At 70.3% G+C, this 57,671-nt stretch carries 45 protein-coding genes (1 of these 45 running past the window's edge); 28 read left to right on the plus strand and 17 right to left on the minus strand.

The features are described 5' to 3' along the window. Positions 1 to 181: 181 nt before the first annotated feature. Positions 182 to 580 carry a DUF5313 domain-containing protein gene (locus DMC64_RS42105; protein ID WP_125738170.1) on the minus strand — a complete coding sequence of 133 codons (399 nt, stop codon included), beginning with the start codon at positions 578 to 580 and terminating at the stop codon, positions 182 to 184. A 104-nt stretch (positions 581 to 684) separates the two neighbouring features. Here DMC64_RS42105 and DMC64_RS42110 point away from each other — a divergent pair, with 104 nt between their 5' ends. Together DMC64_RS42110 and DMC64_RS42115 are read left to right on the plus strand one after the other, a co-directional pair. Beyond that, positions 685 to 1,128: a MarR family winged helix-turn-helix transcriptional regulator gene (locus DMC64_RS42110; protein WP_125738215.1), complete on the plus strand. Its 444-nt coding sequence runs from the start codon at positions 685 to 687 to the stop codon at positions 1,126 to 1,128. Positions 1,129 to 1,228: 100 nt separating this feature from the next. Further along, positions 1,229 to 1,660 carry a DUF6292 family protein gene (locus DMC64_RS42115; protein WP_125738171.1) on the plus strand — a complete coding sequence of 144 codons (432 nt, stop codon included), beginning with the start codon at positions 1,229 to 1,231 and terminating at the stop codon, positions 1,658 to 1,660. On the opposite strand, the gene DMC64_RS42120 is transcribed toward DMC64_RS42115, so the two are convergent. Together DMC64_RS42120 and DMC64_RS43130 are read right to left on the minus strand one after the other, a co-directional pair. Then, positions 1,661 to 2,170 (minus strand): YceI family protein, encoded by a 510-nt coding sequence (locus DMC64_RS42120; protein WP_125738172.1) that lies wholly within the window; start codon positions 2,168 to 2,170, stop codon positions 1,661 to 1,663. Further along, the gene (locus DMC64_RS43130) at positions 2,167 to 2,763 is read right to left on the minus strand and encodes a hypothetical protein (RefSeq protein ID WP_199755269.1); all 597 of its coding nucleotides are present in this window, start codon (positions 2,761 to 2,763) and stop codon (positions 2,167 to 2,169) included. The genes DMC64_RS42120 and DMC64_RS43130 overlap by 4 nt, the downstream gene beginning before the upstream one ends. Positions 2,764 to 2,875: 112 nt before the next feature. On the opposite strand from DMC64_RS43130, the gene DMC64_RS42130 reads away from it, so the two are divergent. Continuing rightward, positions 2,876 to 5,587, plus strand: coding sequence for an AAA family ATPase (locus DMC64_RS42130; RefSeq protein ID WP_125738173.1), 2,712 nt, complete (start codon positions 2,876 to 2,878; stop codon positions 5,585 to 5,587). Here the strand turns inward: DMC64_RS42130 and DMC64_RS42135 are convergent. Further along, positions 5,577 to 6,323 carry a thioesterase II family protein gene (locus DMC64_RS42135; protein WP_199755270.1) on the minus strand — a complete coding sequence of 249 codons (747 nt, stop codon included), beginning with the start codon at positions 6,321 to 6,323 and terminating at the stop codon, positions 5,577 to 5,579. The genes DMC64_RS42130 and DMC64_RS42135 overlap by 11 nt on opposite strands. Positions 6,324 to 6,461: 138 nt before the next feature. Between DMC64_RS42135 and DMC64_RS42140 the strand changes: the two genes are divergently transcribed. Continuing rightward, positions 6,462 to 7,352 carry a TIGR03854 family LLM class F420-dependent oxidoreductase gene (locus DMC64_RS42140; RefSeq protein WP_125738174.1) on the plus strand — a complete coding sequence of 297 codons (891 nt, stop codon included), beginning with the start codon at positions 6,462 to 6,464 and terminating at the stop codon, positions 7,350 to 7,352. 333 nt (positions 7,353 to 7,685) lie between these two features. On the opposite strand, the gene DMC64_RS42145 is transcribed toward DMC64_RS42140, so the two are convergent. Continuing rightward, a complete protein-coding gene (locus tag DMC64_RS42145; RefSeq protein ID WP_125738175.1) occupies positions 7,686 to 9,206 on the minus strand; it encodes an MDR family MFS transporter in 1,521 nt (506 codons plus the stop codon). Between the two features lie 111 nt (positions 9,207 to 9,317). On the opposite strand from DMC64_RS42145, the gene DMC64_RS42150 reads away from it, so the two are divergent. From DMC64_RS42150 to ligD, 3 genes are read left to right on the plus strand one after another with little or no spacing between them, the layout of a single operon-like run. Next, positions 9,318 to 10,469, plus strand: coding sequence for a DUF1015 family protein (locus DMC64_RS42150; protein ID WP_125738176.1), 1,152 nt, complete (start codon positions 9,318 to 9,320; stop codon positions 10,467 to 10,469). Positions 10,470 to 10,508: 39 nt separating this feature from the next. Further along, complete coding sequence (locus DMC64_RS42155) at positions 10,509 to 11,588, plus strand: ATP-dependent DNA ligase (RefSeq protein ID WP_199755271.1); 1,080 nt, start codon at positions 10,509 to 10,511, stop codon at positions 11,586 to 11,588. Further along, a complete protein-coding gene (ligD, locus tag DMC64_RS42160; RefSeq protein ID WP_125738177.1) occupies positions 11,585 to 12,592 on the plus strand; it encodes a non-homologous end-joining DNA ligase in 1,008 nt (335 codons plus the stop codon). The genes DMC64_RS42155 and ligD overlap by 4 nt, the downstream gene beginning before the upstream one ends. A 57-nt stretch (positions 12,593 to 12,649) precedes the next feature. On the opposite strand, the gene DMC64_RS42165 is transcribed toward ligD, so the two are convergent. Together DMC64_RS42165 and DMC64_RS42170 are read right to left on the minus strand one after the other, a co-directional pair. Next, on the minus strand, positions 12,650 to 12,916 hold the full coding sequence (locus tag DMC64_RS42165; protein WP_125738178.1) for a hypothetical protein: 267 nt from the start codon (positions 12,914 to 12,916) through the stop codon (positions 12,650 to 12,652). A 112-nt stretch (positions 12,917 to 13,028) separates the two neighbouring features. Then, complete coding sequence (locus DMC64_RS42170) at positions 13,029 to 14,045, minus strand: GTP-binding protein (RefSeq protein ID WP_037344184.1); 1,017 nt, start codon at positions 14,043 to 14,045, stop codon at positions 13,029 to 13,031. 379 nt (positions 14,046 to 14,424) lie between these two features. Here DMC64_RS42170 and DMC64_RS42175 point away from each other — a divergent pair, with 379 nt between their 5' ends. The 5 genes from DMC64_RS42175 to DMC64_RS42195 all read left to right on the plus strand — a co-directional run bounded on the left by DMC64_RS42175 (position 14,425) and on the right by DMC64_RS42195 (position 18,508). After that, positions 14,425 to 15,633 carry a nitric oxide synthase oxygenase gene (locus DMC64_RS42175; protein WP_199755272.1) on the plus strand — a complete coding sequence of 403 codons (1,209 nt, stop codon included), beginning with the start codon at positions 14,425 to 14,427 and terminating at the stop codon, positions 15,631 to 15,633. Between the two features lie 88 nt (positions 15,634 to 15,721). Continuing rightward, positions 15,722 to 16,228, plus strand: coding sequence for a flavodoxin domain-containing protein (locus DMC64_RS42180; RefSeq protein ID WP_199755273.1), 507 nt, complete (start codon positions 15,722 to 15,724; stop codon positions 16,226 to 16,228). A gap of 39 nt (positions 16,229 to 16,267) precedes the next feature. Beyond that, entirely contained in the window at positions 16,268 to 16,540 is a 273-nt protein-coding gene (locus DMC64_RS42185) for a DUF1905 domain-containing protein (protein ID WP_016335596.1), read from the plus strand. 1 nt (position 16,541) lies between these two features. Next, positions 16,542 to 17,009, plus strand: coding sequence for a hypothetical protein (locus DMC64_RS42190; RefSeq protein WP_037344187.1), 468 nt, complete (start codon positions 16,542 to 16,544; stop codon positions 17,007 to 17,009). An 89-nt stretch (positions 17,010 to 17,098) separates the two neighbouring features. Further along, a complete protein-coding gene (locus DMC64_RS42195; RefSeq protein WP_125738180.1) occupies positions 17,099 to 18,508 on the plus strand; it encodes a DHA2 family efflux MFS transporter permease subunit in 1,410 nt (469 codons plus the stop codon). Positions 18,509 to 18,564: 56 nt separating this feature from the next. Here the strand turns inward: DMC64_RS42195 and DMC64_RS42200 are convergent, their stop codons facing one another. Next, positions 18,565 to 20,061: an exo-alpha-sialidase gene (locus tag DMC64_RS42200; RefSeq protein ID WP_125738181.1), complete on the minus strand. Its 1,497-nt coding sequence runs from the start codon at positions 20,059 to 20,061 to the stop codon at positions 18,565 to 18,567. Between the two features lie 173 nt (positions 20,062 to 20,234). Between DMC64_RS42200 and DMC64_RS42205 the strand changes: the two genes are divergently transcribed. Beyond that, the gene (locus tag DMC64_RS42205; RefSeq protein ID WP_125738182.1) at positions 20,235 to 20,831 is read left to right on the plus strand and encodes a hypothetical protein; all 597 of its coding nucleotides are present in this window, start codon (positions 20,235 to 20,237) and stop codon (positions 20,829 to 20,831) included. Positions 20,832 to 20,849: 18 nt separating this feature from the next. On the opposite strand, the gene DMC64_RS42210 is transcribed toward DMC64_RS42205, so the two are convergent. Beyond that, positions 20,850 to 21,548, minus strand: coding sequence for a Crp/Fnr family transcriptional regulator (locus DMC64_RS42210; protein WP_125738183.1), 699 nt, complete (start codon positions 21,546 to 21,548; stop codon positions 20,850 to 20,852). A 37-nt stretch (positions 21,549 to 21,585) separates the two neighbouring features. After that, the gene (locus DMC64_RS42215) at positions 21,586 to 23,010 is read right to left on the minus strand and encodes a PLP-dependent aminotransferase family protein (RefSeq protein ID WP_125738184.1); all 1,425 of its coding nucleotides are present in this window, start codon (positions 23,008 to 23,010) and stop codon (positions 21,586 to 21,588) included. Between DMC64_RS42215 and DMC64_RS42220 the strand changes: the two genes are divergently transcribed. Together DMC64_RS42220 and DMC64_RS42225 are read left to right on the plus strand one after the other, a co-directional pair. Next, positions 23,009 to 23,905: a DMT family transporter gene (locus DMC64_RS42220; protein WP_063276858.1), complete on the plus strand. Its 897-nt coding sequence runs from the start codon at positions 23,009 to 23,011 to the stop codon at positions 23,903 to 23,905. The genes DMC64_RS42215 and DMC64_RS42220 overlap by 2 nt on opposite strands. Positions 23,906 to 24,125: 220 nt before the next feature. Further along, a complete protein-coding gene (locus tag DMC64_RS42225; RefSeq protein ID WP_125738185.1) occupies positions 24,126 to 25,301 on the plus strand; it encodes an MFS transporter in 1,176 nt (391 codons plus the stop codon). Here the strand turns inward: DMC64_RS42225 and DMC64_RS42230 are convergent. After that, on the minus strand, positions 25,279 to 26,268 hold the full coding sequence (locus DMC64_RS42230) for a YeiH family protein (RefSeq protein ID WP_125738186.1): 990 nt from the start codon (positions 26,266 to 26,268) through the stop codon (positions 25,279 to 25,281). The two genes, DMC64_RS42225 and DMC64_RS42230, sit on opposite strands and share 23 nt — an antisense overlap. A gap of 71 nt (positions 26,269 to 26,339) precedes the next feature. On the opposite strand from DMC64_RS42230, the gene DMC64_RS42235 reads away from it, so the two are divergent. From DMC64_RS42235 to DMC64_RS42260, 6 genes are all read left to right on the plus strand, one after another. Continuing rightward, positions 26,340 to 27,245 carry a LysR family transcriptional regulator gene (locus tag DMC64_RS42235; RefSeq protein ID WP_037344197.1) on the plus strand — a complete coding sequence of 302 codons (906 nt, stop codon included), beginning with the start codon at positions 26,340 to 26,342 and terminating at the stop codon, positions 27,243 to 27,245. 476 nt (positions 27,246 to 27,721) lie between these two features. Beyond that, positions 27,722 to 34,114 (plus strand): type I polyketide synthase, encoded by a 6,393-nt coding sequence (locus DMC64_RS42240; RefSeq protein WP_199755275.1) that lies wholly within the window; start codon positions 27,722 to 27,724, stop codon positions 34,112 to 34,114. A gap of 36 nt (positions 34,115 to 34,150) precedes the next feature. Continuing rightward, positions 34,151 to 38,386 carry a beta-ketoacyl synthase N-terminal-like domain-containing protein gene (locus DMC64_RS42245; RefSeq protein WP_233630006.1) on the plus strand — a complete coding sequence of 1,412 codons (4,236 nt, stop codon included), beginning with the start codon at positions 34,151 to 34,153 and terminating at the stop codon, positions 38,384 to 38,386. Then, on the plus strand, positions 38,383 to 38,682 hold the full coding sequence (locus DMC64_RS42250; RefSeq protein ID WP_037344201.1) for an acyl carrier protein: 300 nt from the start codon (positions 38,383 to 38,385) through the stop codon (positions 38,680 to 38,682). Before DMC64_RS42245 ends, DMC64_RS42250 begins: the two co-directional genes overlap by 4 nt. Positions 38,683 to 38,684: 2 nt before the next feature. Next, a complete protein-coding gene (locus DMC64_RS42255) occupies positions 38,685 to 39,476 on the plus strand; it encodes an alpha/beta fold hydrolase (protein WP_125738189.1) in 792 nt (263 codons plus the stop codon). Beyond that, positions 39,477 to 40,619 carry a glycosyltransferase gene (locus DMC64_RS42260; RefSeq protein WP_125738190.1) on the plus strand — a complete coding sequence of 381 codons (1,143 nt, stop codon included), beginning with the start codon at positions 39,477 to 39,479 and terminating at the stop codon, positions 40,617 to 40,619. Here the strand turns inward: DMC64_RS42260 and DMC64_RS42265 are convergent. After that, a complete protein-coding gene (locus tag DMC64_RS42265) occupies positions 40,616 to 41,623 on the minus strand; it encodes a serine hydrolase (protein WP_233630002.1) in 1,008 nt (335 codons plus the stop codon). The genes DMC64_RS42260 and DMC64_RS42265 overlap by 4 nt on opposite strands. 126 nt (positions 41,624 to 41,749) lie before the next feature. On the opposite strand from DMC64_RS42265, the gene ctaD reads away from it, so the two are divergent. Next, complete coding sequence (gene ctaD, locus DMC64_RS42270; RefSeq protein WP_199755274.1) at positions 41,750 to 43,507, plus strand: cytochrome c oxidase subunit I; 1,758 nt, start codon at positions 41,750 to 41,752, stop codon at positions 43,505 to 43,507. Positions 43,508 to 43,530: 23 nt separating this feature from the next. Beyond that, positions 43,531 to 44,064, plus strand: coding sequence for a bifunctional nuclease family protein (locus DMC64_RS42275; RefSeq protein WP_125738192.1), 534 nt, complete (start codon positions 43,531 to 43,533; stop codon positions 44,062 to 44,064). Between the two features lie 84 nt (positions 44,065 to 44,148). Here DMC64_RS42275 and DMC64_RS42280 read toward each other — a convergent pair whose 3' ends face one another. The 4 genes from DMC64_RS42280 to DMC64_RS42295 form a co-directional block, all read right to left on the minus strand. After that, positions 44,149 to 49,638: a carboxyl transferase domain-containing protein gene (locus tag DMC64_RS42280; RefSeq protein WP_125738193.1), complete on the minus strand. Its 5,490-nt coding sequence runs from the start codon at positions 49,636 to 49,638 to the stop codon at positions 44,149 to 44,151. 522 nt (positions 49,639 to 50,160) lie between these two features. Beyond that, on the minus strand, positions 50,161 to 51,375 hold the full coding sequence (locus DMC64_RS42285; RefSeq protein ID WP_199755276.1) for an HNH endonuclease signature motif containing protein: 1,215 nt from the start codon (positions 51,373 to 51,375) through the stop codon (positions 50,161 to 50,163). Positions 51,376 to 51,513: 138 nt separating this feature from the next. Further along, a complete protein-coding gene (locus tag DMC64_RS42290; protein ID WP_370325896.1) occupies positions 51,514 to 52,812 on the minus strand; it encodes a diguanylate cyclase in 1,299 nt (432 codons plus the stop codon). A 339-nt stretch (positions 52,813 to 53,151) separates the two neighbouring features. Beyond that, on the minus strand, positions 53,152 to 54,411 hold the full coding sequence (locus tag DMC64_RS42295; protein ID WP_125738194.1) for an MFS transporter: 1,260 nt from the start codon (positions 54,409 to 54,411) through the stop codon (positions 53,152 to 53,154). A gap of 117 nt (positions 54,412 to 54,528) precedes the next feature. Here DMC64_RS42295 and DMC64_RS42300 point away from each other — a divergent pair, with 117 nt between their 5' ends. Then, a complete protein-coding gene (locus tag DMC64_RS42300; RefSeq protein ID WP_038515299.1) occupies positions 54,529 to 54,819 on the plus strand; it encodes a hypothetical protein in 291 nt (96 codons plus the stop codon). Here the strand turns inward: DMC64_RS42300 and DMC64_RS42305 are convergent. Then, positions 54,816 to 55,754, minus strand: coding sequence for a GlxA family transcriptional regulator (locus DMC64_RS42305; protein WP_125738195.1), 939 nt, complete (start codon positions 55,752 to 55,754; stop codon positions 54,816 to 54,818). The genes DMC64_RS42300 and DMC64_RS42305 overlap by 4 nt on opposite strands. 93 nt (positions 55,755 to 55,847) lie before the next feature. Here DMC64_RS42305 and DMC64_RS42310 point away from each other — a divergent pair, with 93 nt between their 5' ends. The 4 genes from DMC64_RS42310 to DMC64_RS42325 all read left to right on the plus strand — a co-directional run. Then, positions 55,848 to 56,267: a DUF6010 family protein gene (locus DMC64_RS42310; protein ID WP_037344213.1), complete on the plus strand. Its 420-nt coding sequence runs from the start codon at positions 55,848 to 55,850 to the stop codon at positions 56,265 to 56,267. Between the two features lie 24 nt (positions 56,268 to 56,291). Further along, the gene (locus DMC64_RS42315; protein WP_125738196.1) at positions 56,292 to 56,585 is read left to right on the plus strand and encodes a putative quinol monooxygenase; all 294 of its coding nucleotides are present in this window, start codon (positions 56,292 to 56,294) and stop codon (positions 56,583 to 56,585) included. Between the two features lie 62 nt (positions 56,586 to 56,647). Further along, on the plus strand, positions 56,648 to 57,307 hold the full coding sequence (locus DMC64_RS42320; protein WP_125738197.1) for a HEAT repeat domain-containing protein: 660 nt from the start codon (positions 56,648 to 56,650) through the stop codon (positions 57,305 to 57,307). Further along, positions 57,307 to 57,671 carry the start of a HEAT repeat domain-containing protein gene (locus DMC64_RS42325; RefSeq protein WP_125738198.1) on the plus strand. The gene runs 628 nt beyond the window's last position, so 365 of the gene's 993 nt are visible here — the first part of the coding sequence; its start codon is at positions 57,307 to 57,309; its stop codon lies beyond the right edge, outside the window. The genes DMC64_RS42320 and DMC64_RS42325 overlap by 1 nt, the downstream gene beginning before the upstream one ends.

A 57,671-nucleotide genomic window follows, 5' to 3' on the forward strand; every position in this document is an offset into this window, starting at 1 on the left:
CCAAGGCCTCCCCAAACGACACATCATCCGCTGCCTCAAACGCTACACAGCACGCGAAATCCACCGAGCACTCATCACAGACCTCACCCACACCCCTTGACATCAATAGGAGCATCTTTCGCGACGTCTGATGTCCCGAAAGTGGCTTTCGCGACATCTTCGGCAGCGGGCCCGAGAGGCGTCAGGAGTTCGGCTGGTCCCGGTACCGCGCGAGGTACCGCTCGGTCACCTCGGCTTCCGCGACCGCGGCGGCCTCCGCGCGCGTCTGGCGCCCGATGCCCGCCGGGAAGCCGTTCTTGGCGAGCCGGTGCTCGATGCTCTCCTCCATGTAGGCCATCGAGTAGAAGTACGCCACGAGCGCGGCCATCAGCACGATCGCCAGCCGCAGGGTGAGCGGGCCGGGCAGGAGCAGCCACACCGCGCAGAGCGGGGCGATCATCACCGTGCTGCGGGCGACGTGCCGCCAGCGCCAGCTTCCGGTGGTCGCGTCGTGGAGGATCCAGTCGTGGTAACGCTCGGGCAGCCTGCCGCCGAGTGAGTACCACAGCCACCGGAACACGTCCGGGCGCTTGCGGGGCATCGGGCGACTCCTTCCTTCGATACCATCACAGTACACTAATCATTAGTACGCTAAATGTTAGCGTCACCGCTAGGATCGGCGGCATGAACTCGGAGGGGCCGGAGATGAAGGCGATCGATCTGGGCGAGGATCCGCTCGCGCTGGAGCGTCAGGTGTGTTTCGCGCTGTCGGTCGCGTCGCGCAGCGTCATCGCCATCTACCGGCCGCTGCTGGAACCCCATGGGCTCACCCATCCGCAGTACCTCGTCATGCTGGCGCTCTGGGAACGGGGCCCGCAGGCGGTCAAGGACCTGAGCATCGCCCTGCGCGCCGAACCCGCGACGCTGTCACCGCTGCTCAAGCGGCTGGAGACGATCGGTTACGTCACTCGCCGGCGCAGCGCCGAGGACGAGCGGCTGCTGACGGTCGAGCTGACGGAATCCGGTCGCGCGTTGCGCGCGGAGGCGGAGAAGATCCCGTATCGCGTCGTGGAGAAACTCGGAATGGAGGTCTCCGAGCTGGAGGCGCTGCACAAGGCGCTCACCCGCGTCATCGAAGCCACGGCTTGAGCGAACCGAAACCGGGGTGTGACGAAATGAGGGTGTGAAGCCGCTCCGGGGTGGGTAATTCCCGTCACGCCAGCACAAAGTGACAGGAAGATGAGGGACCGTGACCACCTCGACCCCCGCGCCCACGGAAGCAGGTCTGGAGCTCATGACCAGGCTGAACGCCTACTTGGAGGACGTGGCCGCGGCACTGGGGATACAGCGGGATTCGGGCACGGTCGACCTCACCGGTCCGGTCACCGCCCAGCTGAGGCTCAACTGGCGCCTTCCCGGCTTCCCCGAGCGCGACGTCGACCTGATGTGGCACGAGGAGCACGGCTGGTCGGCCGCCGTGGCGACGCATGCGGACGACGATCACCACGTCGTCGTCGCCTACCTCGGCGGCCGCACGGTGGCGTCGCATCCGCGACTGGTCGCCAGGTTCGCCGAGACCCTGCGGACCGGCGACCACCAGGACTGCTGGCCCGGCCCGCCGGCGTTGCGCACCGCCGCCGGACCTTCGTCGCTCGCCAAGGAGCTCGCCGCCTGGGCCTGATCACCCAGGTGGGGCGAGGACCACGTCGAGCGCGATCGTGATCTCCCGGCCGATCAGGAATCTCGGCGCGCGGAGACCGATCGCCCGCCGGTCGAAGACGGCACCGGCGAGCACTCGCCAGGTGCCGTCGCCGTTGTCCACCGGCCCGGTCGCGGTCACCGTGAGGGGACAGGACTCGCCGCGCGCGCCCAGGGTGCCCTCGACCGTCCATCCGCCCGGGCTCTCGTCGACTCGGTCCGCCGCGAAGGTCAGCACAGGCTGCGCGTCGATCGCCAGCAGTCCGGGTTTACGCAGGTCGGCGTCGCGTTTGGCGTTGCCGGTCTCGATCTTGTCGAGGTCCAGAGCCGCTTCGACGACGACGCCGTCGGCGGAAACCCGCACCGAGCCCAGGCTGACCGGGATCGAGCCGTGGACCACGCGGAACCCGAAGTTCCGGACGGTGAACGTGGCCGAGGTCCGGTCGGCGAGCACGGTCCATGTGCCGACCCGCGCGGACGTCCCGGCGGTCATCGCGGCTCACCCACCAGGCCGAGCGAGGGCAGGGACGTGTGGAGCACGCGGTGGACGTCCACCCGGTCCGGGCCCGGCAGCAGCGCGGGATCCTCGCCAGGCAGCAACTCCGTCGCCATGATCGTCTTCTGGACCGCCTCCATCGCCTCGATCGACGCGGTGAAGCCGAGAACAAGACTGGAGCGGTCTTCGGCGGTCAGGACGTAGAAGCCGCCGACCCCGTCGAGTCCCCGCACGGCGGGCCGGATCCGCTCGCGCCCGCCGAACTCGGCGGCGTCGGCCTGTGCCTGCGTGAGCGGCCGGTCGAACCAGGTCGCCTGCGCGATCCTGGGCTCGGCCGCGCCGCCTTCGACGTCGGCGACCGCGTAGACACGGGCGTCGAAGACGTGGGCGATACGCCGGTCGGCCGCGGCGAGCGCGGACCCGCGGTCGCGCCACAACGCGACGACGAGCCCGGTCAGGCCGCCGACCTGGGCGAGGGTGCAGGTGCCCGGCGACCCGGTGCCGGGATGGAGTTCGGCGGCGAGGGCGTGGCCCCAGCCCGCGGACTCGTCGGCGTGCGAACGCCGGAACTGGTGGACGGTGGCGTACATGGGCTTTCCTTTCCCGTCGGACGTGCCGACTCTGCCCTCCCGGCGGTCGCCGGACATCAGTGCCAGTACGCAGGGCGGTACGGAATCGGGCCCGGAGAGCGATACTCCTTGCGTGAACCGGGAACCGTTCGTGGGCCGGGAGGGCGAACTGGCGAGCCTGCGCGGCAGACTCGCCGACGCCGCCGCGGGCTCCGGCGGGCTCGTGCTCGTCTCCGGTCCACCCGGGATCGGCAAGACCCGGCTGGTCGAAGAGGCGACGTCCAGCGCGTCCACCGTCGTCTGGGGCCGGTGCGCCGACGATCCGGGTGCGCCGCCGCTGTGGCCGTGGCGCCGCGTCGTCGAGGCGCTGCCGTCGGTCGATTCGGCCGTGAAGACCGCTTTCGCCGAGACGGAGGGCGCCGGCGACGTCCAGGCGGCGCGGTTCCGGCTGGTGGCCGCCGCGGCGGACGCGCTGGTGGCCGCGGCGGAACCGGCGGGCCTGGTGGTCGTCCTCGAAGACCTGCACTGGGCCGATGAGGCGTCGTTACGGCTGTTGCGCCACCTGGCGGGGGAGTTGCGGCGCTCGAAGCTGGCCGTGGTCGCGACGCACCGGGACACCGGGCACACTCCCGCGCTGGACGCGGCCCTGCCCGATCTCCTCCGCCGTCCTGGCGCGCGGAGCATCTCGCTGCCGCCCTTGGCCGAGTCCGAAGCGCGGGCGCTGCTCACCGGGCTGACGGAAGAGGACGTACGCGAGGCCTATCGCCGCTCCGGTGGGAATCCGCTCTACCTCGGCGCGATCGCGCGTTCGGCCGGCGGAGCGGAACTCGGCCACCTCGTGCGGACCGCGGTGGCCGCCCTCGCGCCGGAAGTACGGCGGCTGCTCGCCATCGCGGCGGTGCTCGGTGAGGACGTCGACGCCGCCTTGCTCTCGGAGGTGTCCGGCCTGTCGGCAGGCGAGGTCGCCGACGGGCTCGATCAGGCCGAAAAGGCCGGGGTGCTGCGTTCCGGCCGGTTCGCCCACGCCGTCGTGCGTGATGGGATCTACGCGGATCTCCGCCAGGCCGAACGGGAAACGTCGCACGGTCGCGCCGCGGCCGCGCTCGAAGGACACGCTCGGCGTGAACCCTCGCTCGCCGGGACGGTCGCCGGGCATTGGCTGCGTTCGGCGACCGCGCCGGAGAAGACGGCGGAGTGGGCGGCGCTGGCGGCCGCGGAAGCGAACCGGGCGCTGGCCTTCGACGAAGCGGTGCGTTTCCTCGCGATGGCGCTCGACGCCCGCGCGAAGGCCGGACTGTCCGAAGTGGACCGCGCCGGGCTGCTGCTCGACCTCGCCGTCGCCGAATACCGGACGGGCCGGTTCGCGCGAAGTCTCGACCATGCCCGGCTCGCCGCCGACGCCGGGCTGATCGCCCGCGCGGCGCTGGTGGTGCGCGACGTCGCGGCGCCGGATCTCTTGCCGGGTATTCGCGACCTCGCCGTCCGCGCGCTCGCGGTCGAACGGCTCGACCGGACGACGCGGGCACGCCTGCTGGCGCACAGCGCCTCGGTGGAAGCCGACTACGGCCGGTTCGCCGATGCGGAAAAGCTCGCCGACGAAGCCTTCGCACTCGCCGACGAATCCGGCGATCCCGAGGCGCTGGTCGACGCCGTCCGCGCCCGGATGAAGGTCGCTCCGGACAAGCTGCCACTGTCCGAACGGCTGCGGCTCGGCGCGCTGGCCGCCGAACTGGGCTCGCGTACCCGGCAGCCGCTGGTTTCCTTGTGGGGCCACAAATGGCGGATCGACGCGGCCTTGGCGGACGGGCGGATGGCGCTCGTCGACGACGAACTCGTCGCGGTGACCACGCTGGCACGGCTGACGAGGCTGCCCCTGGTCCGCTGGCACGACCTGCGGCTGCGCAGTTCGGTGCTGGCGTTGCGCGGAGATCTGGCCGAGGCACGCGAACTCGATCTCGCGGCGGAGGAACTGGCCGACACCGAACTCGCGGACGACTTCTCCGCGAAAGGGATGTCCTACGCGTTCCGCACCCAGCTCGTGCTGCTCACCGGTGACCCCGGGGATCTGCGGAAGGACTACGCGGATTTGCTGGACCGCGCGCCGCATCTGCCGGTCACCTTGGTCTCGCGGCCGTTGCTGAGCCTGCTCGCGGGCGACCTCGACGAGGCGAGGGTCCGGTACGAACAGCTGGTCCCGCTGGTGCGGAGCCCGGAGTTCGCGCTGCACGCCACCGGCGCGCTGCCCAATCTCGTGCCGCTGGTCGAGGCCTTTCGAGACGCCGAGATGGCGGAATACCTGTTGCGGCGCCTCGAAGAGGTGCGGCCGACCGTGTCCGGTGGCGCGGGTGTGTTCTGCACCGGATCGAGCCTGGAGCACCCCGCCCGGCTCAACGCCTTGCTGGGCCGCCACGACGAGGCGGCGCGGCTGTTCGAGCAGGCCATCGCGATCAACGAAGGCATCGGCGCTCGGCCAGGCGTCGCGCACGCGCGGTTGCTGCTCGCCGAAGTCCTCGTCGCGAGGGGCGATTTCGTTCGTGCGCAAGGGATCGCGCGCGAGGCCCTCGACGAGTTCCGGCGGCTGGCGATGCCTGGACCGCTCGCGCGGGCCGCGGCGCTGCTCGACCGCGTCCGCGCCGAACGCCGTGCCGCGGACCCGCTCACCGGGCGGGAACGCGAGATCGTCGCCCTGCTCGCCGACGCGCTGAGCAACCGTCGGATCGCCGAGAAACTGGTGCTTTCCGAACGTACGGTGGAAAGCCACGTCCGGAGCATCCTGGCGAAACTGGGCCTGGCGAACCGGACCGAGGTCGTCGCGTGGGCGAGCAGGGAAGGCCTCAGCGACTGACGGTCAGCTTGCCGAGGATGCGCGCGGCGACGGCGTCCAGGTTGTCGTCGAGGAAGAAATGCCCACCTGGGAACACTTCCAGCTCGAAGGAGCCGCTGGTGTGCCCGGCCCAGTTCTCGGTGTCCGGCACCTCCAGGACCGGGTCCGCGTCGCCCGCGAGCGCCACGATCGGGCAGCTCACGTCGGGACCGGGCCGGTACCGATAGGTCTCGACGGCCTTGTAATCGCCGCGCAGCGCGGGCAACGCGAGCGCGCGGATGTCCGGGTCGTCGAAGATCGTGGGGTCCGTGCCGCCGAGACGGCTGACCTCCTGAAGGAAGGTGTCGTCGTCGGCGAGGTGGAGTGCCTTCTCCTTGTGTACATCCGGGCCGCGGCGGGCCGAGACGAACAACGCCGCCGGCACGATGCCGCGTGCTTCGAGCCGCCGCGCGACCTCGAACGCGGCGATGGCGCCCATGCTGTGGCCGAAGAGGGCGAAGGGTTTCGGGAACGCGGCGACGACGTCCACCAGCTGCTCGGCGAGGACGTGCAGATCGTCGATGACCGGCTCGCCCATCCGGTCCTGCCGCCCCGGGTACTGCGCGGTGTGCACCTCGACGGTGGGTGAGAGGGCGGCCGAAAACGAGCGGTACGCGCTGGCGGACCCACCGGCGTGCGGGAAGGCGATGAGCCGCATCCCGGCCGACGGCGCCGGATGGAAGCAGCGCGTCCAACTGCTCAGAACCTGTCCTGCCATCGAAAATCCCCCAATCCGCGCGGGAACGACCCGCACGACACTGGAATGTACGGGGGAGTCGCGGAATGAGTCCATGCTTGTGCGGGGTTGTTCACGCTGGGAAGACTGGACACCGGGGCTCGGCGGATGGGAGCGGATGTGGCGGAGGACCTGAAGATCAGGGTCGGTGCGGGGCTGGGGACCGGGACGGCGCCCGAGGAGTTCGGCGCCGCGGTCGATCTGCTGGAGCGGGAGGGTGTCGACTCGCTCTGGCTGCCCGAGGCGGTGTACTCGCCCAGGATCGATCCGGTCGTCGGGCTGACGCACGCGCTCGCCCGCACCACGAAACTGAAGGTCGGCACCGGGGTGATGGTGCTGCCCGGTCGCGATCCGGTGCTGGTCGCCAAACAGCTCGCCTCCCTCGCCGCGCTCGCGCCGAAAAGGGTCCTTCCGGTCTTCGGCCTGAAACCCGCGCGCGACGCGGAACTGCCTTTGTTCCCGGTGCCGGAAGGCCGCCGTGCCGCCGTGTTCGACGAGTCGTTGCGGCTGATCAGGGCCTTGCTGGAACAGGAGGAAGTGACCTTCGAGGGCGAGTTCTTCCGCGTCGAAGGCAAGGGGCTCGGTCTCACCCCGCTCAAACGGCTCGACCTCTGGCTCGGCGGGAAGGCGCCCGGCGCGCTGCGGCGGGTCGGCAGGCTCGCGGACGGCTGGCTGGCCAGTTTCCTCACGCCGGAGGAGGCGCGGGCCGGCCGCGAGGCGATCCAGGAGGCCGCCGCCGAGGCGGACCGGGAAGTCGAGGCCGACCACTTCGGGATCAGTCTCCTCGTCGCGGAGGACGGGATCCCGGACGCGCTCGCCGCTTCGGTCGCGGCGCGGTCCGGCGCGGACCCGGCCCGGCTGATCGCGGACGGCTGGAGCGCCGCCCGCGACCTGATCGCCGAGCACATCGACGCGGGGCTGAGCAAGTTCGTGCTGTACCCGGCCGGGCCGGAGCCGATCGAGCGGTTCGTGGAGAACTTCGTCGAGCACGCCGTCCCGCTGCAGAACTGACTGGGTCACCGTGGTCGCACCCCGGTCCGTGAAGGCCTCCTTTTGCTTGCCACTGGTGTGGGTCGAGTCTGAGGGGTTCGGGGCGTTGTTCGTCCTGGCTTCTCCGCGCTTGGAGTCGTTGATGAAGGATTTGGGACAGTGAACGTCCCAAATCCTTCATAGACAACGCTCGACCCGGTCTGGAACGGAGCGAACCCCGCTCACGCACAGGTCAGACGTAGATCAACGAATACCGGTCCGTGAAGGCCTCCTTGAGGGACCCAGAGTCCCTCAAGGAGGCCTTCACGCCATGCTGCAAGGGTGGTGTGGCGTGGCACCCACCGGACCGACGCCCTAGTCGAACTTCAGTTCTTCGGTCCGCCGCGGCATCAGCAGCAGCGCGCCGACGCTGAGCACGGCGACCACCAGCATCGCCAGGAAGACGTGGTGCGTGGCGTCCGCGAGGGCGCCCCGCACGAAGGTCGTCGTCGCGGTTTCCGGACCGTTGCCCTCCAGGACGACACTGGTCGCGTCGACGCCGGACGGCAGGCCGGTGACCCCGGCAGGCGGGTTGGCGAAGCGGTTCGCCAGGGTCGCGTTCGCGATCGCGCCGAAGATCGCCACGCCGACCGCGCTGCCGAGCGAGCGGCTGAACATGTTGGTCGCGGTGACGACGCCGCGGCGTTCCCAGCCGATGGTGGACTGCACGGCGATCAGCGTCGGGCTCGACGCCAGCCCCAGTCCCAGCCCGAGGACGAACGCGGCCGCGACCGCCAGCCAGATCGACGAACCCGCCGCGAGGAACACCGTCAGCGCCGCGCCCGCGATGACCGCTCCGCTGCCGATCAGCGCGGTGTCCCGGAATCCGATCCGCATGTAGATCCGGCCCGCCAGCGACGCCGAGATCGGCCAGCCGACGGTCAGCGCGGCCAGCGCGAATCCGGCGACGAGCGCGCCGGTGCCGAGGACGCCCTGCGAGAAGGTCGGCAGGTACGACGTCAGCCCCATTAGCAGCATGCCGACGACGACGGCGACCAGGTTGCCGCCGATCAGGGTCCGTTTGGTGAAGATCCACAGCGGCAGCACGGGCTCCTCGGCCTTGCGCTCCACGAACACGAACGCCACCAGCAGCACCGCCGCGGCCGCGAAGATCCCCAGGCTCGGCGCGGACGCCCAGCCCCAGGCGACCCCGCCCTCCAGCAGGCCGAGGATCAGCAGCGAACAGCCGAGGGTGAGCAGCGTGGCGCCGAGGTAGTCGATGCGGTGCGAGCGGCGTTCGACGCGCTCGCGGAAGTTCCGGAACAGCATCCACGCCGCCAGCGCGCCGAGCGGCAGGTTGATGAAGAAGATCCAGCGCCAGTCGAGGTACTCGGCGAACACGCCGCCCAGCGTCGGCCCGACCACCGACGAGATGGCCCACACGCTGGCGAGATAGCCCTGCACCCTGGCGCGTTCCTCGACGGTGTACATGTCGCCGACCATGGTCAGCGCGATCGGCTGGATGGCGCCCGCGCCGATGCCCTGCACCGCGCGGGCGGCGATCAGCACCGGCATGCTCCAGGCCGCGCCGCACAGCACCGAACCCAGCAGGAACGCCGCGATCCCGAAGAACATCACCGGACGCCTGCCGAGCACGTCGGCGAACTTGCCGTACAGCGGGACGGTGACCGCCTGGGTCAGCAGATAGATCGAGAACAGCCACGGGAACTGCGAGAACCCGCCCAGATCGGCGACCACCGAGGGCACCGCCGTGGCGATGATGGTCGAGTCCAGCGCGATCAGGCCGGAACACAGCATCACGGCGATGAGGACGGGGCCGCGTTCGGACCGGAAACCGACCCCTTCCTTCGCGGTGACCGGGGCCGGGGTGGTCATCTGTGACGGTCTCCTCAGGCTCATGAACGACGTCAACTACTTCGCATGGGTAAGCATTCCACGGAGACACCCGGTCATGGGACCGATTTTTTCCGTGAGCTATCCCGCAAAATGGATCGGATGAGCACCTGGATCCGCCCGATCGACCGTGGCTGGGTAGTCCGCGACACCGTCCCGGGGCCCGACGTCGACGAGTTCGCCGACCCGGACCGGGTGGCCGCCGCGCTCGCCGGGGCCCGCGGCGACAGCCTGCTGGCGGTCCAGCATCCGGCGAGGACCCCGGCCGCGCTGGCGGGCGGGCTTGCGATCGAGGCCGCGTTGCCGCAGGCCAGGGCGACGTTCGAACGGATCCGGGAGCGGCACTATCGCCCGGTCTCCGCCGTGGTCGCGCCGTATCGCATCGACGGGCCGGACGGCGTCGCGCTGGGCGTGCTCTGCCTGGTCGACCCCGCCGCGGTCCGCGACGACGGCGTGACCCGGGTCCGGCACACCGAGGACGTCTATCCGGACGTCGTCGCGGAACGGGCCGCGATGCTCGCCGGACTCGGTGTCGCCACGAGCGCCGCGATGCTGGTCCCCGCGACCGGCGGCCGCGAGCTGACCGCGCTGATCGAACGGATCTGCCGCGGCCGGGTGCCCAGCCTGTCCACAGTGGACGGCGGGGGTCGTAAGCACGAACTGTGGCTCGCCGGCCCCGGCGAAGACCAGGACGAACTGCTGGCGACCCTGGACGGCCTGGATCTCCTGGTCGCGGACGGAAACCACCGCGTCGCGGCAGCTGCGGCTTCTGGGCGCGGGGCGTTGCTGGCGTTGGTCACGGGCGGGCCGGGGCTGCGGATCGGGCCCATCCACCGGGTGCTCGCCGGCACGGGTCTCGACGCGGACACCCTGGTCCGGCGCTGGACGGAGGCGGGGTACGACGTCCGCCCCGGTCCGGCGGATCCGCCGTCGGAGGCGGGCGAGGTGACCGTGGTGGCGGGGACGTCGGCGTTCCGGGTGTCGCTCGGCAAGGCGGGCGGCGACCACGCGGTGGTCGAGCAGGAGTTGCTCCGCGGGGCACTCGGCGTCGATCCGGAAGGGCCCCACGTGCGGCCGTTGCTGCCCGGCGTTCCGGTGCCCGAGGACGCGGACGCGGTGCTGCTGCTGGCCCCGGTCCCGTACGCGGAGGTGCTCGCCGTGCACGCGGCCGGGGCGCGGATGCCGAGGAAGGCCACCTATTTCACGCCGAAACCCCGCAGCGGGCTCCTCCTGGCCGAGGTCTGACGTCGCGCTTTTGTCGGTGGCGCGGCTTAGGATCGCCTCGTGGAACTGCCCGTGATGCCGCCCGTCAAGCCGATGCTGGCCAAGGCCGTGCACGAACTGCCGCGCACGCCGGGGCTGCTGTACGAGCCGAAGTGGGACGGCTTCCGTTGCGTGGTCTTCCGCGACGGCGACGAGGTCGTGCTGGGCTCGCGCAACGACAGGCCGCTGACGAGGTACTTCCCCGAGCTGGTCGAGCTGCTCAAGGAAGCGCTGCCCGAGCGCTGCGTCGTCGACGGCGAGATCGTGCTGGTCACCGAGGGCGGGCTCGATTTCGAGGCGCTGCAGCTGCGTCTGCATCCGGCGGCGTCCCGGGTGAAGAAGCTGGCCGAGGAGACGCCGTCCAGTTTCGTCGTGTTCGACCTGCTCGCCCTGGACGACCGGGATCTCACGCCGGAACCGTTCGGGGAGCGGCGGAAGCTGCTCGAAAGTGTGGTCGACACGAAGTTCGCCCGGGTGCACCTCACCCCGCTGTCCGAGGATCCCGACGTCGCACAGGACTGGTTCACCCGCTTCGAGGGCGCGGGTTTCGACGGCGTGATGGCCAAACCCGCCGACGCGCCGTACGAGCAGGACAAGCGGGTGATGTGGAAGGTCAAGCACCAGCGCACCGCGGACTGCGTCGTCGCCGGATTCCGGTGGCACAAGGACGGTGCGGGGGTCGGGTCGCTGCTGCTCGGGCTCTACGACGAGGAAGGCGTCCTGAACCATGTGGGCGTGGCCAGCAGTTTCACCGCCGCGAGGCGGCGTGAGCTGGTGGACGAGCTCGCGCCGCTGCGGGAGAACGCGCTGGAGGACCATCCCTGGCGCGAGTGGGCCGAGGCCCACGAGGAGGCGGGCGGCCGGATGCCGGGCGCGGGCAGCCGGTGGGCGCCGAAGAAGGACCTGAGCTGGGAGCCGGTCCGCATCGAATGGGTCGCCGAGGTCCGCTACGAACACGTCGAAGGCACCAGGTTCCGGCACGGCGGGAGGCTCGTGCGCTTCCGTCCCGACCGCGACCCCGCCTCGTGCACGTACGCGCAGCTCGAAGAGGTCCCGCCCGCCGAGCTGGCCACCTTGTTCACCGAGCTGGGGGAAACATGAAGGCGGAGCCGGTCACGCTGGACCTCGACGGCGTCGAGTTCACGGTGTCCAATCCGGGCAAGGTCTATTTCCCGGAGCGCGGCGAGACCAAATTGGACCTCGTCGAGTACTACCGCGCGGTCTCGGTCCCGCTGCTGGCCCAGCTCGGCGACCGGCCCTTGCTGCTGGAGCGCTATCCCGACGGTGCCGGCGGGAAATCGTGGTTCCAGAAGCGGGTCCCGAAGAACGCGCCTGACTGGCTGACCACGACGGTGGTGTCCACTCCGAACGGGACCACTTCGGACGCGCTCGTGGCGAAGGACCTCGCGCACGTCATCTGGGCGGTGAACCAAGGTTGCCTCGGTTTCCACGTCTGGCCGAACCGGGCCGACGCGCCGGACATCAGTGATCAGCTGCGTATCGACCTCGACCCGTCGCCGGGGATCGGGTTCCCCGAGCTGCGGCACGGTGCCGTCCTCACGAAGGCGTTGCTCGAGGAGCTGGGCATCACGGCGCAGCTGAAGACCTCGGGCTCGCGCGGCCTCCATCTCTACGTGCCGCTGGAACCGAGGTGGGACGGCTACGAGGTCCGCGCGGCCGCCGTCGCGCTCGCCCGCGAACTCGAACGCCGCCACCCGGAGGAGATGACGGCGCAGTGGTGGAAGGAGGAACGCGGCTCCCGCGTGTTCGTCGACTTCAACCAGAACGCGCCGCACAAGACGGTGTTCGGCGCGTGGTGCGTGCGGCCGCGGGTCGGCGGGCAGGTGTCGACGCCGATCGGCTGGGACGAACTGGAGACCGTCGAGCCGGACAAGCTCACCCTGTCCACTGTGCCCGCCCGTCTCGCCGAACGCGGAGACCCTTGGGCGGCAACGGAACCGCAGTCGATCGAGCCGCTGCTCGAGATGTCCAAGAAGGACATGGCGAACGGGCTCATGGACGCGCCTTGGCCGCCCGTCTACCCGAAGATGCCGAACGAGCCGCCCCGGGTGGCGCCAAGCCGGGCGAAGAAAGAAGGCGTTTAGTCCTCTGAATGCGGTCCTTGCGCGCGCAACTATCGCATTCAGAGGACTAAACGCCGGTCAGAGTGGCAGGTCGAAAGCGAGTTGTGTGTTCACGGCGGGTTCGGCCTTGCGGCGGGACCGGTGGCCGGGCAGGGTCGCGGCGCAGCGTGGGCACGGGGCGACGTCGGTGGTGGTGAGGTCCACCGGCGTCCACAGGCGGGATTCCTTGTCCCCGCAGGCGGAACGCCGGTACCGGAGGTCTTCGGAGCGGGTCATCAGATGCGCGGCGGGGGAGTCCTCCGGCAGCGCGCCGACCAGGTACCAGCGTCCGGCGGTGTTCGTCATGGAACTGTCCTCCCGATACAGGTGGTCCAGCTCGAGATTCCTTCCGGAAAACAGTGTCAAGCAGACGCGCCGCGATTCCCGGTATTTCGGCCTTCGGCGTGTCAGACCTGATTCAGTCCTGAATGAACCGCAGCACGCGCAGCATGCCGCGTTCGTCGACGACCTCGGGATCGTCCGCGACACAGGCTTCGAGGCGCGCGGTGACGGCCTCGGTGTCGATCCCCGAACCGATGAGCACCAGCTCGCTCCGGCGCGGCAGGCCGGACGGCCACGCCGACCGCTCCAGCTGGATGAACGAGCCCACCGTGTGCAGGCCGAACCGGGACCGCGTGCCGTTCGGGCCGAAGTCGAGGAAACCCTTGATCCGGTAGAGCCCGCCGGGGCGCTGTTCGAGGAAGTCCATCAGCCGTCGCGGGTCCAGCGGGCGCTCGGTCGTGAAGGCGACGCTGTCGTACGCGGTGTGGAAGTGGTGCTCGTGGTCGTGCTCCTCCTCGCGGAGGTCGTCGAACGACATCTGGCCCACCCGTTCGCGCGGCCGGGCGTCGAAGAACAGGGTGGGGTCGATCCGGCCGTGGGAGGTCGCGATCACCGGCGTGCCGGGCGCGATCTCGTCGATCGTGCCGCGCAGTTTGGCCAAGGTCTCCTCGTCGGCCCGGTCGGTCTTGTTGAGCACGACCAGGTCGGCGAACCCGAGGTGCTCGTCCAGTTCCGGGTGCCGCTTCCGGGTCGACTCGAACTCGGCGGCGTCGACGAGTTCGACCAGACCGCCATAGGCGATGACGGGGTTCTCGCTGGCGATCATCAGGCGGATGAGGTCACGCGGTTCGGCGAGTCCGCTGGCTTCGATCACGATGACGTCGATCCCCGCCTCGGCCTCGGACAGCTTCGCGAGCATGGCGTCGAGGCCGCTCGCGTCGACGGCGCAGCACAGGCAGCCGTTGCCGAACGACATCATGGTGTCGACCTGGCCGGAGACGGCCATCGCGTCGACCGCGATGCTGCCGAAATCGTTGACCACGACCCCGATCCGCGCACCCTGCCGGTTGGCCAGCAGGTGGTTGAGCAGGGTGGTCTTGCCGGAGCCGAGGAAGCCCGCGACCAGGATGACCGGAATCCGCCTGTCGACCACGATTTTCCTTTCTCCTCGGAGCTCCCCGCACTCTAGCGACGGCGGAACGGAGGCAATACACCGGCAGGGGGAAAGAGTAGAAGAGTCAGGGGTCGAATACGCTCGAAAGAGTGATAAATGACGATCATAAAGTGATCTTGGTGCGCGTGTGATCGTTTTGCCCGTAGCGAATTCGGTGAATATCCCTCGAAGTCTTACTTAATTCCAAATATTGTCGTCGGCAAGCTTTCCACCTGCTGAAATGTCATCGCGGACGAAGCTTCTGCCATTTGGTGGATCGTGGCCGCCTTACCGTGGGGTATCGTCTTTCGTCTGGTCCGGACCCGGCCAGCTCGCCGATCAGGCATGAGCCTCCGGGCATTTTCCGAGTGCAGGAGGAATGGTGATCGTTCCCGCCGCCGGTGCCGGCGTCGAATTCGGAGAGTGGGAGGCCGAGGTGGCGACGGCGTCCATGCGGGTGACGGATATCCCTCGCTTGCCTCCGGAGGTACGGCCGCGGGAACGGAGCGTGGACGTGGCGGAGGCCGAAGACTTCCTCCGGCTCTTCCACGCCGAAACGGACGGCGGGCAGGCGCGGCTGCACGCACGGCTCGACAGGGTCCGCGCCGAGATCGACGCGACCGGCACCTACCGGCACACGACCGCCGAGCTCGAATTCGGCGCGCGCGTGGCCTGGCGGAACTCCGCCCGGTGCATCGGCAGGCTGTACTGGCAGGGGCTGAAGGTGCGAGACCGCCGCGACGTCGAGGGCGCCTCCGCCATCGCCGACGAGTGCGTCACCCATTTGCGAGAAGCGACCCGGGGCGGCCGGATCCGCTCGACCATCACCGTGTTCGCGCCGGACGGCCCGGCGGGGCCCGGTCCGAAGATCCACAACGATCAGCTCGTCCGGTACGCGGGCTACCGGCTCGGCGACGGCTCGGTGCTGGGCGATCCGCGCCACGCCGACTTCACCGAGACCGTCCGGGAGCACGGCTGGCGGCCGCCCGAACGGAAGGGCTCCTTCGACGTCCTCCCGCTCCTCATCGAGACCGAGCCGGGGGAGCGGAGCCTGTTCCGGCTGCCGCCGGACGCGGTGCTGGAGGTCCCGTTGTCGCATCCCGACCACCGGTGGTTCGCCGGGCTCGGCCTGCGCTGGCACGCGGTCCCGGCGATCAGCAACATGCGGCTGGTCATCGGCGGGCTCACCTATCCCGCGGCGCCGTTCAACGGCTGGTACCTCGCCACCGAGGTCGGCGCGCGCAACCTCGCCGACGCCGACCGCTACGACCTGCTGCCGGTGATCGCGGATCTGATGGGCCTGTCGACGAAGTCGGAGCGCACCCTGTGGCGCGACCGGGCGCTGGTCGAACTGACGCTGGCCGTCCAGCACTCCTTCGACGCGGCGGGCGTGACCGTCGCCGACCACCACACGGAATCGCGGCGGTTCCTCACGCATATCGCCAAGGAGGAACGCGCGGGACGCCGCTGCCAGGCCGAGTGGAGCTGGATCGTCCCCCCGCTGTCCGGCGGGCAGACCGCGGTGTTCCACCGCTACTACGACGAACCCGATCCGGCCGCGAGGCCGGCGTTCCTGCCTCCCGGGTAGCGCTCCGACGGGTGAAGAGGTGAGCCGAATGCGGCGTGTCGATGGGCTGAACGGTGGCACGGGTTGCGGCCGCGCGGACAATGGGGACATGACCGCAGTGCTCGTCGTCCACGCCGGCCGATCCGGTGGGACCAGGGAGATCGCCGAGGTGATCGCCGCCGAGCTGCGGGAAGGCGGGCTGACGGCCGATCTGCTGGACGCGGCCGAAGTCGAGGACGTCGAGCCGTACGGCGCGGTGATCGTGGGAAGCGCGCTGTATCACCGGCGGTGGCGCCCGGAGGCGGTCCGCCTGCTCACCGAGCACGAAGAGGCGCTTCGGAACCGCCCCGTCTGGTTGTTCCACAGCGGGCCGTGCGGGCCGCTCGCCGCGGGCAAACGGGTGAGCCTGCCCGCCGGGGTCGCCCTGCTGGCCGCGAGGATCGACGCCGAACGCACGGCCACCTTCGGCGGAAAGCTCACCCCGGACACCGCGAGCGGGCTGTTCTGGAAGATCATGGCGGCGGGCCCGTGGGCCGGCGATTTCCGCGACTGGCCGTCGATCCGGGCGTGGGCCCGCGATGTCGGCCGCCGCGTGCGCTCCGCAGTCACCCTCTGAGGCACTGGTTTCGTCGGTGCGCTGTCGTAGGGTGGATCCATGGACAAGAAACAGTTCACCGCGAAGCTGCTCAAGAGCCCGGAGAAGGGCGGCTGGACGTACGTGATCATGCCCGGCTCCGCCGAGTTCTTCGGCACCAGGGGACTGGTCAAGGTGCGCGGGACGATCGACGGGCATCCGTTCCGGAGTTCGTTCATGGCGCTGGGGGACGGCACCCACAAGCTGCCGGTGAAGGCCGACGTGCGCAAGGCGATCGGCAAAGAGGAGGGTGACACCGTCGACATCGTCCTGCTCGAAAGGCTCGAGGGCTGAGTTGGCCACCGCATGGAAGCCGTCCCCGGTCATCAAGATCTACGAGGCGCTCGGCGCGGTCGCCGACGGGCGGGTCGAGATCGACGGTGACACGGCACGCGTGACGTCGTCGGACAAGGCCAAGACCTACGACGTCCGCCACGATCCGGCCGCCGGATCGATCACGGCCAACGACAACGGGTCCTACTGGCAGGGATATCTCGGTTACCCGGGCATCGCGTACCTGATGGAGCGCGGCGTGCTCGCCTACGACGGCGGCCTCACCGCCGGGCTGGCCGGCGTGCCGTGGAAGGAACTCGCCACCAGGTACCGCAACGACTGGGCGAAGGTCGAAAAACACGTTCGCGAAGACCTGTCCGAGAAGGGGGTGGATCTGGACCGGTTCGACGCCGGGCTCGCGGAGATCTCGAGCCGGCTGGAGGAATTGGCGCTCACCAAGCTTTCCCCGCGGCTGCGGCCGCCGAAGTGATCGAGGTGTTCTTCGCTTGACCTTGACTTAAGTCGAGGTCTTAGCGTGAGCCGGGTCAAGATCCCCGGGCACGTGAGGAGAACATCCCGATGGCTGTTTCGCTGGAACGGCGGGCGGACACCACCCCGCCGCCGGACAAGGTTCCGGCCGAGGCCTGGCGGATGGCCTGGGTGATCGTGCTCGGCGCGTTCATGACCATGCTGGACACCACGGTCCTCGCGGTCGGGGCCGAGACGCTCACCCGTGAGCTGGGCGCCGGAATCGCTTCCGTGCAATGGGTTTTCACCGCGTACCTGGTCGCGCTGGCGGTCGCGTTGCCGTTGTGCGGCTGGCTCAGCCGACGCTTCGGCGCGGGCCGGGTCTGGCTGGTGTCGCTGGCGGCGTTCACCGTGGCTTCGGTGCTGTGCGCGCTGGCCGGGAACGTCGGCTGGCTGATCGGGCTGCGGGTGCTGCAGGGCCTCGCCGCCGGTCTGCTGCTGCCCGCCGGGCAGACGGTGCTCGGCCAGGCGGTCGGTCCCGCCCGGCTCGGGCGGGTCATGGGGACGCTGGGCATCGTGATGAGCGTCGGCCCGACGTTCGGCCCGGTTCTCGGCGGGATCCTGCTGCGCGGTCTCTCCTGGGAATGGCTGTTCCTGATCAACATCCCGGTCGGCGTGATCGCGCTGGTACTCGGGCTGCGTCTGGTGCCTCGCGGTACCAAGGGCGCGGCGACCCGGCCCGACTGGCTCGGTTTCGTCCTGGTGAGCGCGGGAATCCCGGCGCTGCTGTACGGGCTCACCACCTGGGGCGAGGGTGGCGAGGAGTTCGGCGCGGGAGTGCTGGTGCCGCTCGTCGCCGGGGTCGTGCTGCTGGCGCTGTTCCTCCGGCGGTCGTGGGGCCGGGAGAACCCGGTCATGGACCTGACGTTGTTCCGCGGCCGCGTCTACACCGCGGCGGTCGCGTTGTCCTTCTTCGCCGCGCCCGCGTTGTTCGGCGCGCTTTTCCTGCTGCCGCTGTACTTCCAGGTGCTGGGCGGGAACGGGGTCGTCGAGACGGGGCTGCTGCTGATGGGGCTCGGCCTCGGTTCGGCGATCGCGTTGCCTATCTCCGGCAAGCTCACCGACCGCTACGGCGCGGGCTCGGTCGCCGCCTGGGGGAGTGTCGCGACGCTCGCCACCACCGTCCCCTTCGCCATCGGCGGTTTCCCTCCGGACGGTGCCGTCGTGCAGATCCTGTTGCTGGCCAGGGGAATCGCCGTGGCCTTCCTGCTGATGCCCGCGACCACGGCCGGATACGCGGCCGTCACCAAGGACCAGCTGCCCGACGCCGCCGCGCAGATCAACATCGTCAGCCGGGTCGGCGGTGCCGCCGGGACGGCCCTGTTCGCCGTCGTACTGGCGAATCTGCTGCCCGCGGGCGCGGAGGCGGCCTTCCGTGCGACGTTCTGGTGGCTCACCGGCGCGGCCGCGGTCGCCGCGCTGCTGGGCGCGAGGCTCTGGTGGGTGACGCGCCGCGCGTGACCTCGTGAGTGGCAAGGACGGTTCTAACCGTCCTTGCCACTCACGAGACCCAGTGCTCAACCGCAGTGTTCGGACGGGCTGTCGTACTTGATCCCGCCCGCGGAACCGCCCCATTTCACGCATTTGCCCGCCGCGGCCGCCCGCACCGGACCGGCGAACCACGAGAACGAACCGGAGTCGGTGATCCGGGACGACCCCGACACCTCGAGGTAGGCCGACGTCGCGGTCGCGGTGCCCGCCGCCTCGCTCTTCATCGTGCTGACACAGTTCTGTCCGTTGGAAGCGTTGTAGGACAGGTAAACCGTGCCCGCCGTTCCGAGCGGCGCCGAGTCGATCACGCCGTATCCGCCGCCGCAGACCGGGGCGCCGAGAGTCGTGTCGGTGACGGTCGAGAAGCGGATGGTCTCGTTGGCGTTACCCGCCGGGCCCGCTTCGTACAGTACGCCGACCGAGCCCGACGAAAGCTGGACCATGTCGGAGTACGCGGCGTCACCGCTCCACACCAGGGTGCCGGCGGAGTTGCCCTGCCAGTTCGCGCCCTCGTCGAACGACGACCGCACGACGAGTTCCTTGCGGCGGTCGCAGACCGACGGCGCGGCGAACAGGATCCGGTTGTACTTGCCCGCCTTGTCGGTCGCGGTCATCCGGGCGGTCGAGGCCTGCACGACCGGCGTGATCAAGTCCTCCTCGAAGGTGAACTTGGTGGAGAAACTCGCCCCGCCGTCGGAACTGATGGCGTAGGCGCGGTTCTTCGCGCCGCCGCTCAGGCATTTGTTGTCGTTGTTGGCCTGGTTGCGCGCCGCGGCGTAGACGCGCCCGTCGAGCAGTTCGGTGACGCTGATCTCCTGCGGGTTGAGCCCGGCCGTCGCCGCCGGGGTGTCGGTGGCGCCGCGTTTCCACGTGACACCCTGGTCGTCGCTGTAGACGAGCGCGCCGCTGTTCTTGCCGTCGATGGTGTAACTCATCCCGGCGACGATCCGGCCGGCGTGCGCGCCGCGCGTCAGCACGATGCCGTGCGACGGGCCGGTCGCGAGCCAGCCCGGCGCGGTGTCGAACCCGAGTTGCGTGGTGAGCACCTTCGGCGCGGTCCACGTCTTGCCGTGGTCGTCGCTGATCGAAACGCGCGGAATCCTGTTGCAGTCCGGATTCTTGACGCATTCCATCACCGACAGCAGCACGATCCGCCCGGTGGAGGGGATCACGATCGGGGTCGGGTTTCCTTTGGTGTCACCGAAACCTTCGATGACGATCTTCGGGGCGCTCCAGGTCCTGCCGTTGTCGGCGGAGCGTTTCACGACGAGATCGATGTCGCCGCGGTCGTTGCAGAAGCTGGCGCCGCCATTGCGTCCTTCGGCGAACGCGAGCAGCTCACCGTTGTTCGCCTTGACGATCGCGGGGATTCTGAAGCAGTCGTAACCTTCTGTTTTCTGTTTGTACACCACCGTGTTCCCGACGGCGGCGGTCGCGGCGAACGAGGTGACAGGGAAGGCGCCGACCGCCGCGATGGCGACGAGGGCCGCGAACAGGCCCTGTGCGACGCGAGAGATCTTCAAGGGATTGCTCCGTCCTGGATGGTTTCCGGGTGACGGGGCATCAGCGTCCTTTTCGGTCGTACAAGGCGCGTACAACCGATCTCGCCTTCTGTGTCAGGTGACGCAGAACGACGCTGTTTTTCCTGCCAAGCTCGATCCCGCCGACACGGGGCGAGATCGAGAAGGGGAGGGCGATGAAGGTGTTCGATCCGGAGGGGCGCGAATGGGCGGTCGATCGCCGGTTCGCCCCGTGGCGCCGGTGGGTCCAGCCGTTCGCTGGGCTCGCCGGCGGCTACCGGCACTACAAGCTCACTCCGGACTGGGGGCTCTACCTCGACGACGGACCCAAGGCTCGAGACGAGGCCGAAGACAACGGACCTCCGGACAAGGTGGCGACGGGCGCTTTCGGGCTGCTGGTCTTCTTGGAAGCACTCGTGCACGTCCCGATGTACTTGCTGCTGGGACTCTTCTTGTTGCCGTTCCTGGTGCTGGAATTGCTGTGCCAGGGTGTCGCGGGGCTCGTCGCCATGGGCGTGCGCCGGTTCCGGAGGGCGCCGGTCCGCGTCGACGTCCTCGCCTGGCACAAGAAGCAGAGCGGTCTGGCTTCGCTGACGATTCTCAGGGTCCATGACGACCTGGCGGGGCCGCTGATCGTCGAACTGGGCGCCCTGGTGCGCGATCGCGTCATGTTCGACCCCGGCGACCCGGCCGTGCACGAAACGCTCACCCGGTTCGGGGCGCGGGTGGACCGCCATCGGAGCCTGCTTCGCTGGAGAGCCGGGCGCCGATGAGGGCGCTGCCGCGGCGGCTCAGTGGTCGTCGGGGGCCAGCTGCCTGAGGTCGTTCAGGCTCCGGACGACCAGCCGCTGGCGTCCGGTGCTGAGCAGCCCGTCGGTGCGCAAGGTCCGCAGGGTCCGCGCGACGGCTTCCCGCGACGCGGAAGCGAGTCCCGCCAGGTCGCGCTGGTTGATCTTCAGCGCGATCAGGGTGCCGTCGGCGACGGGCACGCCGTAGCGCTCGGCGAGGTCGACGAGGATGGCGGCGATGCGTTCGGCGGCGGTGCTGTCCCCGAATTCGGTCCGGCGCGAGTTGGCGTAACGCAGACGTGAGGTGATGATCCGGAGCAGGACCACGGAGATACCGGGATGCTCGCGGAGTACGGAGTTGAACGCCCGCGCGGACAGCCACAGCCCGGTGACCGGCTCGACGGCGATCGCGGTGGCCGAGCGCAGGCTGCCGTCCATCGACGCCATCTCGCCGATGATGTCGCCCGGATCCCGCACGGCCAGCACGGCGTCGTAACCGCCGGTGGACACCGACGTGATCTTGACCCGGCCGGTCATCAGGATCAGCACCCAGTCCGAGCGGTCGCCCTCGCGGATGATCACCGTCCCCGCCGGGTACCGGCGCAGTTCGGCCTCGGCCCGCAGCGCCTTGCGCTGGCCGTCGTCGAGCAGCTCCCAGAGCCTGCCGGGTGCATCGTGCGGCTCCGCCGCCGGCTGAGTCATGCCTTCTCGTCGCCTCCGTGGGCGATCGTACGAGACGTCAACCGGGGAGCTCCTGGTACGCCTGGGAAAGGCGTTGGATCCCGTCGCGCAGCTGCGCGCCCGTCGCGGCGCTGACGTAGCTCAGGCGCAGATAGGGCCCCGGCGCCTCGGCCGCGAAGTACATCCTGCCCGGGGTGACCGCTACTCCCGCGCGGAAAGCGGCGCTGGTCAGCGCTACTTCGTCGACGAAACCGGGGAGCGGCTGCCACAGGTGGTAGCCCCCGGTCGGGACCGGGACGGCCTGCCAGGACGGCAGGAACTCCCGCAACGCCGAGACGGCCACATCGCGGCGCTCCCGCAACGAGGCCGCGAGAGTCCGCAGGTGGCGGGACCACGCCGGGGAACTCACCAGTTCGAGCGCGGTTTCCTGCAGCGGCCGCGGTACGAAGAAGCTCTCGACGGCGTGGAGACCGCGCAGCCGTTCCAGTGCCGGGCCGCGGGCGGCCAGCGCGCTGATCCGGAGGCTCGGCGAGGCGGGTTTCGTGAGCGAGCGGATGTGCACCACGACCCCGTCGGGATCGTCGGCCACGAGCGGCGGCGGGGGAGCCGGGCTGCCGGGATGCGCCATCAGCCGGGCGAAATCGTCCTCGATCACGAAAGCACCCGCGGCACGGGCGATCCGCAGCACCTCGGCGCGGCGTTCGGCGCACAGCACCGCGCCGGTCGGGTTCTGGAACGCGGGCTGGCAGACGAACAACCGGGCGCCGGTCTCGCGGAAGGCGTCCGCGAGCAGTCCGGGCCGGACGCCGTCGCGGTCGATCGGCACCGGGACCGGCCGCAGCCCGGACGCCCGCGCGATGGCGAGCATCCCCGGGTACGTCGGGGATTCCACCAGCACCGGCGCGCCGGGGGCGCCGAGCGCGCGCAACGCCGTGGTCAGCGCGCTCTGCCCGCCCGAGGTGACCAGCACGTTCTCGACGTTCACCGGGCTGCCGATGTCGCGCGCGAACCAGGCCCGCAGTTCGGGCAGGCCGCAGATCGGCGGCCGCGTCCACGCGCCGGGACGGCGGCCGGCGCGGGCCGACGCCGCGGCGAGTTCGCGTTCCGGCTGGAGGCTCGGATGCGTGTACCCGCCGTTGAGGTCGATGACGCCCGACGGCGGATCGCTCAGCGCGGTGAGCACGCCGCTCGCGTCGATCGCGCGGGTGCCGGACTGCGAGCTCAGCGCCACCTCCTGCCACGAAACGTCGCCGGACACCGCCGCTTCACGAGGCGGCGGCGCGCGGAACACGCCGGCTCCGGGGCGGGTGATCACCAGTCCTTCGGCGGCCAGTGCGGCGATGGCGCGCGACACCGTCACCGGGCTCACCTTCAGCTCCCGGACCAACTCCCGGCTTGACGGCAGCTTTCCATCAACCGGATAGCGCTCCACAGTGGACCGCAGCTGTGTGACCAGGCTGGTGACGCTGCTACCATCGGACATGAGACTGGATGATAGCGCTATCGCGGACCGGGCAGTAGCGGTCCGCTCCGGGACCGCGCTGGCGGCGCTGGGTGTCCTCGCCTTCTCGTTCACGTTCCCCGCCACCGTGTGGGCGCTCAAGGGCTTCGACCCGTGGACCGCCACCGGGCTGCGCAGTGTCCTGGCCGCGCTGGTCGCCGGTACCTGTCTCCGGGTCTTCCGGGTGCCGCTGCCGAGGCGCGACCAATGGCGGGGCCTGGCCGTGGTCTCCCTCGGCTGCGTCCTCGCCTTCCCGATCCTGACCACGCTCGCGCTCAAGACGTCGTCGACGGCGCATTCCGCGGTGGTGATCGGGCTGCTGCCGCTGGCCACCGCCGTCATCTCCTCGAAGCTGACCGGGAACCGGCCGTCCCGCCGGTTCTGGCTCGCCGCCGCGGTCGGCGCGAGCGCGGTCGTGGTGTTCACCGTCGCGCAGAGCGGCGGCGGACTGTCCACAGCGGACCTGTTCCTGTTCGGCGCGCTCGTGCTGTGCGCGTTCGGGTACGCCGAGGGCGGCAGGCTGGCCAGGGAGATGGCGGGCTGGCACGTGATCGCCTGGGCGCTGGTGATGGCGTTGCCGGTCACCGGCGCGTTCGCCGTCTTCGGGCTCGCGACCGAGCCGCTGCACGTCACCGGCGAAGGGATCGTCGGCCTGCTGTACGTCGCCCTGATCTCGCAGTTCGGCGGGTTTTTCGCCTGGTACCGGGGAATGGCGGAGATCGGCGTCGCACGGGCGAGCCAGTTGCAGCTCGCCCAGCCGCTGCTGACGCTGGTCTGGGCGGTCCTGTTGCTCGGTGAGCACCTCCCCGCCGCCGCTCCGGTGACCGCGCTGATCGTCGTCGCCTGCATCGTCGTGACCCAGCGGTCCCGTACCTAGGGCGTGTTTCACAAGTCATGTTCGCGGTCTTCGCGCCCAGGCGGCCCCTGACGGCACGGGCGGATGCGGCCGAGTACGACCCGGTACGAGGCCGATCCGCCCGCACCGTCAGGAACCACCTGGATCACGAAGCCCATCGAACAGACTTGTGAAACACGCCCTAGATCAACGTCGCGAATCCGCCAGACCGCGGTGCCCGCGCGGTGATGGGCTGGAGCACATGACCGCTTCGACCCTCGACACCTCCGCGCGGACCCCGCTGAAGGGATGGCTCGCCGTCCTCGCGGTGACGCTCGGGATCTTCTCCCTCGTCACCACGGAGATCCTGCCGATCGGCCTCCTGACCCCGATCGGCGAGGACTTCCGGATCACGCCGGGGACGGCGGGCCTGACCATGACCCTGCCGGGGTTCCTCGCCGCGCTCGCGGCCCCGGCGGTCACCGTCGCCGCCGGACGGCTCGACCGCCGGATCCTGCTGTGCGCGCTGATGGTGGTGCTGGCGCTGTCCGACGTCCTCGCGGCGACGGCACACGCGTACTGGGCCGTGCTGGTCTCGCGAGTCCTCGTCGGGCTGGTGATCGGCGCCTTCTGGGCGATCGGGTCCGGGCTCGCCGCCCGGCTCGTGGGCCCGGAACGCGCGGGCACGGCGACCGCGGTGATCTTCTCCGCCGTCCCGCTCGGCTCCGTGCTGGGCGTGCCCGCGGGCACCTTCCTCGGCGAACTTTTCGGCTGGCGGGCGGCTTTCGCCGTGATGGCGGTGTTCACGGCCGGTGTCCTCGCGGCGCTGGCGTTCGCCTTGCCCCCACTGCCGTCGGCGGGTGCGACCCGGCTGGGCGTCCTGCGCGAGATGACGAGGCAGCGGGCGACCCGGCTCGGGCTGCTCGTCACGGTGCTGGTCGTGCTCGCCCACTTCGGGACCTACACCTACGTCACGCCGCTCCTGCGCCAGGTGACGCAGGTGAGCCCGGAGCTGATCACCGTCTTCCTGTTCGTCTACGGCACCGCCGGGATCGCCGGCAACTTCGTGGCCGGCGCGGCGATCGCACGCGACCTCCGGCTGACCTTCCTCACCGCGGCGGGCCTGATCGGCGTGGTGACCTGCGCGTTGCCGTTCCTCGGCGGTACGAAACCGGGCGCGCTGGCACTGCTGGTGATCTGGGGTTTCGCCTACGGTGCCGTCCCGGTCTGTTCGGGAACGTGGTTCGCCAGGGCGGCTCCGCAGGCGCCCGAAGCGGCGTCGGTGCTGTTCACCTCGTCGTTCCAGGCGACCCTTTCGGCGGGCGCGCTGCTCGGCGGGCTGGTCGTCGACGCGGTGTCCGTCCCGGCCGTGATGGTCACCGGCGGCGTGGTCGCGCTGCTCGCGGTCGCGGTCCTCAGCCGAGCACGGTCAGCGTGACCAGCGCGGTGGTCCCGACCAGCAGGGTGGAGAGCAGCCCGAGCACCAGGGCACGGCCGCCGGTGCGGACGAGCGTGCCGATCCGGACCGCGCAGCCCAGCCCGAACAGCGCTCCGGCCAGCAGCAGCGTGCAGGCGACCTTGGCGACGTCGAGCGCGAGGCCCGGCACGATCCCGGTGCTGCGCAGGGCGGCCATCGCCAGGAAACCGAGAACGAACAACGGCACCAGCGGCGGCCGCTTGCCGTCGACGGGACGATTCCGTTCGTGCACGCCGACCGCGGCGACCATCGGGGCGAGCAGGACCACCCGGCTGAGCTTGATCACGATCGCGACCGCGATGGCGGCACTGCCCGCCGGGGTGGCCGCGGCGACGACCTGCGCGACCTCGTGCACGCTGAGTCCGGCCCATTCGCCGATACGGGCCGCGTCGAGTCGCAGCCAGCCGCCGATCAACGGGACCGCGGCGATGGCGAGCCCGCCGTAGAAGGTGACCAGCGCGACCGCGGTCGCGACGTCCGAGTCCTCGCGTTTCACCACGCCTTCCATCGCGGCGATGGCGGACGCGCCGCAGATCGAGAACCCGGTGGCGACCAGCATCGCCAGGCCGCGTGGTACGCCGAGGAGCCTGCCGAGGCCGATGGTGCCGAGGAACGTGATGCCGACCGTGAGCACGACGGCGAGCAGGGCCCCGGGGCCGAGCGCGAGGACGGCCGGGAGCGAGAGCTGGAGACCGAGCAGCACGACGCCGGCGCGAAGCAGCTTCTTGGTGATCCCGGCGATGGCCTTCCGGGTCTCCTCCGACACCGACGACAGCGAGCCGGTGAGGATGCCGAGCACGACGGCGATGGTGAGCGCGCTGACGACCGGGAAAGCGGTGCCGACCAGGTACGCGGCGGCCACTCCGGCGCCGGTGACGGCCAAGGCCGTGAGGTAGGGCTTCGTCGGTCTCGCGTGCGTGGTGCTCATGGTTCGAGCTTCGCCCGGCCGGCGTGCCCTCGGTAGCCGGGAATACCGGGGGTAGGTCATACACTTGGGCTATGACCACACCCGACCTGGACTCCCTGCGCCTGCTCGTGCTCGTGGACGAGCTCGGCAGTATCGGGCAGGCCGCGGCCAGCCTCGGGATCGCGCAGCCGTCCGCGAGCAAACGACTGTCCACAGTCGAGCGACGGCTGGGGCTGGTGCTGGTCGACCGTACGCGGCGCGGCTCCGCGCTCACCCCCGACGGCCGGGTCATCGCGGGCTGGGCGCATCGCGTGCTGTCCGAACTCGACGGTCTGCTCGACGGCGCCGAGGCGCTGCGCACCCAGCACGAGGCGCATCTGCGGGTCGCCGCGAGCATGACACTGGCCGAGTACCTGGTGCCGGGCTGGATCGGCGAGCTCAAACGCGGCGACCCCGGACTGTACCTCGGGCTGGAGGTCACCAACTCCGACCAGGCCGCCGAAATGGCACGCGAGGGCAAGGTCGATCTCGGCTTCGTCGAATCGCCCGGTTCGCTGCCCGGCCTCTCGTCCCGCCGGGTGGCGACCGACCGTCTCGTCCTCGTCGTGCCCGCGAGTCATCCGTGGGCGCGCAAACGCCGCCCGGTGACCGCGGCCGAGCTGGCGATCACGCCGCTCGTGGTGCGTGAACTCGGTTCCGGGACCAGGGAGACCGTGGACGCCGCACTGCGCAAGGCCGGGGTCGGCCCGGCGAAACCGTTGCTGGAACTGGGTTCCGCCTCCGCCGTCCGCAACGCGGTGATCGCGGGCGCCGGACCGGCGGTGATCAGCGAACTCGCCATCGCGCGGGACGTCGCCGACCGGCGGCTCGTCGCGGTCGCGGTGGACGGCGTCGACTTCGGCCGGGAGTTGCGCGCGGTGTGGCCCGCCGGGCGGCGGCTCGCCGGTCCGGCCGCGGAACTGCTGGGCATCGCCGTCCGGAATGCGAAATCCCGCTGATTCCCTTCATGTTTTCCGCGCGTGATACCTAAACTCCCGGCGCCGGGCTACCGACGATAGGGCGAAAGGGCGTCGATTTCCGGAAATGGGTACGGACCACTGATTCCGGTGGTCCGACGAAAGCGGAATGGTGAACTCCGGGTAACACGCCGGATGGCGTATCGGACGTTGGGACACCTGGTCGTTGACTGTTCTTTCCTGTAGGGGCAGGGAAAACCCGACCCCTTGGATGTCCCGCGTGTATCCGTAACGCTAAATTCTCGCGACGGACTTCGCGTTTCGCAAGGTCGGCGTACCGCCATCCGGTTCCTGTGAGCGGAAACCCTACTGTCGAGTATTGACGTGAAGCCTCGCCTGCGTTTAAGTACGCCCGGTAACCAAGTCACTCTTCCGTGTGCCGGAGGCTTCCCGTGGGTAAGTCGATTCGTGGCGCCGATGCCTCAACGTTGACCGGTACGGCGGATCTGCTCATCGCGATGCACCCTTTCGGTGTGGCGTCCGCGCGGTTCACCGCCGCGGCGGCGCGGGCCGGTGCGCTCGGTGTCCTCGACCTGACCAGCGGAAACCGGGCGGCCCGCGAAGAACTCGACCTGGCGGAGGGCTGGCTCGCGACCGGTTTCGGCGTCCGCGTCGCGGGACCGGTCGACCTTCCTTCGTCGGTGCACACGGTTCTGCTCGCCGCAGGCACGCCGCTGTCCACTGTGGACTTCGCGGGACGACGGGTGCTCGCTGAAGTCACGAGCCGGGACGAAGCCGCCCGAGCCGTCGCCGCCGGTGCGGACGGGCTCGTCGCCCGCGGCCACGAGGCGGGCGGCAGGGTCGGCGAACTCGGCACCTTCGTGTTCCTGCAGCAGTTGCTCGCCGATCCGGCGATCGGCGTCCCGGTCTGGGCGTACGGCGGGATCGGCGCGCACACCGCGGCCGCCGCGGTGGCCGGTGGCGCCGCCGGTGTCGTCCTCGACACGGCGTTCGCGTTGCTCCCCGAAGCGGAACTCCCGTCGGACGTCACGAGGGCACTGGAAGGCCTCGACGGTTCCGAGACCATTGTGGACGGTGGTGTCCGGCGGCTCCGCCGACGGCCGGTGGAAGCCGGGCAGGACGCCTTCCTGCCCGAGCGGTTCCGCGACCGCTGGGGAACCCTCCCGGCCGCGATCCACGGTATTCGCGCGTCGATCGCCGAGGGGCTCGCCGCTTCCGGCGACCCGTTGCCGCTCGCGCAGGGACCGATGACCCGGGTCAGCGACCAGCCCGAATTCGCGCGGGCCGTCGCCGCCGGGGGAGCGCTGCCGTTCCTGGCGCTGGCCTTGTCCGGTCCCGCGCGGACCCGCGAGATGCTCGAAGCGACCAAGGCGGCGCTGGGTGACGCGCCCTGGGGCGTCGGCGTGCTCGGATTCGCCGCCGAGGACGTCCGGGCCGCGCAGATCGAGGTGATCCGCGAGATCCGGCCGAGCCACGCCATCATCGCCGGCGGCCGTCCGGCGCAGGCGAAGGCGCTGGAAGAGGCAGGCATCTCGACGTTCCTGCACGTCCCGTCGCCGGGATTGCTGCGCCAGTTCCTCGAAGCGGGCGCGCGCAAATTCGTCTTCGAAGGTGCCGAATGCGGTGGGCACGTCGGGCCGAGGGCGAGTTTTCCCTTGTGGGAAGCCCAGATCGACGTGCTTCGCGAGTACGCGGCAGAGGTCGAGGTGTACTTCGCCGGTGGCGTCCACGACGAACGCTCGGCCGCGATGGTCACCGCCGCCGCGGCACCGCTGACCCGGCTCGGCGCGACGGTCGGCCTGCTGATGGGCACCGCGTACCTGTTCACCGAGGAGGCCGTCCGCGCGGGCGCCGTCCTGCCGTTGTTCCAGCGCCAGGTCGTCGAAGCCACGCGCACCGACCTGCTGGAGACCGCGCCGGGACACGCGACACGGTGCGTGCGTTCGGCGTTCACCACCGAATACGCGGAACTCAAACGCGCGCTGAAGGACGTACCCGATCGCGAGGCCTGGGACCGGCTGGAGAAGCTCAACGTCGGACGGCTTCGCCTGGCGAGCAAGGGAATCGAGCGGGTCGGGGACGCGCTCAACCCGGTCGGTGAGGACCGGCAGCTCGCCGAGGGCATGTTCATGGCGGGCGACGTCGCCGTGCTGCGGTCCGAGGTCACGACGATCGCCCGGTTGCACGAAGCCGTCGGCCCCGGGGCCCAGGAATTTCTCGCCGCCCGCGCCGCCGAACTGCTGAGCGTCCCGGACGACGAGCCCGCGCCGGAACCGCTCGACATCGCCATCGTGGGGATGGCCGGCGTCTTCCCGCAGGCCGGGGATCTCTCGGCGTTCTGGGCGAACATCCTGTCCGGAGCGGACTCCGTCACCGAGGTCCCGGCCCGGCGCTGGGATCCGGCGCTCTACTACGCGCCCGGCGGCGACGGCGAGAAGACGCCGTCACGCTGGGGCGGTTTCCTGCCGGAGATCCCGTTCGACCCGCTCGACCACGGTATCCCGCCCGCGTCGCTCGCGAGTATCGAACCCGTCCAGCTGCTGGCGCTGGAAGTGTCGCGGCGGGCGCTCGCCGACGCCGGATACGCGGAACGCGACTTCGACCGGTCCCGTACGTCGGTGGTCTTCGGCGCGGAAGCCGGGAGCGACCTGTCCAACGCGATGACCTTGCGGACCGTGCTCCCGTCCTACCTCGGCGAACTCCCCGCCGACCTCGACCGCCAGTTGCCGCGCCTGACCGAGGACTCGTTCCCCGGCGTACTCGCGAACGTCATCGCGGGCCGGGTCGCGAACCGGCTCGACCTCGGCGGCGCGAACTACACGGTCGACGCGGCGTGCGCCTCGTCGCTGACCGCCGTCGACGTCGCCTGCAAGGAACTCGTCACCGGCACGAGCGACCTCGTCCTGTGCGGCGGCGCCGACCTGCACAACGGCATCAACGACTACCTGTTGTTCTCCTCGGTGCACGCGCTTTCGCCGTCCGGCCGCTCGGCCACCTTCGACAGCGACGCGGACGGGATCGCGCTGGGCGAGGGCGTCGCGTGCGTCGTCCTGAAACGGCTGGCGGACGCCGAACGCGACGGCGACCGCGTGTACGCCGTCATCAAGGGCGTCGGCAGCGCCAGCGACGGCCGGGCACTCGGGCTCACCGCACCCCGTCCGGAGGGGCAGCACAACGCGCTGACCAGGGCGTATCGCAACGCCGGGATCTCTCCGTCGCGAGTCGGGCTCGTCGAAGCCCACGGCACCGGCACCGTCGTCGGCGACCGCACCGAACTCACCACCCTGACCGAGGTGTTCACCGAAGTGGGCGCCGAACCCGGCCGGTGCGCGCTCGGTTCGGTGAAATCCCAGATCGGGCACACGAAATGCGCCGCCGGGCTGGCCGGGTTGATCAAGGCGAGCCTTGCGCTGCACACAGGCGTCAAACCGCCGACGCTGCACTTGGCGAAGCCGAACCCGGCGTGGGACCCGGCGACCAGCCCGTTCGCGTTCCACACCGAGGCCCGGCCGTGGGCCGAGACCGAACGCGTCGCCGGGGTGAGCGCGTTCGGGTTCGGCGGCACGAACTTCCACGTCGTCCTCACCGCGTACGAAGGCGCCGTCCCACCCGCGAAAACCCTCGACGACTGGCCTGCCGAGCTCTTCCTGTTCGAGGGTGACAAGGACGCGCAGGATCTCCTGGCCGCCACGGGACAGGGTTGGCGGCTGCGTGATCTGGCGCTCGCCGCGTCGCGCCGGGCGGAAACCCGGGACGGACGGCCGAAGTTCGCCATTCTGGCGTCCACTGTGGACGAACTGGCGGGTTTGCTCCACCGTGCCATCGCGGGGGAGCGGGACGAGAACGCGGGAATCTTCGGTGCAGAAGAGGCGCCGCTGGGCGAGATCGCGTTCCTCTTCCCCGGGCAGGGCAGCCAGCGGCCGGGGATGTTCGCGGAGCTGTTCGTCGCGTTCCCCGAACTGCGGCGCTACCTCGCGCGCGGCGGGACCACGGTCGACGTCCTGTTCCCGCCCGCCGCGTTCGACGAGGCCGGACGCGAGGCTCAACGCGCCCGGCTGACCGACACCCGGGCCGCGCAACCCGCGCTCGGCATCGTCGGGCTCGCCGCGCACCACCTGCTGGGCACGGCCGGGGTCCGGCCTTCGATGGTGGCGGGGCACAGCTACGGCGAACTCGTCGCGCTGACCGTCGCCGGTGCGTTGAGTTCGGCTTCGCTGCTGGACCTCAGCCGGGCGCGGGCGGAGGCGATCCTCGGCGCGACCGGCACCGGCGACCCGGGAGCGATGGCGGCCGTCGCCGCGAACCCCGCCGACGTCGAAGAGGTGCTCGCCGCCGAGGGCCTGACCGGGACCGTTGTCACCGCAAACCGGAATTCGCCGAAACAGACGGTGATCTCCGGGCCGACGGACGCCGTCGGCCTGGCGGTGGACCGGCTCCGCGACCGCGGGATCGGGGCGAAATCCCTCCCGGTCGCGTGCGCGTTCCACAGCCCGTTGGTCGCCCCGGCGGAGCCGGAGTTCGCCCGTGTGCTCGGCACCGTCGCGGTCAGGGAACCGGAGATCCCGGTGTGGGCCAACCGGACCGCCGCTCCCTACCCGACCACTCCGGACGGGATCCGCGCCGGGCTGGCCGCGCAGATCGGCGCACCGGTGCGGTTCGCCGACCAGATCGAGGCCATGTACGCGGCGGGCGCCCGGACGTTCGTCGAAGCGGGCCCCGGCTCGGTCCTCGCCCGGCTCGTCGATGCCGTACTCGACGGCCGTCCACATCGGACGGTCACCCTCGAAGGCGGCCGCCGCACCGGGATCCCCGGCTTCCTCGCCGCGTTGGCGAGGCTGGCGGTCGCCGGCGCGGACGTCCGCACCGGCCGGTTGTTCACCGGCCGCGCGGGCACGGACGCGCTGTCCGCACGGCCGCCGAAGAAGGCGGGATGGACCGTCGACGGACACCTCGTCCGCACCGCCGACGGCGAGATCCCCGCCACCGCCCTGCACCCAGCCCAGCGAATCCCCACGGAGGCGATCGTGACTTCCCGGCCCGGCACCGACGGCGGTGAGGCGCTCATCTCGGAGTTCCTCCGCACCAGCCGCGAGATGATCGCCGCGCAACGGGACGTCCTGCTCGGCTACCTCGGCACCGATCCCGGTGTGCCGCCGCCCGCGCCCGTCGTCGTCGCCTCGGTACCCGAGCCCGCGCGTGTCGAGATCGTGCCCGAACGCTCTGTCTTCGACACCGTCGTCGAGGTGATCGGCGAGCGGACCGGCTATCCGGTGGACATGATCGAGCCGGAGCTGGACCTGGAAGCGGATCTGAGCGTCGATTCGATCAAACGGGCCGAGATCGCCGGGGAACTCGCGACCCGGCTGGGCCTGACAGACGGCGATCCCGAGGTCCTCGCCAAGGCCCGGACGGCGGCTGAACTCGCCGATCTGCTCGGCGGCGTTCCTTCCGGTGACCAGCCCGCCGAAGAGGGCGGCGCCGTCGTGGTGGCGCCGAAGCGCTACCTGATGCGGGAATTCGATCTCGCCGACGCCGCTCCCGCCGACGAAGAACTCGCCGGGCTCCGTTTCGCCGTCATCGGTGAAGGTCAGGTCGCCGAGATGCTCACCGCCCGGCTCGCCGGGTACGGCGCCGAAACCGAACTGGTCCAAGGCGTACCGGAGCACGGCGCGGACGGCGTGTTCCACCTGTCGCCGTCGTTCCCCGACGATTTCCCGCTGTACCAAGCGGTCTTGGCGCGAGGTCCGCGCTGGCTCATCGCGAACGGCCCCGCCGACGGTGCCCGCGGCTTCTTCCGGACGGTGGCCAGGGAGTATCCGGACACGGTCGCCCGCGTGGTGGAGCAGCATCCGGAATCCACTGTGGACGAACAGGTGGAGACCCTGCTCGCCGAGCTGTCCACCGGGGACTGGGAGGCGGTCGTCGTCCGCCGCGGTGGCGCGCGGCGTGGTCTGCGGATGACGGAGGAGGGCCTCGGTCTGCTCGGCAGCACGGGCGCCGGTCCGGCCGGAGACGGCACGGCCGAGGCCGAAGCGCTCGGCCTGGACCGGGACTCGGTCGTCCTCCTGGTCGGCGGGGCGAAGGGCATCACCGCCCGGCTGGCCACCACGCTGGCCTCCGCGTCGCGGTGCCGTATCGAACTGTTCGGCCGCACCGCCGTGCCCATCGACGGCGAGGAACCGGGGATCGCGACCGCGACGACGACGGAAGAGCTGCGTGCCGCCCTGATCGGGAGCGGACTGACCAAACCGGCGGAGATCGAGCGGACCATCCGGCTCATCGAGTCCGAACGCGAGGTCCGCGGAACGCTGCGGCGGATCCGCGACCTCGGCAGCCCGGTGCGGTACCACTCGGTGGACATGCTCGACGCGGAGGCCGTGCACCGCGCGGTCAAGGAGATCCACGCCGAACACGGCAGGCTCGACGGCATCGTCTACGCGGCGGGCGTCATCGAGGACAAGCTGATCGCCGAGAAGGACCCGGCGTCCTTCGACCGGGTCTTCGCCACCAAGGTCGAAGGGGCGAGCACGCTGCTCGCGGCGGCCGGTGAACTGCCGGAGGCGCCGAAGTTCGCCGTCCTGTTCGGCAGTATCGCCGCGACCTTGGGCAACCGCGGCCAGGCCGACTACGCGGCGGCGAACGACGCGCTGGAGGCGCTCGGCCACCGTTGGTCCACTGTGTACGGACGTCGTGGGCTCACCGTCCATTGGGGACCGTGGGCGCCCACCGGGGTGAACAACGGGATGGTCTCCCCGGAGCTGATGCGGGACTACGCCCGGCGCGGGATCGAGCTGATCGACCCCGAGGAAGGCACCTTGAGCCTGCTGCGCGAACTGGCGTGGGGCGACGCGGCCCTCACGTCCGTCACCTACACCGCGTCGGGGTGGTGACCGGTGGCCGAAACGCCCCCGATCGCGATCGTCGGGATGTCGGTGCTGTTCCCGGGCGCCCCCGACCTCGACACCTACTGGCGCAACATCGTCGACGGCGTCGACGCGATCACCGAAGTCCCGGCCGACCGCTGGGATCCGGGGTTCTACCAGCCCGACGCCGAACCACGGGCGGACCGGATCTACTGCCATCGCGGCGGTTTCGTCGGTGAACTGGCCGAAGTGGCCGTCACCGGTTTCGGCGTGATGCCGTCGTCGGTCCCCGGTACCGAACCCGATCAGCTGATCGCGCTGCGGGTGGCCGCGCAGGCCATCGCCGACGCGGGCGGGGAGCACCGGCTGCCCGCCGACCGGCAGCGGACCGGCGTCATCCTCGGCCGCGGCGGCTATCTGACGCCCGGTCTGGTGCGGCTGGACCAGCGGGTGCGCACGGCCACCCAGGTCGTCCGCACCCTCGGCGAACTGATGCCCGAACTCGGCGGCGAGCGGCTGGAGGAACTCCGCCGGGCCTTCACCGACCGGCTCGGTCCCGAAGCCCCCGACGCCGCGATCGGGCTCGTGCCCAACCTCGCCGCGTCGCGGCTGGCGAACCGGCTCGACCTGCGCGGACCCGCGTACACCGTGGACGCCGCCTGCGCCTCGTCGCTCGTCGCCGTCGACCACGCCGTTCGCGAACTGGCGACCGGGCGATGCGACGTTGTACTGGCCGGTGGCGTGCACCATTGCCACGACGTCACCTTTTGGAGCGTGTTCTCCCAGCTCGGTGCGCTGTCGCGAAGCCAGCGGATCCGGCCGTTCCACGAGGACGCGGACGGGGTTCTGATCGGCGAGGGCACCGGGATCGTCGTGCTCAAACGGCTCGCGGACGCCGAACGGGACGGCGACCGGGTCTACGCCGTCGTCACGGGGACCGGTGTGGCGAGCGACGGCCGGACCGCCGGACTGTCCACTCCGGACACCGCCGGTCAGGTCCGCGCGGTGCGGCAGGCCTGGAACGCGGCGGGAATCGACCCCGTCACGATCGGTCTGCTCGAAGCGCACGGGACCGCCACCCCGGCGGGCGACGCGGCCGAACTGGCGACGATCGCGGAGGTCTTCGGGCAGGAGGACGAGCCGACGGCGGTGCTCGGCTCGGTCAAGTCGATGATCGGGCACACCATGCCCGCGGCGGGCGTCGCCGGACTCGTCAAGGCCGCTTTGGCCGTGTACCACGGAGTTCTGCCGCCGACCCTGCACTGCGAGAACCCGCATCCGGCGCTGGCGGCGACCCGGTTCGAGACGCTCGGCGCCGCGAAGACCTGGGAGACCGACGACCGGCGGCCGGTGCGGCGGGCGGGGGTCAACGCGTTCGGCTTCGGCGGGATCAACGCCCACGTGGTCCTGGAGCAGGCCGCGACCCGGCCCGCCGTCGAGGTCTCCGAGCCCGAACGGCTCCTGCGGCTCTCGGCACCGACCGTCGCCGAGATGGGCTGTCTGCTCGAGCACGACGACGTCCTGAGAGAGAGTGGCACCGGTCGCGGCCAGGTCCGGCTCGGGCTCGTCGACCCGACGCCCAAGCGGCTGAACCTGGCCAGGAAAGTGGTGGCGAAGGGCAGACCCTGGCGTGGCCGGAACGATCTCTGGTTCGTTCCGGAACCGCTGCTCGGCACGGGCGGGGGCAAGCTCGCGTTCGTCTTCCCCGGGCTGGAGAACGACTTTGAGGCGCACGCCGACGACATCGCCCGGCATTTCGGTATCCGCTGGGAAACGCCGGACGTCACCATCGGCGACGTCGGCAGGCACGGCAAGGGCGTGTTCCAGCTGGGCAGACTCCTCGACACGGCGTTGCGCAGGCTGCGCGTCACCCCGGACGCGCTCGCCGGGCACAGCCTGGGGGAGTGGACCGCCATGGCCGTCGCCGGGATCCACGCCGACACCGAGGTGGACGCCTTCCTGGCCGGCTTCGATCCCGACGCGCTCAAGGTACCGGGGCTGGCCTTCGCGGTGATCGGCGCGGCCGCCCCCGTGGTCACCGAAGTCCTCAAAGGACAGTCCGAAGTGGTCCTTTCCCACGACAACGCGCCCAATCAGGCGATGATCTGCGGGCCGGCGGAGGCCGTCGACGGGTTCGTGCGCGAATTCCGCGCGGACGGCGTGATCTCCCAGGTGCTCCCGTTCCGGTCCGGCTTCCACACGCCGATGCTCGCCCCGTATCTCGGCCCGATCCGTGAGGCCGCCGAACGCTACACGCTGCATCCGGCGAAACTCCCGGTCTGGTCCGCCACGACCGGAAAACCCTACCCGGCGGCCGCCGCGGAAGTACGGGACCTGTTCGTCCGGCACCTGCTGGAACCGGTGCGATTCCGCGGTCTCGTGGAGAACCTGTACGCGGCCGGATTCCGCGCGTTCGTGCAGACGGGCGCGGGGCAGCTCGGGTCGCTGATCGGGAACACCTTGCACGATCGCGAACATCTCGTCGTCGCCGCGCATTCCGCGCACCGGTCCGGTCTTCCGCAACTGCTGCGGACCGCGACGGCCTTGTGGGCCGACGGCGCCGATCCGGCGTTCGAACTCCTGCCGGGCCAACGCGGCGCGAAACGCGGCCGGACGATCCGGCTCGACCTCGGCGGCGCGCTCGTGTCGCTCGACGAACGCGTCCGGCACGGGTTCCGCCCGTCGGGCGCCGGTACGTCCACTTTGGACAAGATCGGGAAACGGAACCCGCTGGCAGCCGAATTCTCCGGGTTGCTGGCCGACACCGCCGGCCTGGCGGCCGAACTGTTCGCCGCCAGGCCGGCGCCCCGGATCCGGCCGTCGCGCACCGAACTCCACGTCTCCGTCGAGACGATGCCGTATCTGCTCGACCACTGCTTCTTCAAACAACCGCCCGGTGCGGATCCCGCCGACTCGTGGCCGGTCGTCCCCGCGACGACGGTGATCGGGCATCTGATGGACTTCGCCGAGCAGGCCGCGCCGGGCCGTCGCGCGGTCGCGCTGGAGGACGTCCGGCTGAACCAGTGGATCGCCGCGATCCCCGCGCTGGACGTACCGGTGACCGTGGTGCCGCAAGGCCCTTCCCGGGCCGGGGTCTCCCTCGGCGACTACTCCAGGGCCGTCGTCGATCTGGACGCCGCGTTCCCCGCCGCTCCGCCCGGGCCGTGGACGTTCCCGGCCTCGCGCGAACGGAAGCCGGACTTGCGCGCCGAGCAGCTCTACACCGAGCGCTGGATGTTCCACGGGCCGAGGTTCCAGGGCGTCGAGGAACTGGTCGCGGTCGGGGACCGCCACGTGCGCGGAGTGCTGCGGACCCCGGACGCGCCGGGGGCGCTGCTGGACAACGCCGGTCAGCTGCTCGGGTACTGGATCATGTCGCGGCTGCCCGCCAGGACCACGGTTTTCCCGGTGGGGATGCGGCGGATCCGGTTCTACGGCGAACATCCCTTACCGGGGGACCGGGTCGACTGCGTCGTCCGCATCGTGTCGGTGACCGACGCGGAACTCGAAGCGGACGTCCAGCTGATCCGCGGTGGCCGGGTCTGGGCCGAGGTCGAGGGCTGGCGTGATCGCCGGTTCGACAGCAACCCGGTGATCCGGGCGATGGACCGGCGGCCCGAGCGGGCCACGCTGTCCGAGGCACGCCCCGGCGGCTGGGCACTGGTCCGCGAGCAATGGCCGGATCTGGCCACCCGCGAGCTGATCATGCGGAACGTGCTCGCCGGGGAGGAAAGACAGGCGTACACCGGCCAGTCCCCGCGCCGGAGACGGGCCTGGCTGCTCGGCAGGATCGCGGCGAAGGACGCCATCCGGCGTCTCTTGTGGACAGACGGCGCGGGCGACATCTTCCCGGCCGAACTGCGGATCGGGAACGACTCGTCGGGGGCGCCGACCGTCTCGGGCGCCTATGGGAGAAGCCTGCCGGAGCTCACCGTCTCGATCGCCCATCGGGACGCGCTCGGCGTCGCCATCGCCCGGCGAGAGCCCTGCGGGATCGACATCGAAGCCGTCGAAGACCGGCCGGAGAGCACGGTCGCCGCTGCTCTCGGCCCGGCGGAACGTGCCCTGCTCGGCGAGCCGGAAGCGGTGTGGTTCACCAGATTCTGGGCCGCCAAGGAGGCCGTCGCGAAACGGCTCCGCACCGGTTTGCGCGGTGATCCGCGCGCTTTCGCCGTCGTCGGCGCGGACGACGGGCGGCTCACCGTGGAGGTGGGCGGTGCCCGGTATCCGGTGTGGCACACCACGATCACCACACCGCTGACGGATTACGTCGTGGCTTGGACGGAGAACGAAGAATGACCACCGAAACCGCGGCGGCCGGGACCGTACTGGCCGACCTCACCGTGATGCTGCGAGAACTGCTCGAGGAGTACGGGCTGGACGACGCCGAGATCGGCCGGGACACGAAGTTCCACGACGACCTCGAACTGGAGAGCATCGACCTCGTGACGCTGTCCGGCCGGCTGCGCGACCACTACGGCGACAAGGTCAACTTCGCCGAGTTCATCGCGGAACGCGAACTGGACGAGATCATCGCGCTGACCGTCGGCGAACTGGTCGACCACGTGGTCGCGTCCCTGGCGGGGAAGGCCTGAGCATGGCGAAGGTCAAGGTCGGCGACCTCGACGTCCACGTGCAGCGGCTGGGTCCGCCGGACGGCACGGCGCCGGTCGTGGTGTTCGTCCACGGCCTCCTCACCGACAGCCTGGCGAGCTACTACTTCACGCTCGGGCCCGCCTTCGCCGCGCAAGGCATCGATGTCGTCATGTACGACCTTCGCGGGCACGGCCGCACGACGAGGCCCGCCACCGGCTACCGGCTGGAGGAGTTCGTCGCCGACCTGGAGGGCCTGCTCACCGAGCTCGGGATCGACTGGCCGGTGCACGTGGTCGGGAACTCCTTCGGTGGCTCGATCGCGTTCGGGCTCGCGGCATCGCGTCCCGAACGCGTCGCCAGCGTCGTCGCCATCGAGGCGGAGCCACCGGTGCGGGCGTGGGCCGGGCACATGGCCGAAGGGCTCGCCGACGCGAAGAACCGGCTCGCGCACGACGAGGTGATCGGCTGGATCGCCGAGAACCACGGCGCGCACACCGCCCGGCTGTCGAAATCCGCGTACAAGATCCTCGCGGCCACCACGCTGGCGGAGGACATCCCGCTGAGCCGGACCATCGACGACGACCTCAAGGCCGTCCGCTGCCCGGTGTTCGCGCTGTTCGGCGACCAGTCGGGGCTTTCGGCGCAGGTCCCGGACCTGGAGGCGAACCTCGGCCGCTGCCGCACCGTCGTCCTGCCGGACCAAGGACATTCGGTGCTCGTCGAGCGCACCGCGGAGACGTCGGAACTGATCCTGGGCTGGGTCCGCGAACACTCGTGCGAAACGGTGGCCTGAGTGGGCAGATTCCTCTTCGTCACCCCGCCGCTGACCGGGCACGTGAACCCCGCGGCCGGGGTCGCGGCCGCCCTCACCGCACGTGGGCACGAGGTCGCCTGGGCGGGGCGGCCGGAGGTCATCCGTCGGCTCGCCGGCGACGGTGCCGTCGTGTTCCCGTGCGCGATCCCGCGCCGCCTGCCCGAACGCGACGCGAGCCTCAAGGGACCGGCGGCGTTCCGGTTCCTGTGGGCGGAGTTCCTGATCCCGCTGGCCGAGGCGATGGCGCCCGGGGTCCGCGCCGCGATCGGCCGGTTCCGCCCGCAGGTGGTGGTCGCCGACCAGCAGGCCGTCGCGGGCGGTCTCGTCGCCGACGGGCTCGGCCTGCCGTGGGTCACCTCCGCGACGACGTCCGCAGAACTCGTCGATCCCCTGGCCGGGCTCCCCAAGGTGGCGGCCTGGCTCGACGACCTCCTCGACGGCCTGCGCGCGCGGATCGACGGCGGCCCCGCCGACCCCCGGATGTCGCCGCACGGCGTGCTCGCGTTCACCACCCGGGAGCTGCTCGGCCCGGCCGCGCTGCCGAGCCGGGTCCGGCTGGTCGGGCCGTCCATCGGCGGGCGCGCGCCCACCGGCGGCTTCCCATGGGACCGGCTCGACCCGGCGGTGCCCGCCGTGTTCGTCACGCTCGGCACCGCGAACGCCGACGCCGCCGGGGACTTCCTCCGCGCGGCCGCCCAGGGACTCTCCGGCGTCGACGGGATCCAGACCGTCATCGCCGATCCAGGCGGTGCCGTGGGTCCGGTGGGGGACACGGTGCTCGTGGTGCCACAGGTGCCCCAGATGGCACTTCTGGCCCGCGTGGACGCCGTCGTCTGCCACGGCGGGCACAACACCGTCTGCGAGAGCCTGTGGCATGGAGTGCCGCTCGTGGTCGCGCCGATCCGGGACGATCAGCCGATCATCGCCGGTCAGGTCGTCGACGCGGGCGCCGGTGTCCGGCTGCGGTTCGGCAAGGCGAAACCCGAACGGATCGCGGCCGCCGTGACGAAGGTGCTGGGCGATCCGGGGTACCGGTCGGCCGCCGAGAAGGTGGGCGCCTCGTTCCGGGAGGCGGGCGGGGCCGCGACGGCGGCGGACCATCTGGAGGATCTCCTCGCCTAGGAGATCGCGGCCGAGACCTCGTGCAGCAACCGTCCGGCGTCCTCACCCCAGCGGGAGACGATGACTAGGTCGCGTTCGGGATCGACCCACAGCAGGTGCCTGCCGCCGTTCCCGCGGGCACACCGGCCGCTCGGCGGAGCGGCCGGGAAGACCCGCCGACGGTCGTTGAGCCACCAGAGGTAGCCGTAATCCGGGTTGTGGGCGCACGGGCTCCAGGTGCGCTCGATCCACTCGCGGCTGAGCAGACGGCGGCCGTGGTGCTCGCCGTCGCGAAGGTAGAGCGAGCCGAGCAGGGCGAGGTCGCCGGCGGAGATCCACAGGCCGCCTCCCCAATGCGCTCCGCCGCTGACGACTGGAACGGTTTCACCGTCGATGTCGGTCGTCGCACCGCGGTAGCCGTGCCACGACCAGGTCGCGGACGCGCCCATCGGCCCGAGGACGCCGTCCCGCAGCACCGAGGGCAGCGACCGGCCGAACAGGCGGGTGAGCGCGAGGCAGAGCAGATTCACCCGGACGTCGTTGTACGCCCATCCGGCGCCCGGCGGGGCGTCCGGCGGCGCGCTGCCCGGACCGAGGCTCCCGGCGTCCGCCCACGCCGGTTTGCCCCAGAGCTCACCGTCCCATTGACTGGTCTGCTGCAGCAGGTGGTGCCAGGTGATCGCGCTCGGGCCGGCCAGCTCGGGCATGGCGAGGGTGTCGGTCACCGGCTGGTGGACGTCCGGGATCAGGCCGGCGTCGAAAGCGAGGCCCGCGACGGTCGACACGACACTTTTGGTGGCGCTGAACGCCATTTCCGGCACCTCGGGATCACCCCAGGACACGACGCGTTCCCCGCGGTGGACGACCACCCCGCTCGCCCCGGAGCCGGGCAGCGCCGGCCCGATCACCTCGCGGTGGGAAACATCGGCCACCTGGGATTCCAGATAGCGGTCCATGTCCTCGATACCCGGCGTGACCCGCGCCCGCTGCGCCGCCGCGGCGGCATGGACGGCGGCGAGATTCATCGGAGCCCCCTTCACTCACGGTGGCCAGGGTCCTCTACTCGACCAGCCCTTGAAAAGCCCGCGTGTAGGGACTCTCCTGGAGGGGTACCAGCCTTCAGAAGGTGTGTCCTCGTGCTGGGAGTCGCCATGACCGCCGTGAAGCCCTCTCCGCGACCGGAGGCCGTCCGCTTCGGCGGGCGGATCCGTGCCCCCAAGGGGAGTGTGTTCCTCGGCGTCGTCCGCACCACCGACCACAAGACGATCGGCGTGCTCTACCTGAGCACCTCGTTCGCGTTCTTCCTCATCGGCGGCTTCATGGCGCTGCTGATGCGCGGCGAGCTCGGCAGGCCGGGTATGCAGTTCCTGTCGCAGGAGCAGTACAACCAGCTGTTCACCATGCACGGCCTGATCATGCTGCTGCTGTACGCGACGCCGAATCTCTTCGCCTTCGCCAACTACATTCTCCCGCTGCAGATCGGTTCGCCGGACGTCGCCTTCCCGCGGCTGAACGCGTTCTCCTACTGGCTCTACCTCTTCGGCGGGCTGATGGTGCTCAGCTCGTTCCTGACGCCGAGCGGCGCGCCCGACTTCGGGTGGACGATGTACACGCCGCTGTCCAACGCCGCGCACACGCCGGGCGTCGGCGCCGATCTGGTGATCATGGGCCTGATCGTGTCCGGGCTCGGGACGATCCTCGGCGCGGTCAACATGGTCACCACGATCCTCTGCCTGCGCGCGCCCGGGATGACCATGTGGCGGCTGCCGTTGTTCACCTGGAACATCCTGTTCACCACCATCCTGATCCTGGCGGTCTTCCCGATCCTCACCGCGGCGCTGTTCGGGCTGGAGGCCGACCGGCGGCTCGGCGCGCACGTCTTCGATCCGGCCAACGGCGGGGCGATCCTGTTCCAGCACCTGTTCTGGTTCTTCGGGCATCCCGAGGTGTACATCGTCGCGTTGCCGTATTTCGGGATCATCACCGAGATCGTGCCGGTGTTCAGCCGGAAACCGTTGTTCGGCTACAAACTCATGGTGTTCGCGACGATCGCGATCACCGCGCTGTCGTTCGCCGTGTGGGCGCACCACATGTTCGCCACCGGCGCGGTGCTGCTGCCGTTCTTCTCCATCATGACCTTCCTGATCGCGGTGCCGACCGGGATCAAGTTCTTCAACTGGATCGGCACCATGTGGAAGGGGCAGCTCACCTTCGAGTCGCCGATGCTGTGGTCGATCGGGTTCATGGTGACGTTTTTGCTCGGCGGGCTGACCGGGATCATCCTCGCCGCGCCACCGCTGGACTTCCACATCCACGACACCTATTTCGTGGTGGCGCACTTCCATTACGTGCTGTTCGGCACCATCGTGTTCGCCACCTTCGCCGGGATCTACTTCTGGTTCCCCAAGATGACCGGGCGGATGCTCGACGAGCGGCTCGCGAAGCTCCATTTCTGGACCACGTTCATCGGCTTCCACATGACGTTCCTCGTCCAGCACTGGCTCGGCAACGAAGGAATGCCGCGCCGCTACGCCGATTACCTGAGCACGGACGGATTCACCCTGCTGCACACCATTTCCACGATCGGCGCGTTCCTGCTGGGCGCGTCGGTGCTGCCGTTCCTCTGGAACGTCGTCCGCAGCCACCGGTTCGGGGAGGTCGTCGAAGTCGACGACCCGTGGGGACACGGGAACTCCCTGGAGTGGGCGACGACCTGTCCGCCACCCCGGCACAACTTCTTCGATCTGCCGAGGATCCGGTCGGAACGGCCGGCGTTCGAACTCCACTACCCGCACATGATCGCCCGGATGCGCGCCGAGGGGCATACGACCCCGTTCCAGCGCCGCGACCAGTCCGCCCCGTCGGAAGTGGTGGCGGACAAGGCACTGAAGGACGACGACACCGCCTGAGGCGAGGGAATGAGGTACCGCGCATGATTTCGATGGACGTCGAGGGGATGGCAGTCCTGGCCCCGGAAGCGGCACCGGTGATGTTGCTGCGGGAACGGGAGGGCGAACGCCGCTGGCTGGCGATCACGATCGGCGGCCCGGAGGCGAGCGCGGTGGCGCTCGCGCAGGAACGGATCCGGCTGCCGCGGCCCGGCACGATCGAACTGATCGGCCAGGTCGTCGAGTCGTTCGGGCACCGGGTCACCGGAGTGCAGGTCACCGCGCTGCGGGACGGCATCTTCTTCGCCGACCTGGTACTCGATTCCGGGATCCGCGTTTCGGCCCGGCCTAGTGACGCGGTCGCGATCGGGTTGCGGGCCGGGGTCGGGATCGAGGTGGCGGACGCGGTGCTGGAGGTCGCTTCGGTGCGGGTCGAGATCGTGGGAGCCGGGCCCGACTCCGAACTGCCGTCGGTGCCGTCCGACCCGGCCGCGCAGGAACGGGAGGTCGAGGAGTTCCGGGCGGCGCTGGACAAGATCGCGCCCGAGGACTTCGGGGATCAGCCGCCCACCGACTAACCTGCCCCGGATGTCATGAAAGGGTCGTTCAGGACATTTTTCGTCCTGAACGACCCTTTCATGACATTCCGGAAGGGGCGACGGCTACTGCTTCGCCAGGCCCGCTTCGATCGCTTCGATGATGCGCGGCCGCATCTCGGCGGCGCTGATGATCGCGTCCACCGAACCGACCTTCACCGCGCGCTCGATGCTGTGCACGCCGTCGAACTCGGACGCGACCGCGCCCAGCTTCTCGGCCCGCACCGACGACTGGACCTCGGCCAGCTCCGCGGCCAGCGCGGCACGTTCGGCACCCACCGCCCCGCTGAGCTTCTCGGTGAGCGACCGCACCCGCTGATCCGCCGCGGTCCGCGCGTTGACCTCACCGGCGAACACGACCGCCGCGGCGGGCGCCCCGCCGAGCACGGAGGCGAACGAGCCTTCCAGCGCCAGCACCGTCATGTTCGGGTTCAGCGCCTTCGAGAAGACCACGAACGCGCCGCCGTGGTACCGCGAGATCACGGTGAACACGATCGGGCCCTCGAAGTTGACGATCGCCCGGCCGATCTCCGCGCCGTACTCCAGCTGCAGCTTCCGCATCGACTCCGGCGAGCCGTCGAAACCGGACAGGTTCGCCAGCACCACCAGCGGCCGGTTGCCGCTGGCCGCGTTGATCGCCCGCGCCGCCTTCTTCGACGACCGCGGGAACAGCGTGCCCGCGGTGTAGGTGTCCGGGCCGTCGGTGGGCGGGAAGCCGCGGCGCGGCACCGAACGCGACTCGATACCGAGCAGGCACACCGGCCGCCCGCCGAGGTGCACGTCCTGCACGGCCGCGGTCTCCGCGTCGGCCATACCCGGCCAGCGTTCCAGCACCGGGTGGTCCTGATCCGACAGCGCGCGCATCACGGTGCGGATGTCGAACGGCTTCTTGCGGTCCGGGTTGGCCTCCCGCGAGAAGATCTGGCCGACCGTGGTGAAGTCGCTGTCGACGGCCGCGTGCGGGAACGACGAGATGTCCCGGTCGATCGGGTCGTTCGTGACCGCCTTGCGCGGACCGGGCTCGCCCGGCGCCACGTAGGTGTGGTCGTAGTGCGACATCAGCACGTCGCGCGCCGCGGCGAGGTTCGGCGCCCAGTACTGCGCCTGGCCGTTCGGGCCCATGACACGGTCGTAGCCGCCGATGCCGAAGTTGTCCTCGGCCGAGACACCACCGGAGAAGTCGAGGGACTGCTTACCGGTCAGCACCATCGCGGAATCCGGCGTCATCACCAGGATTCCCTTGGTGTGCATGAGCATCGTCGCTTCGGCGTTCCAGTACGGCTGGGCGCCGACGTTGATCCCGGCGACCACGATGTTGATCTCGCCGCCGTTCTGGGTGAAGTGCACGATCCGCTTGAGCGCGGCCGCGACCCAGTCCATGTTCTCGGTACCGGACTCCATCGAGATCCGGGCGCCGGCCGAGAGCGCGTACCACTCCAGCGGGACCCTCAGTCGCTCGGCGAGGTCCAGCGCCGCGATCACTCGCGAACACTCCGGCTCCGACAGCGCGCCGAGCGCCTTCGTCGGGTCGCCCAGCAGCACCACGCGTTTGACGCCCTCGGGGTGACGTTCGGTCGGCGTGGTGACCACACCGGCGACGATCGCCGCCTTGTTGCGGCCCTTCTTCCGGTCGACCGGGACGAGGGTGTTCGTGTCGTCCATGTCGTACTCGGTGAACGAACCGAGCATCTCGGTCAGCTCGTACGGGTACACGGTGTCGCGGCGACGGGCGCGCAGCACGTTCTGGCGGTAGTCGTCGAGCGGGAGGATCGGCTCGGTCGTGGGCTCGGAAAGCGACATCTGCACGCCGCCGCTCACGTCGTAGCCGATGCGCACGGCGACCTCTTTGACCTCGCCGGTGGCGCGATCGCGCTGCCTGCCGAGGAACTGGACCTCTTCGAGGCCCGCGCCCGCCGTCGACGGCTGCACGCGCTGGGCGACCGTGTCGAGCTCCTCACCGGTGAGCTCACTGGTCGGCCACACGTACAGCATGATCCGGTTGGTGTCGAAGCGCTTCTTCGGCGGAAGCTTCGCCTGCACCTCGCGGATCGCGTCGAGGCAGCCCGCCAGCGTGCCTTCGACCGCGGGCAGGGCCAGCAGCTTGCCGTCGTTGTCCCGCAACGGGGTCAGGTCACGGACCTGGGCGAGCGCGACCAGTCGCTGATCCGACGGGTTCATCGGCGAGACACACTTGAACAGGTAGACGTCCTCGTCACCCGACGGCAGTCGCGTGAGGTCGAAGTTCGCCAGCCGCTGCAACTGCATCCGCTGGGCGATCAGCGGGTGCAGACCGCGGATCAGCCGTTCTTCGCTGAATCCGGTCGAGGACGGGCGGAAGGTGAAGTGGTGGTGCATCACCGCGCCGCCGTGCCCGGCGACCGTGGTGGTGATGCGCCGGACCCGGCTCGGCAACGCCCCAGAGGTGAGGACCTCGCGCAGCCCCGCGGCCATCGCGTCGTCGTCGGCCGACTCGTCGTCCCACGTCAGGTAGAGGTCCGCCTCGACGTCGGTGTCGGCGGGCAGCTGAGCGGCGAGATCGGCGACCGCCTTGATCGCCCCGGGCAGCCCGGCGCGGTCGACGGCGGTGGTGACCATGTGGAACCGCTCGTTCGCGTCGGCGTAGTCACCGGTGACGAAGGTGCATCCGCCGACGGTCACCTGCTGGACGCCGGTGAGCGCGCGGTTGCCGTAGTAGCGGCGGCTCAGCACCTCCAGCAGCGGGCTGTGATCGGTGCCGGGGCGGCCGATCCGCTGTCCGAGCAGGCGGACCAGCGGCTGGGCGCTGGCCAGCATGCTCGCGATCCGCTCGGCGCGGTCCGGCGAATCCGGGTGCCGGTCGAGGTGCCGCAGGTGTTTGCGGACCTCGCTGTACGCCTCGGCGCGGGTGCGGCGCAGCAGCGGCTGGGCGAACCAGCGGAACACGACGCTGCGCGCCAGGTCGCCGACGACCGGGAAGCGGAGCTGGGTGGCGGCGATGAGCTGCTCCAGCGCCTTGCCCGCCGGCTCGCGCATCGACTCGAACGGCTGCGGCTCGGTGAGCCACTGCCGCAGCAGCGCGGTGACGATCGCGACGTCGGACGAGGTCCGCTGCTGGGCGAGGAAGATGCGGAAGACCGCTTCCTCCAGCTCCGGCGTGCGCTCCAGATCCTTGATGCCGTAGTGCGCCAGCACCTTCTTGAGCTTGTTCTGGAACGACTCCGACAGCCCGGCGCGTTCGACGTCGAGGCTCTGCAGGTAGGTGTGGAAGAACTCGCGGGCGCTGTGCACCCGGGTGTCCGCCTTGACGTCCTCGCGCATCGGCTTGTTGCGCATCAGCTCGGACAGGTCGGCGAACACGGTCAGCAGTTCGACCTCGCCCTCCAACGGGCGGTCGCCGTTGCCCTCCAGTTCGGCGCGGGCGGCCAGGTACGCGCTGAGCGTGCGGCGCTCGTCGTGCGGGTCGACGTCGAAGCCCAGCAGGAGGCTGCGCAGATCCTGCTGTCCCCGCGTGATCCGCTGGACCGCCGACGTGCCGTCCGGCTCCGCGGGCAGCTCGATCTCGACGCTGCCGCTGTCCTCGGCGACCTCTTCGCCTTCCTCCGCGACCGGTTCGAGCCGCAGCAGGGGAGCGCCGGTCTCGACCTGGCTGCCGACCGAGACGACGCACTCACGCAGCTTCGCGCGGAACGGCGCGCGGAGCACCGTCTCCATCTTCATGCTTTCCAGCACCAGCACGGGCGCGCCGGCCTCGACCTCGGCGCCGACCTCCAACGGGGTCGCGACGACGAGCGCGGGCGCGGGGGAGCGGACGACGCCGCCCTCGTCCCGGCTGATGCGGTGGGTGATGCCGTCGACCTCGACCAGGTGGATCGGGCCGTGGGTGCCGGTGACCAGGCGGAACCGGGTGCCGTTGACGGTGATCTGGCCGGTGTGCTCGTCGAACCGGTCGACCTCGACGTCGGCGGGGTGGATGTCGCCGCCGCCCGCCGAGACGCCGACGCGGAACCGGCGGTGGCCGATCCTGGCGACGCTCACGCGGTACGCAGCGCCGCGCAGCTTGAGGTCGAGCGGTCGGCCGCTTTCGTGCTGGACCTGCGGGCGGCCGCCGTGCGCGGTGGAGAGGAGCCGCTGGCGCTCGACGGCTTCCTCGTCCTCGTAGGCCTCGATCGCGGCGGCCGCGAGCGCGATCGCCGAATGGCGGTGGGTGACCAGCTTGCCCTCGCCGCGGACACGGTCGATCCAGCCGGTGTCGGCGCTGCCGTCGATCACCTCGGGCTGGTCGAGCAGGTCGAGGACGAAGCTCTTGTTGGTCGCGCCGCCCTCGATGATGACCGTGGTCTGCGCCATCGCGCGGCGCAGACGGCCGAGCGCCTCGTCGCGGTCGCGGCCGTAGGCGATGATCTTCGCGATCATCGAGTCGAAGTCGGCCGGGATGGTGTCGCCTTCGCTGACCCCGGTGTCGACCCGGATACCGGGGCCGGCGGGCAGGTCCAGGCGGGCGATGCGGCCCGGGGACGGCGCGAAGTCGCGGTCCGGGTCCTCGGCGTTGAGCCGCGCTTCGACGGCGTGGCCGAACTCTGCGGGCTGGACGCCGTCGAGCTTGCCGCCGGAAGCGACGTGCAGCTGGGCCTTGACCAGGTCCATGCCGGTGGTCAGCTCGGTGATCGGGTGTTCGACCTGCAGCCGGGTGTTCACCTCGAGGAACGCGAACAGCTTGTCGCCGGGGTGGTAGAGGAACTCGACCGTTCCGGCGCCGCGGTACTCGACCGCGAGCGCGAGCCGCTCGGCGGACCGCTTGAGCTCGTCGGCCTGCTCGGGGCTCAGGACCGGGGAGGCGGACTCCTCGATGATCTTCTGGTTGCGGCGCTGCACCGAACAGTCGCGGACGCCGAGCGCCCACGCGGTGCCCTGGCCGTCGGCGATGACCTGGACCTCGACATGCCGGGCGCCGGTGACCAGACGCTCCAGGAAGACGACGCCGCTGCCGAAGGCGCGCTCGGCCTCCAGGCTGGTGCGCTCGTAGGCGTCCTTGAGCTCGTCGGCGGAGGTGATGACGCGGATACCGCGACCGCCGCCGCCGGCGGTCGCCTTGAGCATCAGCGGATAACCGATCTCGGCGGCGGCCTTGATGGCGGCGTCGAGATCCGCGACGGCGCCGCGGCTCCACGGAGCGACGGGCACGCCGACCTCTTCGGCGATCAGCTTCGCGCCGATCTTGTCGCCGAGTTTGCGCATCGCGTCCGCGCTCGGACCGATGAAGGTCACGCCCAGCCGCTCACACAGCTCCGCGAAGGCCGGATCCTCGGCCACGAACCCCCAGCCGACCCAGGCCGCGTCGGCCCCGGTCTCGGTCAGCGCCCGCTCCAGCACGGCGAAATCGAGATACGGACGCGCCGACGCGGGCCCGAGGTTGTAGCTGATGTCGGCTTCCCGCACGAACGTCGCCGACCGGTCCGCGTCCGTGAAGAGCGCGACGGTCTCGATCCGCCGTCCGGTCTCCGCCGAAAGCTCGCGGACGGCGTGGATGAGCCGCATCGCGGCTTCCCCGCGGTTGACGATGGCGACACGACTGAACACCGACTGAGCCTCCCAAGTGAGCGGCACCGTCCCGCTGGATCACGCGCGGGACGGTCTCCTGATACCTGTCTAACAGCCTGCCTCTTACCGGCCGGTACGAGAATGTCGCCGGTGGCGCATGCCGGGGGCCGGGGATTGTAGGAACCCGCCAAAAAGTGTCGTGGAACACCTAGGGGCAGGGCCGGATGACGTCATGAAGTGGACAACTGGCGGCTGGGGTTGCCGGTAGGGGTCGGGAGGTGTCACCGGGTGTTCACGCCGGTTTCACCGGGGTGGTCGGCGGAGCCTGGGGGTTGTTGGCGTTGGTGTCGGGTCTTGGGGCGGTCTGGCGGGGAGTGGCCGTTTTTCGGCGACGGCCGGTTGGTGAGGAGTAAGCGAGGCGCGGCCGCATGCGGCATTCGTGGTCGTTTTTCGGCGACTTGTGGCCTCGCTGCTGTCGTCGCCATTCGGCGACGGGGCTCGGACGGGAAGAGGCCAGGTTCGCGACACTGCGTCGTGCCGTTGCCGTTTTCCGGCGAGGGCTCAGAACGGTGGTGCTTCGTCGCGGGGTTCGTGCAGTGGGGGTGGTGTGCTGTCGTAGCGCTGTCCGGTGGGTGTGGTGATCGTGAGGGTTCCGTCGGAAGCGAGCTTGTAGTTCCAGCCGGGTTCGTCTTTCAGGCGGTGGTCGCGGCGGCACAGATCGATCAGTTCGGTATCCGACGTATGGCCGCCGTGTTGCCAAGGCAGGGAGTGGTCGAGGTCGCAGGCTTGGGCCACACGGTGGCATCCGGGTCTTCGGCATTCCCGGTCCCGCACCCGAACGAACTCGTCCAGTCCGGCGGTGGGTCGGTAGCGGTTGCGGCCGAGGTCGAGGACCTGTCCTGAGAGTGGGTCGGTGATGATCCGCCGCAGGACCGTGTTCGACCCACTGGCGATTTCCCGGGCCAGCGAGGCGGGGATATGCCCATGCCCGGCCATCTCGGCAGGATCGTCGTTCAGCCCGAGGTAGGTGTTCAGGTCCATGTAGAGGAACACCTCCGACCGTTCGCTCTTCCCGCCCTGACCGCCCAGCAGAAGGTCGAGGGCGACGTCAGCACGTAACTGGTCCAGGGTGCGGGTCTCCCCGTCGGCGCGCAGGGCGCGGGCTTCACGATCGATGCGCGTGTAGGCGGCGGCGACCTTCTCGGCGGGGCCGTCTTCGACTTCGATGGAGGCCACGCCGGTGTCGCCGTGCCGCACAGTCAAACGACGTCCGCCGCGGTTGCGTTCGGCCCGGCGGGAGGCGCCGTCGCGGTCGGCCATCATCGCCGCGTGGTTGGCGGCTTTCCGTATCTGATCGGAGTTGCGGTCCGGGATCCGATCTTCCAGGACCGCGTCCACCGCGCTAGCGTCCTCGTCCGACAGCCAGGCAGTGGCCGTGGCGACTTTCATCGCCCCATAGCCGCCCACCTTCCCCTGGTCGAGCAACCCCAACGTGCGCGGCAGCCGAGTCGTCAGCGCTTCAGCCGTCGAGACCAGTCCGGCGGCATGTCCGTCCACAACGGACAGAGCGAACGCGACCTCCTGCACCACACTGGAGGCTCCATCGCGATGACGGCTTAATCGACCCAGAGCACGGAACCGAATTGCCTCCAAGCGTGCGATGCCCTCCGACGCGGCGATGGCGGCATCCATGGAATCGTTGTCCGCCAACGAATCCAGTGAAGCATTGACCTCCCGAAGAGCTTCCGACGAGGTGATTTCCTTGAGTAGCGCCACAGTGGCGTTGAGTGTGTCCACACGCAGAACGTACAACCGACCACCGACAGTTTCGGGCCAGTAGTAGTGTCATAACTCGCCCCGAGCGCATTCCTTTCATATAAGGAAATCTGCGCTCCACCCCGGACGCGGCGAACCCTACTGCGCGGGCGGCGCCAGTTCGACCCTGTTGCGGCCACCCTGCTTCGCGCGGTAGAGCGCGGTATCGGTGGCGACGAGGAGGTCGTCGACGCTGGTGATGTTGGCCGCCGGGTACAGCGCCCCGCCGATCGACACCGTCAGATCGGTCAGCACGGTGTCGCGATCGGGCAGGGCGACCGAGACCACCGCAACCTGGTGCCGGATCCGTTCGGCCACTTGGCGCAGCGTCTCCTCGCCGTGGATGTCCGGGATGACGATCGCGAATTCCTCGCCGCCCCACCGCCCGCAGATGTCCTGTTCGCGGACCTCGGCGAGCAGGGCGTCGCCGACCGCGCGCAGGACGAGGTCGCCGTTGGGGTGGCCGTAGGTGTCGTTGATCGTCTTGAAGTTGTCGAGGTCGAGGAACAGCACGCCGAGTTTGCGGCCGGCGCGAGTGCGGCCCAGCTGTTCCTCCGCCAGCTGACGCCAGCGGCGTTTCGTGACGAGACCGGTGGTGGCGTCGGTGTGCGCGTCACGCCGGTACTGCGTCAGCAGCAGCCCGCGGTGCAGCGCGACCAGCGCGATGACGACGCCGACCAGCACCAGCGGATTGGTCTGGACGAGGACGACGGCCGTTACGAGGCCGAGGCCGAGCGCGCCCGCTTCGAGGATCTGGTCGCCGAACCCGGAGAACAGTTCGCCGATCGACTTCGGCGGCGACGAGAGCGCGATCGCGACCATCACCAGCACGGTGTTGATCGCCCAGCGCAGGGCCGCGGCCACGATGATGACGGCGAGGTCGCCCAGTCCGGCGAGCAGTCCGGAGTCGGGCGCGCCTGGGTAGTGGCGCATGCCGAGGCTGAGGACGACGACGGCGGCTTGCGTGCCGCAGAGCACCGTCGCGGCGGAGAAGATCCACCGATGGGGGAGAACCGGCCGTTGGTGTGGCCAGATCCGCAGCCATGCGATCGTGTAGGTCACCACGACCATCGCGGCGGCGAGCACCGGAGGCAGCGCGATGACGGCGGCGACGCTCCAGACCGCCTTGGTGTCGACGTAGGCGACCGACGGGGCTCTGTCGTACTCCCGTTGGCGTTCGATCTGCCGGGTGCCCTCGATCGCGATGGCCGCGCACAGCGTCAAGACGCCGAACCGGACGAGATCGGTACCGGTCACCGGGACCAGCCGGGCCGTGGCGGCGGTCGAGAGGACTGCGATGAGATTCACGACCAGGACGTAGGAACGCACAGGTCGCGGCAGGCTCCACAGGTGCCAGGCCTTGAGCCGCCGCCGCGCGCCGCCGAGTCGTCCGTCCACGCACCCTCTTCCGTCGGTGATCTACACCGTAATCGAACCGGGACTGCGACGACCGTCGTTGTCCGGACGATGAGAGTCGTGGCCCCGAATTCCCCCGGACAGCCCAACCGAAACGAGGGAGGTGCACCGATGCAGGACAACAACTGGTGAGTGTTTTGCCGGATAGATCGCTATTTCGAGGGAGGTGAACGGCATGCGGGACAACAACTGGACCACTCGGCGTGACAACAACTGGACCTGAGTGATCTCGCCCACGAGCGCGGCTTTCGCGAAGGGAGGTGAACGTAGTGCGTGACAACAACTGGACGACCCGTCGGGACAACAACTGGACGTGATGTGTCAGGAACCGTGTTCGCCAACGGGTGTCGTCCCGCCGACCGGACCCACGGGATCTTCGGATTCCCGAGGGCCGCGGCGGGACGACACCGCCCGTGACCAGCCCACCCCGGCGACGAAGGCGACCACCACACCGGCGATCGCCGCGACGGTGATCACGGTGGTCGGCGCGACGACCTGGGCCAGCAGCCCGGCCGCCGCGATCCCCGCCGCCTGAGCCGCCCGCAGCGCCGCGATCGCGACCCCGATCACCTGGCCACGATGGGCGGGCGGCGCGGCGAGGCTGTACTGCGTCTGCGTGATCATGTCGTGCGCGGAGAACACCCCCGAGATCGTCCACAGCACGACGATCGTGACCAAGCCCGGAGCCCAGCCGGTCGGGATCAGCACCAGGCTGCTCGCCACCGTCAGCGCGCCCAGCACCCGGATCTGCCGTTCACGCGGGATCCGGCTCAGCAGGATCCCGCCGAGCACCGAGCCGACCGGGTTCGCGGCCAGCAGCCACGGCAACGCGCCCGCGCCGCCCAGTTCGGCGGCGACCGGCACGGCGAGGCCCTCGGGCACGACGTAGAAACCGCAGCAGCAGGCGATGAGCAGCAGCCAGCGCAGCTTGCGGTCGCGCGCCACCAGGCGGCAGCCCTCGAGCAGCGACGGGCGTTCGTGATGGGCGGGTGCCGAGGGCGGGAAACGTTTGAGCCCGAAGCGCAGCATGAGCGCCGAAAGCGCGAACGTTCCCGCGTCGATCAGCAGTGCCCCGGGTACGCCGAGACCGGTGACGACGGCGGCGCCCGCGCCGAAGCCCACCACGAGCCCGGCCTGGTAGGTGGACGAGATGACGGCCTGGCCGACGACCAGCCGGTCCGGATCGAGCAGATCCGGCAGCATCGCCTGGCGGGCCGCGTGGAACGGCCCGGCCATGAGCTGGACGAGGAACAACAGCGCGGCCGCGGCGGGCAGCGGGAGGCCGGGCACCGCCATCAGCGCGATCAGGACCGCGCGGCCGACGTCGGTCACCACCATCACGGTGCGTCGTGAGAACCGGTCCGCGACCCCGCCCAGCGCGCCGCCGAGGAGGTCGGGCACGAAGGTCAGCGCGTACGCCGCCGAAGCCCAGCCCGCCGACGAAGTCCGGTCGAACACCAGCACCGTGAGCGCGACCCTGGCCAGCTGGTCGCCGGCGACCGAGAGCAGATGTGCGAGCCAGATCCGGCGGAATCCGGCGACCGCGAAGACGCTGCGGAACGACGCCGCTCGGGCTGGCATGCGCTTCAGGCTGTCGTGAAGCGGCCACTTCGCGCAACCCTCGGAAAAAATCAGTCCGCCATGTCGAACCGGGGCGGGCCCGTTCGACGTGTCTGTAGAGAAGGAACGGAGAATCCGATGTCGCATTCACTGGGCCCGCTGGCGAACAACCTCGCCGCCTACGCCATCTACTCGACCGCGCAGACCGAGATGCGCCACGCCTACAAGCTCATCGAGGCGGGCGACTACCTCGGCGCCGCCGCGGAGATCGAGTCCGCCGCACACGCCGCCGAGGTGCTCGCCCGAGCCACCTCCGATCTGGACGCCGAGCGTTCCGAACGATGGCTGAGAGTCGTCGTCGCGCGGAGGCGGTTCGCCGACCAGGCCCGGGCGCGGGCTTCGGACACCGTTCTGACCCTCGCCGCTTAACGGAAAGCGCGTCGATAGGTGCCCGGACTGACGCCGGTCGTGCGTTTGAACCGGTCGCGGAACGAGGTGGGCGAACCGAAACCGACTTCGGCGCCGATCCGCTCGACGGCGTGTTCGGTGGTCTCCAGCAGATGCTGCGCCTGCCGGACGCGGGTCCGGTGCAGCCACTGCAACGGCGTCGTCCCGGTCTGCTCGCGGAAGTGCCGGATCAGCGTGCGCGTGCTCATCCCGGCGCGCGTGGCGATATCGGCCAGTGTGAGCTCGCGCGCGAGATTTTCCTGTATCCACAACAAAGTCGGCTCCAGCGTCGCGCCACGGGGCGCGGGCGGATGCCGCAACGCGATGAACTGCGCCTGGCCGCCCTCGCGTTCGAGCGCCATGACCGAGAGGCGGGCGGCGTCGGCCGCGATCGCGGAGCCGTGGTCCCGCCGGATCAGGTGCAGGCACAGATCCAGGCCCGCGGCGGCGCCCGCGGAGGTCAAGATCTGCCCGTTGTCGACATAGAGCACATCCGGGTCGACGTCGACATCCGGGTACGCCGCGGCCAGTGCCTCGGCGGCGACCCAATGTGTCGTGGCGCGAAGGCCGTCGAGCAGGCCCGCGGCGGCGAGGATGAACGTGCCGGAACAGATCGAGGCGATCCGCGTACCCCTCGCGGCGGCCGAGTTCAGCGCGGCGTGGACGGATTCCGGCAACGGCCGGGCCGGCTCGGCGGTGCCGGGGACGATGATCGTGTCCGCCTCGCGCAGCGCGTCCAGCCCCCGCGGCGCGCGCAGAATGAAGTGCCCGGCGTCGACTTCCGGGTGTTCCGCGCAGACGACCACGCGATAGCCCGGGCTTCCGTCCGCGAGCCGGGTCCTGGTGAAGACCTCGATCGGCGTCGAGAGATCGAACGGGATCACCTTGTCCAGCGCGAGGACGGCGACGGTGTGCATGAACCGCAAGGTACCCGCCCGTTGGCGAGATCCCGTTGGAAGGCGTCGTTCACGCCACTGGGAGCGGGCGCCGTCCGGTCCTAGCGTCGAGCCATGATGATCATCGCGCCGATTCTCGTCGGCCTCGGCTATGTCGTCCTGATGTCGTTGATCCACGAGCCGCACCGCCGCCGCTTCAACGCGGTCATGATCGCCGGCGCGGGCGCGGCCTACGCCAGCGGCGGCGGGCTCGGGATCTGGGAACTCGTCTTCACCGCACTGATGGCCTATGTGGCGTACCGCGGGCTCGAATCGTGGACGTTCATCGGGATCGGCTGGCTGCTGCACACGGCTTGGGACGTCGTGCACCACCTGAAGGGCGCCCCTATCATCCCGTTCCTGGACGATTCGTCGTTCGGCTGCGCGATCTGCGACCCGGTGATCGCGATCTGGTGTTTCGCCGGCGGACGATCGGTGACGGATTTCTTCCGCGCCCGTGTCGGTTCGCGTCGTCCGCGTTCGTCGGTGGGGTGAACCGACGAACGAAGGGAGTCTGAAATGACGGTGATCGTGGCGGGAAAGGTGTACGTCGACCCGGAAGAGCGGGACCGGTACGTCGAGGGACACCAGGTGATCGTCGAGAAGGCGCGGGCCCATCCCGGCTGCTTCGACGTGGTGATCTCGGCGGACACGCTCGAACCGGACCGGGTGAACATCTTCGAGTACTGGGAGTCGGAAGAAGTGCTGAACGCCTGGCGCGCGATGTCGCCGAGGCCGACGTACACCGCCGAGATCCGGGACGGCGAGGTGTTCAAGCACCGGGTCTCTTACTCCGGACCCCCGTTCGACTGATCGCGGTGGAGCGCCGGGCTTGACCTTGACATCGTGACAAGGTCTTCACTGGAGCGCAGGAGGTGATCCCCATCAACACGACACAGAGGACTTCACCGGACCTGCGCGTCCTCGACGCGCTCGGTGCCGAAAGCTCGTCGACGCGGCTCCAGGCGGCGCTGGCGGCCGGGACGCATCCGGACGCCGGATTCGTCGGCCCGCTCGTGGCGCGGTGCGCGATCGAGCCGGACTTCTACGTCCGGGACATGCTGACCTGGGCGCTGACGCGGCTGCCCGCGGAGACCACGGTGCCGGTGCTCCTGGCCGAGCTCGGCTCGGAGGTCGCCCAGGCCCGGAGCCAGGCGTTGCACACGCTGTCCAAGATCGGGGACCGCGCCGCGTGGCCCGCGATCACGCGGTCGCTGCTGCACGACGCCGACGACGAGGTCGCCCGGAGCGCGTGGCGGGCCGCGGTCGTCCTCGTCCCCGACGGGGAGCGGGCCCGGCTGGCCCGTGACCTGGCCGACCAGCTCGGCCGGGGCGACCGGACGGTGCGGCTGAGTCTCAGCAGGGCGCTCGTCGCCCTCGGACCCGTGATCGAGCCCGTCCTGCGGGCGGGCTCGGCGAGTACCGACCTGGCGGTGCGGGCGCACGCCCACGCCACGGAACGGCTCCTGCGCGACCCGGACGCCGGGTTCGACGAGTCGAAACGGATCGTCGCGCTGGGACCGGAGGGAGCCTGATGCTGATCGGTGAGGTGGCGCGCCGCTCGGGGGTGAGCAGCCGGATGCTCCGGCATTACGACTCCCTCGGGCTGGTGCGGCCGACCGGCCGCACCTTCGGCGGCTACCGCGAGTACTCCGACGAGGACATCCGCCGGATCTTCCACGTGGAGAGCCTGCGGTCCCTCGGTCTCTCGCTGCGCGAGATCGGACGCGCCTTGGAGGATCCGGCCTTCGAGCCGTCCGATCTCGTCCGCGACCTCATCCGGCGGACCGAGGAACGCCTGAACCGGGAACAGGAGCTGCTCGACCGGCTCCGCGCGGTCGACGGGTCGGCACCCACGGGCTGGGAAGGGGTCCTGCGCATCGTCGAGCTGTTGCACGG

This window comes from Amycolatopsis sp. WAC 04197 (genome assembly GCF_003947475.1).
Classification (GTDB): Bacteria; Actinomycetota; Actinomycetes; order Mycobacteriales; family Pseudonocardiaceae; genus Amycolatopsis; species Amycolatopsis japonica.

Bases quoted from the DNA above. Each gene is read 5' to 3' on its own strand.
- DMC64_RS42245 (WP_233630006.1), top strand. From the start codon at position 34,151: ATGTCGGTGCTGTTCCCGGGCGCCCCCGACCTCGACACCTACTGGCGC.
- DMC64_RS42175 (WP_199755272.1), top strand. From the start codon at position 14,425: ATGGTGATCGTTCCCGCCGCCGGTGCCGGCGTCGAATTCGGAGAGTGG.
- DMC64_RS42235 (WP_037344197.1), top strand. From the start codon at position 26,340: ATGACCACACCCGACCTGGACTCCCTGCGCCTGCTCGTGCTCGTGGAC.
- DMC64_RS42305 (WP_125738195.1), bottom strand. From the start codon at position 55,754: ATGCACACCGTCGCCGTCCTCGCGCTGGACAAGGTGATCCCGTTCGAT.
- DMC64_RS42255 (WP_125738189.1), top strand. From the start codon at position 38,685: ATGGCGAAGGTCAAGGTCGGCGACCTCGACGTCCACGTGCAGCGGCTG.
- DMC64_RS42230 (WP_125738186.1), bottom strand. From the start codon at position 26,268: ATGAGCACCACGCACGCGAGACCGACGAAGCCCTACCTCACGGCCTTG.
- DMC64_RS43130 (WP_199755269.1), bottom strand. From the start codon at position 2,763: ATGTACGCCACCGTCCACCAGTTCCGGCGTTCGCACGCCGACGAGTCC.
- DMC64_RS42150 (WP_125738176.1), top strand. From the start codon at position 9,318: ATGGATCGGATGAGCACCTGGATCCGCCCGATCGACCGTGGCTGGGTA.
- DMC64_RS42145 (WP_125738175.1), bottom strand. From the start codon at position 9,206: ATGACCACCCCGGCCCCGGTCACCGCGAAGGAAGGGGTCGGTTTCCGG.
- DMC64_RS42225 (WP_125738185.1), top strand. From the start codon at position 24,126: ATGACCGCTTCGACCCTCGACACCTCCGCGCGGACCCCGCTGAAGGGA.
- DMC64_RS42310 (WP_037344213.1), top strand. From the start codon at position 55,848: ATGATGATCATCGCGCCGATTCTCGTCGGCCTCGGCTATGTCGTCCTG.
- ctaD (WP_199755274.1), top strand. From the start codon at position 41,750: ATGACCGCCGTGAAGCCCTCTCCGCGACCGGAGGCCGTCCGCTTCGGC.
- DMC64_RS42165 (WP_125738178.1), bottom strand. From the start codon at position 12,916: ATGACGAACACCGCCGGACGCTGGTACCTGGTCGGCGCGCTGCCGGAG.
- DMC64_RS42105 (WP_125738170.1), bottom strand. From the start codon at position 580: ATGCCCCGCAAGCGCCCGGACGTGTTCCGGTGGCTGTGGTACTCACTC.
- DMC64_RS42295 (WP_125738194.1), bottom strand. From the start codon at position 54,411: ATGCCAGCCCGAGCGGCGTCGTTCCGCAGCGTCTTCGCGGTCGCCGGA.
- DMC64_RS42265 (WP_233630002.1), bottom strand. From the start codon at position 41,623: ATGAATCTCGCCGCCGTCCATGCCGCCGCGGCGGCGCAGCGGGCGCGG.
- DMC64_RS42250 (WP_037344201.1), top strand. From the start codon at position 38,383: ATGACCACCGAAACCGCGGCGGCCGGGACCGTACTGGCCGACCTCACC.
- DMC64_RS42300 (WP_038515299.1), top strand. From the start codon at position 54,529: ATGTCGCATTCACTGGGCCCGCTGGCGAACAACCTCGCCGCCTACGCC.
- DMC64_RS42180 (WP_199755273.1), top strand. From the start codon at position 15,722: ATGACCGCAGTGCTCGTCGTCCACGCCGGCCGATCCGGTGGGACCAGG.
- DMC64_RS42205 (WP_125738182.1), top strand. From the start codon at position 20,235: ATGAAGGTGTTCGATCCGGAGGGGCGCGAATGGGCGGTCGATCGCCGG.
- DMC64_RS42185 (WP_016335596.1), top strand. From the start codon at position 16,268: ATGGACAAGAAACAGTTCACCGCGAAGCTGCTCAAGAGCCCGGAGAAG.
- ligD (WP_125738177.1), top strand. From the start codon at position 11,585: ATGAAGGCGGAGCCGGTCACGCTGGACCTCGACGGCGTCGAGTTCACG.
- DMC64_RS42220 (WP_063276858.1), top strand. From the start codon at position 23,009: ATGAGACTGGATGATAGCGCTATCGCGGACCGGGCAGTAGCGGTCCGC.
- DMC64_RS42210 (WP_125738183.1), bottom strand. From the start codon at position 21,548: ATGACTCAGCCGGCGGCGGAGCCGCACGATGCACCCGGCAGGCTCTGG.
- DMC64_RS42240 (WP_199755275.1), top strand. From the start codon at position 27,722: ATGCACCCTTTCGGTGTGGCGTCCGCGCGGTTCACCGCCGCGGCGGCG.
- DMC64_RS42315 (WP_125738196.1), top strand. From the start codon at position 56,292: ATGACGGTGATCGTGGCGGGAAAGGTGTACGTCGACCCGGAAGAGCGG.
- DMC64_RS42195 (WP_125738180.1), top strand. From the start codon at position 17,099: ATGGCTGTTTCGCTGGAACGGCGGGCGGACACCACCCCGCCGCCGGAC.
- DMC64_RS42135 (WP_199755270.1), bottom strand. From the start codon at position 6,323: ATGGCAGGACAGGTTCTGAGCAGTTGGACGCGCTGCTTCCATCCGGCG.
- DMC64_RS42110 (WP_125738215.1), top strand. From the start codon at position 685: ATGAAGGCGATCGATCTGGGCGAGGATCCGCTCGCGCTGGAGCGTCAG.
- DMC64_RS42275 (WP_125738192.1), top strand. From the start codon at position 43,531: ATGATTTCGATGGACGTCGAGGGGATGGCAGTCCTGGCCCCGGAAGCG.
- DMC64_RS42215 (WP_125738184.1), bottom strand. From the start codon at position 23,010: ATGTCCGATGGTAGCAGCGTCACCAGCCTGGTCACACAGCTGCGGTCC.
- DMC64_RS42120 (WP_125738172.1), bottom strand. From the start codon at position 2,170: ATGACCGCCGGGACGTCCGCGCGGGTCGGCACATGGACCGTGCTCGCC.